The organism is Paenibacillus sp. P32E, from assembly GCF_001909085.1.
Lineage (GTDB): Bacteria > Bacillota > Bacilli > Paenibacillales > Paenibacillaceae > Paenibacillus_AQ > Paenibacillus_AQ helianthi.
The window spans coordinates 57,672-115,342 of record NZ_LVYY01000035.1 but is presented as its reverse complement, the minus strand read 5'-3'; the positions used below and the strand labels follow the sequence as shown (position 1 = coordinate 115,342).

Here is a 57,671-nt window from a genome sequence, read left to right as displayed (position 1 = left end):
ATTACAGTAGATGGCATAAGCAAAGATTTTGAAAGTAATAAATTTCTTTTAAACGGTGTATCTATTACTTTACTTGGAAAAACCGAAGATGGAAAAGCATCAAAAATCACAACCTCAGTGGATTCATCAAAGGTATTGGAAACTATTACTTCCTTTATTAAAGACTACAATGAATTATTGAATACATTGAACACTAAGACAAGTGAGGAAAAATATCGCTCATATCCCCCTCTGACAGACGATCAGAAAAAGGGTATGACTGATGATGATATTAAAAACTGGCAAGCTAGGGCCAAAAGCGGTATATTGAAAGATGATAGTATTCTTACCTCGGCTATAAGCAAAATGAGATCTGCCATCCAATCGGGATTAAATGGTATAGGTGGTGTGGATCTTGCCTCCATCGGTATTGGAACAGGTAAGTACTATGAAGAAGGTAAGATCTATATTAAAGATGTGGACAAGCTTAAGAGTGCAATAGATAACAATCCTCAGGGTGTAATGAATTTATTCCAATATTCATCGACGGATACTTCTAAGCCGAGTGGAATTTTTGTTCAAATCTCTGATGGCCTAAATAATGTACTTAGTGTTATGGCAGATAAAGCAGGAACATTGAAAACCTCTTCTGATTTGAACGCAACTTACAAAGAAGAGAGCACTATGGGCAAGCAGTTAAAAGATATAAATAAGCGTATCAGTACACTGACTACCCGCCTAACCGATATGGAGACAAACTATTACAAACAATTTACAGCCATGGAAACAGCTATGAATAAATACAATTCCCAGTCCGCCAGCTTGTCCAGTTTCGTAGCACATTAACCGATAGAGGTGAATACGCATGATGACTTCTCCCTATGAGAAATACCGGCAATCTTCTGTTCAGACATCTACGCCTGCCCAACTGGTAATGATGCTCTACGATGGAGCCATTCGTTTCGTAAGAACAGCAATGGATGGATTGAACAAAATGGATTATGAGAAAACAAACCTTAATTTCGGCAAAGCCCAAACAATCATTAGTGAACTGATGAGTACACTGGACCAGTCTTATGAAGTCTCCAAGAATCTTTTCTCTCTATATGAATATACGAATCATCTGTTAATAGAAGCCAACATCCGCAAAAGCCCGGAGAAGGCTGAAGAAGCATTGGGCTATCTGACCGACCTGCGTGAAACCTGGCTCCAAGCCTCGAAGCTTGCGGCAGGCCAGACCGAGACGGCAAATGGATGAACTTATCCGCAGTCTGGATCAGCTCACTCGGGAGATGATGGGCCGGCTTCAGGAAGCGACGTATGAGGAGCTTGAGGCTTTCGTAGAGGAACGGCAGGAGATTGTCGATTCGATTGCAGAACAAGTCGCAATTTGTCAGTCTACTTCTGCACAAAAGGAAGAAATTCATCGGATTTTGGAGCATGACTACGCCCTACTAGACCGTATGAATGTCTTGCGGTTGGAGGCACAAGACTTTCTGCAGAAGCGCAACCATGCCAAAGTGCAGCGGAGTGCATATGAAGCGAAATACAGTGCGGACAGCATTCTCATGGACCGCCGAAAATAATACTTTTCCAAATGTTTCATCTCAGGAGCAGCCGGGTATTATATACCGTCTGCTCCTTTTTTTGATCTTGATATCACATTTTTTCGCTTGAATTTGGTTAATTATTGAATGGTAAAATATTGAAAGAAAACATTTACTATTCCAATTGACAATGGAGAAGCAGCGGTGGTATAGTCGAGTTGTGAGCAAGACTCACGTTCATCTGATGACGAAGGGAATGTTTAGTCAATGGAAGGTAAAGTTAAATGGTTTAACGCAGAAAAAGGTTATGGTTTTATTGAAACTGCCGATGGTGGCGACGTATTCGTACACTTCTCCGCGATTCAAACTGACGGTTTCAAGACTTTGGATGAAGGCCAATCCGTAGAGTTCGACATCGTTGAAGGTGCACGCGGACCACAAGCAGCTAACGTCATCAAATTATAATCATCCGGCGCAGCCGACCTACATATATGGTAGATGGTTAGCAATTGAGACAACGCTAGCGTAGACCCTGGGGATTTTCCCCAGGGTCTTTTTTAATGCTTTTTTTACAAAAAAGTCGTTCCAGATGTGGTGAAATTAAGTTGGAATTAGACAAAGTGTGAAATTAATTTAACGGAAAATGTTAACATTCTCCAGTATTTGGGTAATGGAAGACGTTGGGCTTTCTATCTTGCCTCGACGTACATTCTTTATGCTTAGGCGTGTGGCCTTTTGAGCGAGACCGTTGTTCAGGAGCGATGCAGTAAGCCTATGCCCATCAAACACTCAGGAGGATGAAAAGCAGAATGAAAAAGACGTGGCGTGGATTAATGACAGGGATACTGGGTGCAAGTATGCTACTCGGATCTCTAGGCAGTATCTCTGCTGCCCCTGCCCCCAAGGATATTCAAGGACACTGGGCGCAGACGCAATTGCAGGATTGGCTGAATAAAGGGTATCTAGGCGGTTACCCGGATGGTACGGTGAAGCCTAACAAGGCGATAACGCGCGGCGAATATGTAGCACTGATTAATCGTCTGTTCGGGTTCAAGGATACGGGAACGATCAGCTTCACCGACGTGAAAAAGACTAACTGGGTATACTCCGAGGTGGCGAAAGCCGTGCAAGCCGGTTATATCGGCGGTTATGAGAATAAAACATTCCGTCCCGCTAATCCTTTGACCAGACAAGAGGCAGCCGTCATTGCTGCCAAATTGCTTAGCTTGAATACCGCCGCAGCTTCTACAACCTTTAAAGACAATGCTCAAATTGCCGCTTGGGCAAAAGGGGCAGTGGCAGCCGCAGCAGGTAAAAAGATCATCAACGGGTACCCGGATGGAACCTTTGGTCCTAAGAGATCGCTGACCCGGGCAGAGGCTGTGGGGATTATCAGCAATTCGGTTGTATTTAAGCCTTCTACCCCTGGAGTGACCCCTACACCAACTCCATCAGCGACGCCTGCGCCTGGCGCAACTCCTACTCCCACTGCAACCCCTGTACCAGGTGGCGGTAGTGGCGGAGGTAGTGGCGGCGGTGGTGTTATCACTACACCATCAGTAAGTGGTGTAACTTATGGACATGTGGGTTCGGTGACAGCAGATGTGTACCTTACTCCATCCGTAACCGGAGCAATCTATTATGTGGTGGCTCCTTACAGCAGCAGCATGCCGAATCCTAGTGCCTCGCAGGTAAAACTGGGAAAGACAAGTGCTGGAACCCAAGGAGTGAACTATGGAACCAAGGCCACATCGGCAGGGTCAACTGTTTCTTTTTCGGTATACGGGTTGCAGCCTAATACAGAATATGCAACATACATCATCGTTACAGATACTGCCGGGAACATGTCAACGGTATCGAAGCTTCTTTTGAAGACGAACACAAGTACTCCAACATCGATCACGCTGGTTGAACCGGGACATATGGGAACAGTGACAGCAGATGTCTATGTGAAATATGGGCAGACAGGTGGTGTTTCGGCTCCAGTAAGATATGTTGTACTGCCGGCTAATGCCGCCAACCCGACTGCGGCGCAGATTGCTGCCGGACAAAATAGCTCAGGGGCCCAACTTGCCGCACCTTGGACAGGTTGGATCACTCCGGCGCCTTCACCGGCGGTAAGACAGACACTGAGCTTGACTGGGCTAACTGCCAAAACCAGCTACAAGGTATACTTTATTACAGGTTCCGGCAGTGTCTGGTCACCTGTAGAAATTCTGCGTATTCAAACCAAGTAAGAGCTGGATAATTGCAATATTAACCGATAACACTAGGTCCGGCCCAGGCAGCTTGAGTTGCTCTGGCCGGACCTATTTATGTATATGGGGGGGCTGTGACATCTTTTGTTAGCTGGATGTAAACACTGTCATGATTTGTTTTTTACTTAGGCCTGACAATTTGGTATAATGGCTATGTAAACAAAGGAGGAGTGCCCATGCAATTCAGCATTCGAGGTCAACAAATTGAAGTGACCGACGCTTTGAGAGATTATGTTGATAAGAAGCTCAGCAGACTTGAGAAGTACTTCGATGCACCCCCTACCTCAGAAGGATATGTGACGCTTGGCGTTGTTCGCGGCCTTCATACGGTGGAAGTCACGATCCCGCTAGCAGGTGTAACGCTTCGTGCGGAAGACCGCAGCGATGATATGTACGCATCCATCGATGCCGTGGTGGACAAGCTGGAACGCCAGATTCGCAAACACAAAACCAAGCTCAATCGTAAGTTCCGTCAGGAAGGAAGCCTGAAAACGCTCTTTGTGGAAGGAGCACCAAGCAGCATTGCTGTTGAGGAACAGGATTACGATGATTTGGAAGTCGTGCGGAACAAGCGCTTCACTTTGAAGCCTATGGATGTAGAAGAAGCGATCCTGCAAATGAACATGGTTGGACATAATTTCTTCGTGTTCTCCAATATTGATACTTCTGAAGTTAGCGTTGTTTACAAACGCAATGACGGCAAGTATGGCCTGATCGAACAAGACTAGGTTTGGATGCATGAAGCCGTAACCCGACTTGGAGCAGAGATTTACTTCAGTCTGACAAAAGAAAATTAACCGAGCCCCTATTCGCCATAAGCGAATAGGGCTCTTGTGCGTATATACATGTGTTTATGACAAAATAGCGGCACTTTGGCAGTAATGAGTTCACTTGAAAAATAAGGTTGCGGCTGCTTGTATTGCGGCTTCTCTTACAAACTGTTACAATTTATGAAGCAGCGGAATCGAAATCATATATGGCCCTTTCAATATTAGTGAGGATGGGCTCGGTTCCACCATCTGTGTTGCATGAAAGGGGTTAACCATGCTAGGACTTGTAAAAAAAATATTCGGCGACACCAATGAACGTGATGTCAAACGTCTCATGAAGACGGTCGATGTAATTAATGGGTTGGAGCCCGATTTCGTATCACTTTCGGATGAAGAACTGAAAGCCAAGACCGATGAATTCCGTGCCCGGATTGAGAAGGGCGAAACCTTGGAGGAAATTCTTCCTGAGGCATTTGCAACCGTACGCGAAGCTTCCAAACGGACGCTGGGCATGCGGCATTTTGACGTTCAATTAGTTGGAGGTATGGCGCTGCATGAAGGCCGGATCTCCGAGATGAAGACGGGTGAAGGCAAGACGCTGGTAGGTACACTGCCGGTATACCTGAACGCTTTGCTCGGCAAAGGTGTACATGTTGTAACGGTCAATGACTATCTGGCTCAACGCGACAGTGCGCAGATGGGACAAATTTATAACTTCCTGGGTATGACGGTTGGGGTAAACCTGAACGGCATGGACCATGCTGATAAGCAAGAAGCTTATGCCTGCGATATTACGTATGGCACAAACAACGAGTTTGGTTTTGACTACCTGCGCGATAACATGGTGCTGTATAAGGAGCAAATGGTTCAGCGTCCGCTCTATTTCTGTATTATTGATGAAGTTGACTCCATCCTGATTGATGAAGCGCGGACTCCACTTATTATCTCCGGACAGGCCGAGAAATCGACGGAGCTGTATTATGCAGCAGACCGTTTTGTAAAGAGACTGACTGCGGAAGAGGATTATACTGTTGATATCAAGGTGAAATCCGTGGCTTTGACTGAAAAAGGTGTGGCTACGGCAGAGCGCGCTTTTGGGGTGGAAAATCTGTATGACCATGCCAATGTAACTCTGAATCATCATATTGTTCAAGCGCTCAAGGCGAACGTAATTATGCGCCGCGACGTTGATTATGTAGTGAATGAGGACGAGGTTGTTATTGTCGATGAATTCACCGGCCGTTTGATGGCGGGACGCCGTTATAGTGACGGGTTACACCAGGCTATCGAAGCCAAAGAAGAAATTCAGGTGCAGAATGAGAGTATGACCCTGGCTACTATTACCTTCCAGAACTACTTCCGGATGTACCGTAAGCTAGGTGGTATGACGGGGACTGCGAAGACCGAAGAAGAAGAGTTCAAGAAGATCTATGGTCTAGAAGTTCTGCAGGTGCCAACCAATAAACCGAACCAGCGTGCGGATATGCCGGACGTTGTATACAAAAGCGAAAACGGTAAGTTTAACGCAGTGGTAGCAGAAATTGTGGAGCGCCACAAAAAGAATCAACCCGTGCTGGTAGGTACGGTTTCTATTGAGAACTCCGAACGTGTATCGGAAATGCTGAAACGCAAAGGTGTCAGACACCAGGTGCTGAATGCCAAGCATCATGCGGCGGAAGCAGAGATCATCTCCCATGCAGGTCAGCCGGGAACCGTAACTATTGCTACGAATATGGCAGGACGCGGGACGGATATCGTACTCGGTGAAGGAGTGACAGATCTCGGAGGTCTGCATATCATTGGTACAGAACGCCATGAATCACGCCGGATCGACAATCAGCTGCGCGGCCGCGCGGGACGTCAAGGCGACCCGGGTTCCACTCAGTTCTACTTGTCGCTCGGTGACGAACTGATGAAGCGTTTTGGTGCAGACAACGTGCTGAACATGATGGACCGTCTTGGGTTTGAAGAGGATCAGCCGATCGAGAGCCGTATGATCACGCGTGCTGTAGAATCCGCCCAAAAACGTGTCGAAGGCAACAACTTCGATATTCGTAAAGTCGTACTTCAATATGATGACGTCATGAATCAGCAGCGTGAGATTATCTACAAGCAGCGCCGCGAGATTCTGGAGTCTGACAATATCAAAGACGTCGTAATTGAAATGATTAAGCCGGTTATTGACCGTATTGTTCATGCCCACTGCAGTGACGATATTCCCGAGAACTGGGAGCTGCAGGAGGTTGCTGATTATGTGAACAGCAAGCTTTTGGAAGAAGGCGAGCTGACACGGGACGATATGTGGGGCAAAGAAGTTGAAGAGATCATCGAATTCATCTTTGGCCGTGTACTGGAGAAGTACGCAGCCCGTGAAGAACGCCTTGGCTCTGAGCTGGTGCGTGAATTCGAAAAGGTTATCGTCTTGCGTTCGGTTGACAGTAAATGGATGGATCATATTGATGCGATGGATCAGCTTCGTCAAGGGATTCACTTGCGCGCGTATGGTGGTACTGACCCGCTCCGCGAATATCAATTTGAAGGCTTTGAAATGTTCAATGCCATGACCGCTACCATTCAGGAGGAAGTTGCGACCTACATTATGAAGGCGCATATTGAAACCAATCAGGAACGGCAATCCGTAGTGGAAGAGAATAAGATCTCTACTAATGGCGAGCCTGCTGAGAAGCAGCCTGTGCATGTTGAGGCCGCTATCGGCCGCAACGATCCATGCCCTTGCGGCAGCGGCAAGAAATACAAGAACTGCCATGGACAGAACGCGTAAGTACAGCGGGCCTTTTGATTTTCCGGCTTTCAGCTTTATCTTTTTCAGTAAACCAGTGAGCAGACATTAATCTGCAAAAGCTGTTTACAGAACTGTACTTCATGTACTTCATGTCTGTACTCCACAGTTCAAGGGTTATAATGACAATAAAAAGCGGCTGGGCCCGGGGGACTCCCCGTTTGCGGCCCGGCCGCTTTTTTGAGCTTGGGAGCTATGTTGATTCCTGAGCGAAGCGGAAGGCGTAATTCTTGAAACCTGGATTCAGGTGGGAGTAACGGAGGGGAAGTTTGGAACTGGAGGAGCGAATGCGTCCGCCTTTGTTCACAGATTTCAACCGCGGGCGGCGGTCTCCAATCAGGAAATCTGTGAACAACAGCGGCCGGAAGTCCAAACATTCCCCGCAGTTACGTCCATCACCGGAAACGAGTGTTAAAGAAGACGAGCTTCCGGCAGCGAGGGTTATCAACTATATGCCCCAGGCTCAATCCAGCCGCCCGGCGCAATGATTTTATATTGAAAGGTGAAGTGATCACACATGATTGATCCTAATGTTAAGCAGGACCTGCGTGAAATAGGCAAGAAACTTACAGACCTTAGGGGGTCTCTTTGACTTAGATCTGAAGCAGGAGATGATATCCAACTTCGAAGAAAAGATGGCAGCGCCCGGATTCTGGGATGATCCAGAGAAGGCACAAGGCGTCATCGCCGAGATGAACGCGGTGAAATCATCCGTAGATCAATATGAGAAGCTGCAGCAAGAATATGATGATGCCGCGATGATGGCGGAGCTGGCGGATGAAGAGGGCGATGAGGATTTGGCGGCAGAGGTTGCTGGAACGATTCGCAGTGTGGCTGGTAAGGTCGATGAATTCGAGCTTCAGCTGCTGCTCAACCAGCCGTATGACAAGCTCAATGCCATATTGGAGCTGCATCCCGGTGCTGGCGGAACGGAGTCCCAGGATTGGGGGCAGATGCTGTTACGCATGTATACCCGCTGGGCGGAGAAACGCGGCTTCAAGGTAGAGGTCCTGGATTATTTGCCGGGCGACGAAGCGGGGATTAAGAGTGTTACGCTTTTGATCAAAGGCTACAATGTCTATGGCTATCTGAAAGCCGAAAAGGGGGTACACCGGCTGGTGCGCATTTCCCCGTTCGATGCCTCAGGCAGACGCCATACCTCGTTTGTATCCTGTGATGTGGTACCCGAGATTGCAGATGATGTAGAGGTGGATATCCGTACAGAGGATCTGAAGATCGATACGTACCGGGCCAGTGGTGCGGGCGGTCAGCACATCAATACAACGGATTCTGCAGTACGTATTACTCACTTGCCTACCGGCGTAGTGGTAACGTGCCAGAATGAACGCTCACAGATCAAGAACCGGGAACAGGCGATGAAAATGCTGCGTTCCAAGCTGTATGAGCGCAAGCTGCAGGAGCAGCAGCAACATCTCGATGAGATTCGCGGCGAGCAATCGGATATTGCATGGGGAAGCCAGATCCGCTCCTATGTATTCCATCCCTATAGTATGGTAAAGGATCACCGTACTTCCGTGGAAACCGGTAATGTTGGAGCGGTGATGGACGGCGATCTGGACGCTTTTATCGACGGATATTTGCGCAGCCAGATTAAGACAGAAGCAGAATAAGGGGATAATGATAATTCCTACGCGTCTTCGGAGGTGTAGGAATTTTTTTGAGAAGTTTAGGGTGTATAATAGCTTCAAGTATAAACGTTAAGGAGAATAACTCTGCATGCAAAAAATCAATTCACGCAATAAACCCCCGCTGATTCCGCTGAACGGACCATTGCGCCATACGGTGGATATTGTGCTGATTCTGGTGGGCTCACTGATTACGGGGCTTGCTTTTAATCTGTTTTTTCTGCCGAACCAAATCGCTTCCGGAGGGGTATCGGGGTTATCCGTACTCGCGGAAGCCTGGTTTAAAGCCGAACCTGCCTTCACCCAGTGGGCGCTGAACATTCCGCTGTTTATTCTTGGGGTGATATTCCTGGGCAAACAATATGGAATTCGGTCGTTGCTCGGCAGCTTTGTGCTGCCGCTGTTTATTTTTTTGACGAAAGACGGGCCTGTGCCGACCACGAATCCGCTGCTGGCTTCTATTTATGGCGGGATTGGGGTGGGGTTGGGTCTGGGGCTGGTATTCCGTGGACGCGGCTCCACGGGAGGCTTGACCATTTTAGCGCAAATCATTCAGAAGATTACGGGATTCAGCTTCTCGCTGTCTGTGGTGCTGCTGGATGGTACGGTGATTACGCTGGCTGCTTTTGTACTGGGAATGGAACAGGCAATGTATGCGCTGATTGGCTTGTTTGTGACGGGCCGGGTCATCAACGCGCTGGAGGTTGGCTTCAGCTCGACCAAGGTGGCTTACATCATTGCCGATAAGACGGAAGAGATCTCTCAGGCGATCCTGAACGATCTGGACCGTGGTCTGACCAAGCTGAATGCGCAAGGCGGCTATACTGGCGATAACCGCACAGTGCTTATGGTCGTTGTGGGCCAAAATGAGATTACCCGGCTGAAGGCAATTGTGCGTTCCGTTGATCCGGGGGCGTTCGTCATTATTACCGAGGCACATGAAGTGCTGGGCGAAGGGTTTAAAAGAGAAGTGCAGTCTCCTTAGGGGCTGCACTCTTTTTTTGGAAATACAAGTATAATGTGCTTCACGCAAATATCTTTTTTGCTTAATAAACTTGACGTTACATGTTGTATTTATATTAATTCGGTCGTATAATAATACATATTTCGAAGGACGGTATCTATGATATTCATAACAGGCAGGAAGCGGGGATGACAGTGACAGGCAAGCTGAGAGCGGCAATTGTTGGATCAACGGGTTATGGGGGCGTGGAGCTGATCAGGCTGCTGCAGAACCATCCTGATATAGAGATTACTTCAGTGATTTCCTCTTCAAGTGCAGGTGCGCCTATTGAGGAAGGGTTTCCTCATTTAACAGGCATTGTGCAGCGCAATCTGGATGGAGTGGACGCGGCAGAGATTGCCGGCAGGGCGGATGTGGTATTTACAGCAACACCGTCGGGTGTCAGTGCCAAGCTGGTGCCGCAGCTGCTGGAGGCAGGTCTGAAGGTCGTCGATCTGTCTGGTGACTTCCGGCTGAAGGACGGCGCAGAGTATGAGCAATGGTATAAGCATCCGGCTCCGTCTGATTCCTATTTGCAGCAGGCTGTATACGGATTATGCGAAGTGTTCGGCGAACGTACGGCCGGGGCAGACTTCATTTCCAATCCGGGCTGTTATTCTACCGCTTCGCTGCTGGGCTTAATTCCGGCGCTGCAGGCGGGCTGGATCAAGCATGACAGTATTATTATTGATGCGAAATCGGGTGTGTCCGGGGCAGGCCGGGGAACGAGTCTGATGGTCCATTACTCCGAAATCAACGAGAATTTAAAAGCGTATAAGGTGAACAAGCATCAGCATATTCCGGAGATTGAACAGACCCTGACGGAGATATCCGGAGAGAAAGTGACGGTGACATTCACTACACATCTCGTGCCGATGACCCGCGGGATTATGAGTACGATGTACGCCGGGATGAACGGTGGGTACAACGAGCAGGATTTTGTGGACTTATACCGTAAATATTATGCAGGACGGCCGTTTGTGCGGGTTCGTGACGCTGGTGTGCTGCCAGCAACCAAAGAGGTCAGCGGTTCTAATTATTGTGATATCGGTTTTGCCACAGATGCCCGTACAGGTCGGGTGACCATTGTATCCGTCATTGACAATATTGTTAAGGGCGCAGCAGGGCAAGCGATTCAGAACCTGAATTTGATGATGGGATGGGAGGAAACCCGCGGCCTGGGCTACACACCAGTGTATCCTTAAGGTTCAGCGGTCAACTATACAATGAGTGATAAGCAAGGTTTTACCGTCTTGGAAGGCGGAAGTGTTACGACACCTAAGGGATTCAGGGCTGGCGGGCTGCACTGCGGCCTCAAAAAAACAGAGCGCAATGACCTGGCAGCCATCCTCTGCGAGGTTCCGGCGACAGCGGCTGCTGTATATACAACGAATGTTTTTCAGGCTGCACCGCTTAAGGTAACGCGGGAGAGTCTGGTGAATGGTACACTTCAGGCAGTTATCGTGAACAGCGGGAATGCGAATGCCTGTACAGGTGATCAAGGCGAAGCCGATGCCTATGAAATGCGTGCTGCCGCAGCCCGCCGCTTAGGCGTGAATGAACAGGATGTTGCGGTTGCTTCTACGGGTGTGATCGGCGAATTGCTGAAGATGGACTGTGTGCGAAGCGGGATTGCCGGACTGCCTGAGAAGCTGGACGGAGGAGCTGCCGGAGCAGAGGAGTTCTGCCAGGCGATCCTCACCACAGATCTGGTCAAAAAAGAATGCTGTGTGAAAGTAAGAGTCGGGGGTATAGAAGTAACGATTGCCGGAGCTGCCAAAGGTTCGGGGATGATTCATCCCAATATGGCAACCATGCTGGGTTTCATGACCACGGATGCTGTAATTGACGGCGATGATTTGCTCAGTCTGTTGCGTACTGCGACGAATACGACTTTTAATATGATTACGGTAGATGGAGATACAAGCACTAATGATATGCTGATTACGATGGCGAGCGGACTTGCGGGGAATGAAAAGCTGACACGTCTGCATGCGGACTGGGATGCCTTTGCCGCGGCATTTACGCATGTCTGCCAGAGTCTGGCCATGGCCATTGCCCGTGATGGTGAAGGGGCGACGAAGCTGATTGAGGTGCAGATCAGTGGTGCGGTACACGATGAGGCTGCGGCTGCAATTGCCAAAACGGTGGTCGGCTCCAGTCTTGTGAAATCAGCGATTTTTGGCGCAGATGCCAATTGGGGGAGAGTGATTGCCGCAGTAGGACGCGCAGGGGTGCCGGTATCGCCGGAACGGGTGGATATATCACTTGGCGGGATTGAGGTGCTCAAGCAGTCGCGGCCAGTGGCTTTTGATGAAGAGAAAGCCCTGCATTATTTGCAAAAAAGCGATACCGTGCTGATTACCGTAGCTTTGTCTGACGGAGACGGCAAGGCTACTGCCTGGGGATGCGACCTGACGTACGATTATGTGCGCATTAATGCCGCATACCGTACCTGATTCATGGCTGGCACTCCACTTACGGGGAGGATAACGAAAAATGACTATAGAACCTACTGAGAATCATAAAGCTGGCGGACTGTTCGTGATGAAATGTGGCGGCAGTACGCTGGCGGCGCTTCCGGATTCGTTTTTTGATGATTTGCGGGAGCTGCAGGAGAGCGGTGCCCAGCCCGTCATCGTGCACGGAGGTGGGCCGGCGATATCCGGCAATCTGGAGAAGCTTGGCATTGAGAGCCGCTTCGTGAACGGCCTGCGGGTGACGACCGAGGAAGTGCTGGATGTGGTGGAGATGACGCTGGCCGGAAGCATTAACAAGGCAATTGTCCGAAGGATTCAGGGCAGCGGGGGGCAAGCGCTAGGCTTATCCGGTGTGGATGGACGGCTGATCACCGCCCGGCTGGTCGCGAACAGTGATGAAGTGGGGCTGGTTGGTGAAGTGACAGAGGTCAACGCAGAGATTGTGCAGGGTGTTCTGGCGATGGGCTATATCCCTGTAATCGCGCCGATTGGTGTGGATGCTGGAGGCCAGCGATACAACATTAATGCGGATACGGCGGCGGGGGCGGTGGCTTCTTTTATCGGGTCGCCCCAAATGATCGTCGTTACGGATGTTCCGGGCATAATGCGTACACAGGAGGGCCGCAAAACGATACTCCCGTCTGTGACGGTGGGACAGATTGAAGACTTGATCGAAAGCGGCGAAATTTATGGCGGGATGATTCCCAAAGTACGCGCGGCGATCGATTGTATTCAGGGCAGTGTGTCCGAAGTAGTGATTGTTGACGGCAAAGAGCCACGGGTGCTCAGCCGGGTGCTGCAGGGTGAAGAGCTGGGAACACGGATTATTCGTTCATAACTAATAACAAGCGCTGACGGGAATACCGGAAGCAGCATGGTGGGAGAGTGACTAAGAATGAGTGAGCTTACACAAGCGGAAAAAGATTCTTTGACAGGGGCACCGCAGGACCGTTCAGTGGAAAAGGAGGTTCAGGAGGCTGCTCCTGCCAAGCTGAGTGCGGTATTCCCGTCCTACGCCAGATACGACATTAGTCTGGTCAAGGGCAAAGGCAGCTGGGTATGGGATGATCAGGGCAACAAGTATCTCGATTTCATGTGCGGCCTGGCTGTAACGAGTCTGGGGCATGCACCGGAGAAGGTTGGGGCCAAGCTGAAGGCACAGATTGATACCTTGTGGCATGTCTCGAATCTGTTCCACATTCCGGGACAGGACCGGGTGGCGGCATTGCTGACGGCTAACAGCTGTGCGGATCAGGTGTTCTTTTGCAACAGCGGGGCCGAAGCGAACGAAGCAGCGATCAAGTTGGCGCGCCGTTATCACCAGAAGGTGAAGGGAACGGGGCGCTATGAAGTGATTACCTTCGAGCAATCCTTCCATGGACGTACCTTGGCGACGTTGACAGCTACCGGACAGCAGAAGGTAAAAGAAGGCTTCCTGCCGCTCCCGGCAGGCTTCAAGACCGTGCCTCTGCATGATCTTCCGGCGCTGAAGGCGGCTATTTCCGAGAATACAGCAGCCATTATGCTGGAGATGATTTTGGCTGAGGGCGGCGTGCTGGAGGTGCAGCAGGAATTCCTGGATGCGGTGGTAGAACTGTGCAAGGAGCACGGATTGCTGCTGATCGTGGACGAGGTGCAGACCGGTATGGGCCGCACAGGCAAGCTGTTTGCGCATCAGCACTACGGCATTGAGCCGGATATATTCACTCTGGCCAAAGGAGTCGCCAGCGGCTTCCCCGCAGGTGTGATGCTTGGCAAAGGTTATTTGCGTGAAGCTTTCAGCCCAGGCAGCCATGCGTCCACCTTCGGCGGAACGCCACTTGCGGCAGCAGTGATGGAAGCGACGATCGAAACGATGCTTGAAGACAATCTGGCGCAGCGAGCTGCCGAAATGGGCGAATATCTGAAAGGGCTGCTTAGAGAGAAGCTGGCAGATACACCTTTTGTGCAGGAAATCCGCGGCAAAGGCCTGCTCATCGGCATTGAATGTGCGGCACCTGTAGCGGATATCGTGCTGGCCGGACAGCAACGCGGGCTGCTGTTCGTACAGGCCGGACCGAATGTCATTCGGCTGCTGCCTAACCTGTATGTAAGCACTGAGGAGATCCACCAGGCGGTGGACATCCTTTCGGAACTCATTCATACTTATGCTAAATAAGATGAACTTAAGAATGAAGCAGGGAGTTGCCGTAAAGCCTTATACTTAAGGCTTTCTGGCAACTCCGTATATTACATTCTTAAGTTCACGTTCTATAACAATGGAAAATGGGAGGCAGGTTCATGAGCCAGGAAGTACACAGCGATACCGGAAAACTCGCGCAGCAGCTCAAAGGCCGTGATTTGCTGGAGCTGAACGACTACAGCCCGGAGGAAATTACGTATTTGATTGATTTGGCGATCGAGCTCAAGCGCAAGCAGAAGAGCGGTGAGGTCTACCAGCCGCTAAAGGGGAAGACGATTGGGCTTATTTTTGAAAAATCCTCGACCCGCACACGCGTATCGTTCGAAGTGGGCATGTTCCAGCTTGGAGGTCATGCGTTGTTCTTGAGTAAAAATGATATCCAGCTCGGACGCGGAGAAACCGTGGGCGATACGGCACAGGTGATGTCGCGTTATCTGGACGGCATTATGATCCGTACCTTCGGCCATGATAAAGTGGAGGATCTGGCTCGATATGCTTCGGTTCCTGTCATCAACGGACTAAGCGATCTGGCGCATCCCTGCCAGGTGCTGGCCGATTACCAGACCGTCTATGAGCACAAGGGCAAGCTGAAGGGCTTGAAGCTGGCTTATATCGGCGATGGTAACAATATGGCGCATTCCCTGCTGATCGGCGGTGCCAAGCTGGGTGTGCATGTCTCCATTGCCGGACCCGAGGGCTATGAGCCCGATGCGGCTGTAGTGGCGGAGGCACGGGAGATTGCCAAGGGGACCGGCTCAGTGATTGTGGTTACCCGCAGCCCGCAGGAAGCCGTACAGGACGCGGATGTCATCTACACGGACGTATGGGCAAGTATGGGCTTCGAAGCCGAGCAGCTCGCGCGTGAGGCCGCCTTTAAGGACTATCAGGTCAACGAAGAACTGGTCAAAGGCGCGAAAAGCGACTATCTGTTCCTGCACTGCCTGCCGGCCCACCGTGAGGAAGAGGTTAGCACCGGCGTAATCGACGGCCCGAACTCGGTTATCTTCGACCAGGCGGAAAACCGTCTGCATGCGCAGAAAGCGCTGATGGCTGCTTTGATGGGCTAAGTAGTGATTTACCGGGCTAAATAAAGCTCAGAGTTAGCAACGATATGGATAAATGAAAGTTGATTATGCAAGTCAGGCAAGGCTCTTGCTTGATCTTATACTATATAAAACATTATATAGGTTGAACTTAATATTGAGCGTTAGAATCTGGTGCGAAGCAGCGGAGTGAAAGTTTGGAACTGTAGGAGCGTCAGCGTCCGCCTTTATAATCGGATTTCCCCCGCAGCCTGCGGGCTTAAAATCACAGAAATCCGATTATAACAGCGGCCGAAAGTCCAAACATTTCACGCAGCTGCGCCCGGGCACCGATTTCTATAAGCAGTCTTAAGAAGTTCATCCTACACCCCCCACACGAAAGGAAGTTGCACCCCCATGGCTAAAGAAAAAATTGTGCTCGCCTATTCCGGCGGGCTGGATACCTCGGTCATCCTGAAATGGCTGAAAGAAACGTATGACGCTGAGATTATTGCATTTACAGCTGATATCGGACAGAAGGAAGAGCTGGAAGGCCTGGAGGAAAAAGCCCTCGCTACCGGCGCATCGAAGGTCTATATCGATGACCTGCGCGACGAGTTCGCTAATGACTTCATCTACCCGATGTTCCAATCGGGCGCTTTGTATGAAGGCCAGTATCTGCTCGGTACCAGCATCGCCCGTCCGCTGATTGCGAAGCGTATGGTGGACATTGCCATTGCTGAAGGCGCGACGGCTATTGCCCATGGCGCAACCGGCAAAGGGAATGACCAGGTGCGATTCGAGCTGAATGCGGCAGCTTTGTCGCCAAGCATCAAGGTGATTGCGCCTTGGCGGCTTGAAGAATTCCGCAACCAGTTCCCGGGCCGTGCAGAAATGATCGCTTATGCAGAAGCCAATGGAATTCCGGTTCAGGCCTCGGCGGCCAAGCCTTATTCCATGGACCGCAACCTTCTGCACATCAGCTATGAGAGTGGCGTGCTCGAAGATCCCTGGTTCGATCCAAGTGCACCGGAGAACAAAGGCATGTTCCTTCTCAGTAACGCACCGGAGGATGCTCCGGATCAAGCGGAATACCTGGAGCTGGACTTTCTCAAGGGCGACTGTATCGCACTGAATGGCGAGCCGCTAACTCCGCTGCAAGTCATGGAGAAGCTGAACGAGCTGGGCGGCAAGCATGGAATTGGACGCGTCGACATGGTGGAGAACCGTTTTGTCGGCATGAAGAGCCGGGGTGTGTACGAAACTCCGGGTGGAACGATCCTGTTCACAGCCCACCGCAAAATGGAGTCCATCACGATGGACCGTGAAGTGATGAACCTGCGCGACAGCCTGATTACTAAATACAGCACACTCGTGTACAACGGGTTCTGGTTCGCACCTGAACGCCTTGCACTGCAGGCGCTGGTGAAGGAAAGCCAGAAGAACGTTACAGGCACCGTGCGCGTCAAGCTGTACAAAGGCAATATCATCGGAGCCGGTGTGAAGTCTCCGGTCAGCCTGTACAATCCGGATATCGCCACCATGGAAGCTGATCCAACTCAGGCTTACGATCAGGGGGATGCAACAGGCTTTATCCGCCTGAATGCCCTGCGTCTGAAGGTTTCTGCGGGCGTGGCGGAATCGAATCAATAGATAAGCGTTAGGCATATAGATAGGGCAAACATAAGCAGACAGCAGAAGGCCGTTCCTCCCGTCAGGACAGGAGCGGCCCTTCTAACGTCAATAGAGGAGGATACAACAGGTGAGCAAGCTGTGGGGCGGACGTTTTACCAAAGGGACCAACAAGCTGGTGGAGGAATACACAGCCTCTATCGGATTCGATAAGCTACTTGCTGAAGAGGATGTGCAGGGCAGTCTGGCCCATGTCACGATGCTGGGCAAATGCGGCATCCTGCCGCTGGAGGATGTAGAAACGATCAAGGACGGATTGAACAAGGTGCTGCATAAGGTACGTGCGGGTGAGATTGTTTTTTCCGTAGCGGATGAAGACATTCACATGAATATCGAGAAGAATCTGATCGAGGAGATCGGCCCGGTCGGCGGCAAGCTGCACACCGGACGCAGCCGCAACGACCAGGTGGCTACGGATATGCACCTATATCTACGTAACCGTGTAGTGGAACTGGTAGCCTTGTTGCATGAGCTGCAGGAGTCGCTGATTGGGCAAGCCAAGGACAATGTGGAGACCATCGTTCCGGGTTACACGCATCTGCAGCGTGCCCAGCCGATCCTGTTCGCCCATCACCTCCTGGCATATGTGTCCATGTTCCGCCGCGATGCGGAGCGTCTGATGGACAGCTACAAACGGATCAACGTATTGCCGCTGGGAGCAGGGGCGCTTGCGGGAACCACCTTCCCGATTGACCGTCATTTTGTGGCGGAGCAGCTCGGATTTGACAGTGTCTATGAGAACAGCCTGGATGCCGTCAGTGACCGTGACTTCATCGTCGAGTTTCTGGCTAACGCCGCACTTGTGATGACTCACCTTTCCCGGCTCAGTGAGGAGCTGGTGCTGTGGAGCAGCACGGAGTTCAGCTTCGTAGAGCTGGATGATGCCTTCTGTACAGGCAGCAGCATTATGCCGCAGAAGAAAAATCCGGATGTACCAGAGCTGGTACGCGGCAAAACCGGCCGTGTCTACGGGAACCTGATCGGCCTGCTGACTGTGCTCAAGTCACTGCCGCTCGCTTACAATAAGGATATGCAGGAAGACAAAGAGGGCATGTTCGACACCGTAGCTACCCTGACGGGTGCCTTGCAGCTGTTCGCGCCTATGATCTCCACCATGAAGGTGAACAAAGTCCGGATGCGTGAAGCCGTGAATACAGACTTCTCCAACGCGACCGATATCGCCGACTTCCTGGTGGGCAAAGGGCTGCCTTTCCGCCAGGCACACGAGGTAATTGGCAAGACGGTGCTATACTGCATTAACGAAGGCAAATTCCTGCTGGATCTGACACTGGAGGAATTCAAGCAGTTCTCCCCGCTGTTCGATGAGCAGATCTATGCCGTGCTCCAGCCGGAGGCTGTTGTAAATGCACGCAACGTTTATGGCGGTACGGCATCTGTGCAAGTCGTAGCAGCAACCCAGCGGGCAGAAGTAGCGCTGAACGACACCAGTGAGTGGATAGCGCAGCATGTGAATACTATAGGGTAAGAAGAGGCCAATTGGCTGAAAATAGACTGCTGGAACCAAGGGACTGTCTTTCTGCCACATCATTGGATGTGGGAAGACAGTCTCTTTTTGCTCTATAACACTAGAGAATGAAGACAAGCAGACTGATGAATTCATTGCGAGCGCATGGGCTTCACTTTACCATGACACCCAATTAGAATGTTTAGCTTCATTGGAGTAATGTGGAATTAGTGAACTTAAATGAGCTTTAAATCATTTTTCTGAGAGGTTTGTGGGAAATAGTAAACTTATTCTACTTGCATAATCTGAGCAAATTCACCCGTGAGGGTGCAGACCGCCAGGAATAAGTTTACTTTTTCCACTTGGACCTGCAGAGGAGCCAGAGTGGTGAGAATTAAGTTTACTTTTTCCACTTGGCTCAGGTACAGGTCTCCATTCATTTACCTAGAGGCAGCCAAGCCAGCACATCACGGATCTTGGTATCCCAATAACCCCACTCGTGTTCGCCGGGACCTTCCTCATAAGTTAAGGACAATGAAGTTTTGGCGCAAGCCTTGCGGAAGCTCTGGTTGTCCGTGTACAGGAAATCCTCCGTGCCACAGCATTGGTAGAGAAGCGGCTTCGGTCCCTTGGAGCGGTCGGCCTCTTTCAGCAGCCAGAGCAGATCATCGGGGGTATTTTCAATACTCTTTTTGCCAAAAATCTGTTCGTACTCCGGAGTCATCTTAGTTGGATCCTCCCAGTTCAAGAAATGATGCGCCATATCGAGTGCTCCTGACAGGCTTGCCGCTGCCGCAAACGTTTCAGGCTTACGCAGTCCCAGCTTCATCGCCCCATAACCGCCCATCGAGAGCCCGGCCACAAAGGTATCCTCACGTTTCGGTGACAGCGGGAAAAAGGATCGGGCGAGTGCCGGCAGTTCTTCACTGATAAAGGTCCAGTACCGTCCTCCCTCAGCCATATCCGTATAAAAGCTCCGGTGTACCTGCGGCATCACCACGGCGATCCCCATTTGGGCCACATAACGCTCAATGGAGGTACGGCGGAGCCAGATGGAGTCGTCATCCGACATGCCGTGCAGTAAATAGAGTGTGGGGTGAAGCTTGCCTTTAGTTACATTAGTCATGCCGATCTGTGTAGTGGTCTGCTGCGGCAAAATCACCGTCATAGAGGTGCTCAGTCCCAGGACATCCGAATAAAACCTGCATTCGATCAAAGCCATATTGTTGTCTCCTTTCCATTCAGCCCAAATGATAGCACAGCACAAATTAGATATAAATTGTAGAAATCTCTAGAATTCTTACGCACAAGGATTGCTGGTTCAGGAATAGAAAGAATATAATGGAAATAGGTATAAAGTTTCATAGATTTGGATCTGGATACAGGACTGAAGACACGGTATTCTTTTGAAATCACAAGTACATAGCTGGCCCATCGGCAGTCAAATTAAATGCAGGCTAGATCAAATCTGGCACAAGGAGCGGACGGAATGCATCGGAAGGACAAGCATAGCCCTCTATGGAACAGGCAGCAGGGCTTTACCTTGATTGAGGTTTTGGCAGCCATTGTTATTCTCTCAATTGTCTCATTGGTGCTGACCTCCTATTTCACTAACGCCATGTCCTACTCCAAATCGAACCAGAACCGAACGATCATGGTCAACCTGGCGCGTAATGCGCTGTTTTATGTGGAAAAGCAGGATTTTGAGACGATGAGTTTATATTTTCAGGGGAAGCAGGCAGAGGGGGCAAATCCCGCCATACCGGGGCATTCCAGCATTCGGGCCTCAGACTGTGTACCCATTACAGAAGCCGCGGCAAGCTGTGGGGCGTATCAGACCGTCGTTACGGACGCCAATGCACTCGCCAGCGTACTGAATCCGGTAATCAATAATATCAGCTATCAGGTGAACATTGTCTACCAGGCGAATCTACATCAGGACATGCTGGCCGGCAGAATCAGCGGCGGCGATGCGGGTGAAATGGACGAACGCAAAAAGGAAATGGCGCCTTATTTAATTCCGGTTGAAGTCACTGTCACAGGACCCGGCGGCCCTCAAGGCCGTACTTCAAGTACGGTAGTGGAGGGTTATATCACGGATGAGAAAATACGCTGAGCGTTTGAAGTCCGAACGGGGTTTTACCTTGATCGAAATGATTGCCGCTATGACGCTTTTCTCGCTGATTGTCGGCATGATTTCAGTGGTTACGATGTTTGGTATACGAAGCTATCACAAAATAACGATCGAAAATTCACTAAGAGATGAAGCAGACATCATTATGTCTTCTATTATGAATGAGCTATATACGTTTTCTCCCAAAATTGTGGAAAATACTGCGGACGGCATTCTATTGAAGAAAACAAGAGAAGGAGCCGCAGACGAAGTGGTTAAAGTTGCTTTTGCACAAGGCCAGCTTGTAATCGGTGCGCAAGCAGCGGCTCCTGACCCGGACGACCCGAGGACTGCAGTGCATTCGAGTCTCTCAGGTTCAGGCATTTCTTCTTCTACGGCTGACGGGAGGGCTCCCCAGATCTCTTTTCCCTACGAGAGCGGACTGATTCATATCTCACTGAAGCTGGCACAGGAATATGACGGCAGAACTTACACCATGGAACTGAAAAGCAAATTCGGATTTTAGGAGGCCAAGGGCCGATGTCTGAACCATTAACGGGCAAAATGAATCTTAAGAGAAGGCTTGGAAATCCGGTCCGGCATCTTCATGGAGAGCAGGGCTCCGCACTTGTGCTGGTCATGTTTATTGTTCTGCTGCTGACCATTCTAGGGATGGGGGTGCTCAGCGCAGCGGTTGGAGGGGCCCAGCGAACAGAGACGCGAAAGAACGATGTTCAGAGCCTTCACCTGGCGGAAAAGACATTGGACGAGGCGGTTGCCTACATTACGGCTGGTCTGAATGACGAAATTAATAAAGGTGTGGACGTAAGCCAAGCCGATCTGGATAACAAAATCAACAGCTTCCTGCAGAATCTGCCTGTGGGTTCCAATGGTTTTCTTACCAGTACTGATCTGCTCCAAGCCGATGGGGAAAAAGCAGTCGGTAAAATTACAAGCATTCATTCGGAAAAAACGGGAACGGGACACGCAGGCCAATCTGTCAGCTACAGACTGACTCTGAGTGCTGAGGCCGAGGTCAACGGGGTAAAGCGGATGCTGACTCAGACGGTAGTTATCGACACATCTCCTGATTTTCTTAAATATACATTAGGGTCAGAGAAGAATCTGACTATTAACGGGGCACCTTATATCCAGGGCAATATTTACGCCGGTGATACGCTGACTATTAATGATACTGCTCAATACACATACAAAACCATTAATCATACGTTTACATCCCAACCCTTTGAACTGACGGGCGAAGCCCATGTCCAATCCTTACGTAAACTAGTGTATAAGGAGCAGGGGTTACCGGATCGTACAGCAGATACAATTACTCCAGCCACATTGATGACCGGCAAGATTCTGCAGGAGAACGTCAAAATCAAAAACCACCGCAGCTTCGTTGAAATGGATGTCGAATCCTCCTTCATAGATAAAGTCACCGAGGCCATAGGCAGCGGAGCCAATGGAACAGACATCTCCAGGAACTTGAAGAACGGTACACTGGCGGCCTACCTGACAGGCACATACTCCAGTCTGTTTGACCACCCGGTTCTTCCGCCGAAGCCTGATCCTAATGACGTCTCTGACCATGGGCAGGAGCTTCAACAAGAATACGCTGATGCGGTTCGGCGTCTTACGCAGCCTAGTAAGTCAGTGATTTACGATGGAGATTTGACCTTGGACGGTACTGAACTGAGGGGAATCACGTATTCGGAGAACGCTAAAAATTCGGCTTCACCCCGCAACTGGTATATCATTGACGGCGATCTGAGGATCAATAATTACGGCAGCGCTACACCCATTCAGGTACGTGCCAATATTCTCGTGACAGGTAAAGTAGAGATCAGAGGCAAGGTGGAGTTTGATTCTACCCTCTTTGTGTATAAGAAGCCGCAAGTCATCAACGGGCAAGAAGAATATACGACCACCGTGGAGGATGCGTCGATTAAGGGTTTGAACGGCAAGGAACTGGTGCTTATCTCGCAGGGCCCGATTCTGATCAACCGGCTGGCCGCTTTCACCAATGATGAACCGGCGCCGCTCGATGCTTTTTTCTATACAGATTCCGCAGCGGAGCTGTATGGTGTGGGCTCGATCTTCTCACTGAGCGGGGGGTTCTTCGCCAAGGGCGATCTAACCATAAATGCAGTGCGGGGTAGTGCGGCTGGTGGCACAAGCGATATCAACATTGTCCCCGACAACCGCCTGATCCGGTTCAAAGCATCCTATAATGACCAGATCTTCAACGATCAACAGGCAGGTCTCCCCCGTGTCAAAGCAGTCAATATCCGTGTAGAAGGATTGAAGCTGAATTGAGCAGAATCCATAGTTAAGTGGGGCTTCAGCAGATACATGAACACCCCCCTGTTGCCTATCAGCACAAGATGCTGTAGGCAGCAGGGAGGTGTTTGGGTGTGGTTACTTAATACCGGTCTTCATTGGTGACTTTGACCAGAATGGTATCTTGAATGGAAGGATCGTCCTTATAGACAGCGGTGACGAAGGCAGAGCCTTTGACGAGTCCGGTAATAAGTCCGTCCTGTACTGTCACCACGGCCGGGTTGCTGCTCGTCCATTCCAGTTTGCCCTGGATATCTGCCAGTGTCATGCTCTCAGGGAACAGGGTAAGATCATGGACATTGAATAAGTTGTGTGAGTTCTCACTCCCTACACCAATGCTAATCGAATCCGGCAGGTTAAGGCCGGTTAATCTGGCACCAACGGTAAGGGTAGCTGTGGCCGTTACCGGTTGTTCCGGCACCGGTCCCGGTGTAGTAACTTTAACGATGATAGGGTGGTCCGTTGCGGTGACCCTTAATCCTTTTAGTTGAATGCTGCTGGTGTCTGAGCCGTTAATCATTTCTGCGTAGGTTCCACCGTCGCCTTCCAGACTCCAGGTGTAGACTGCAGGATCTGCATTGGCTGGCGTAATCACCCGTACCTGCAGCGGGATTTGCTGCCCAACGTTGACCAGTGACAATCCATCAATCCTGATTTGGCGTACCGGATTCGTGAAGGTCACCGTAAGCTCTTTGGTGGCGGCCCCGGCAGGAGAGACGTTGGTATTGACCTGTGCCACGAGCGTAGCCTGACCGGAATGATCAGCCACCAGAATAGCATGGTTCTTCAAAGGGGAATCCGGAGATACAACCAAATCTGCCCCGGCGGTATCGCTTCCCGGTTTGATCTTCCATTCATACCCCGTAATCTCATCAGCGGTACTGTACACAGCTTCAAAGCGGGCCTCTTCCCCTACATAAGCCGTGTTGGCACCGATAATGTTAAGGTCGGGAGAAATCACCTCCACAGAAGCGCTTGCTGTGATGCCGCTGCCGTCTCTTGCCCTAATTTGAATAGTAGCAGTACCCGCCTGAAGCCCTTTCACTACTCCCTCATCGGTTACTGTAACAACTTCGGGATTGAGGGATAACCAGAAGACATCCTTGTTGTCTGCATCGTCAGGGAGGACCGTGACCATGGGTTTCATCCCCAGTTCAGTGTCTACATTAATCCGCGCATTCTGCAGGGTGAGTCCTGTTACCTTAACAATCGCTTTGAAGCTTGCCGGATTAAAGTAGATCGTTTTCTGCGGATAGACAGGTTCCGGGTCCTTCACTACCTCTGGAAGAGTCCCGGTAAATGCCCCGAGCCTCAGATAGCCTCCGTTATGGGTACTCAGCTCTTTGGCGATAAGGGTTCCGGTAAGCTGACCATTATCGAACTGCACACTGGCTACAGGAGCAAGCACGCTTGCTTGGACTCCAACACCGTTGATGGTTACGGATGTGGCCTCCGGAAAATTGAGAATAATATGACTGCTCTGTATATTCGTTAAATCAAACCCGCCCGAAATCGAGACGGATTCACCATGTACATTGATGATAACGGTCGAGCTTTGGGGAGCTTTGATTTTTATATTATTCAATACATTTGTCCTGACCTCAAAAACATTCCGATTATTATCTGTACCTGTAAAATTAAGATAGCTGTCCACACTGCCGTTTGCCGTTAAAGAGCCAAGGGCTTGGGACTGGCGAAGCAGGAGCTTCTGGCTGTCTGCGAAGTTGATGGGAGCCCCTTGGGTTACGGTACCCGTAACGGAATTGTTCGGCGTAATGGTCGAGGTGCCCCCATAGGTGACGTTCCCGCGGATGGCAGCGCCGTTTCCTCCGTTGAAGATAAAGTTCCCTCCGACGACCAATGCATTACTGCGGGTGCCCCCTTGTCCATTCAGACTGTAGCTGGTGAACTCTGCATTGCCGGCCGCGGCGATACGCCCTTCCGTGCTGGTGCTCCTCAAATTCACATTTCCTAAGATGAACGCATTATATTCATTGCTGAGTGTATTTATGGAATCGAATACCTCGGAAGTATTTCCCCCCGTCTTCACGGAATGTACCTCATAGTACGTCAATTTTGAACTCCACTCAGCCAGATCATAAGAGCGCTTCTCCCTTGGGACAGCGGTCAGATTGAACGTGACAGGTTGATTGGACTGGGGCTCAAAAGTTGTTCCATCTCTGGATAATACATACCTGATATCAGCTAAGCTCCCCGTTAGTGTGTATCCCTCCGCAAGGCTGCCGCTCTTGGTGATTCCTGCCGGCAGAGGCTCCGTAAACTCCAGCATGGCCGGGAATTTCTCGGAATACCCGATATTTGAAATGACCAACTGGCTGCTGGCCTCAGCATTTGGCACAGTATAGGCCGGGATAGGGTTAGGAGTAATTGTATAGGCAAGGGTCACAGCTTTTCCCCGTTCCACCGTATTCGGCGAAACGGTCCGGCTGAGGGATAGTTTGGACTCCACGTATTCTACCGCCACATTCACTGTTTGGGTTGCCAGAGCTCCTTGGCTGTCCCTTGCCGTAATCTCAATTTGCAGAGCACCACCGGCGGGCAGCGGATTGTTGAAGGTTTGCGTTACCGTCTCCCCGGACTGCACAGTCTTGTCGGCCATCACATAATCAGTCAAGTATGCATTACCTGTCTTGAACTTGATGCCGGTGATCAGATTCTTATCTTTGAGATCCCAGTCATTGACGGTATAGCTGACAACGAGCTTGTTCTGGTAGGACGGTTTGGTGCTGTGATCCTGCGGCATGGCTACTGTAATTTCGGGGGCGTGATTGGCTCCGGTGAAGGCACGGTACATTGTATTTACGAACAGCATCTGCTCCCATTGGGGAAAGTTCCTGTTGGTATGGCCCGTACCGGAAAAGGTGATGTTACCTACTGAATACGTGTAGAAATGGTTGTAGCTGTCATCGGTATCCCGGTTCGATCCGGAAATGTTGTACCAGGGAATGACATCGGCCCGTTCCAGATTTAGCGGGAAGAACTGGTCATGAGTCGTAGCCACCGTGTATCGTCCCGTGCTTGAGCTTAAGCCAACCTTGCCGAGATCGAAAGGATACTGTGTCAAAAGCCCTTCGTTAACGGGCACGACTGAAGTGGAAGGATTGACTGCTTGACCGCCCAGGTAGGTCCGGGGTAAAGCTTGTCCCACCATGTCATGGAAGTATGAACTCCAGTAGTTGTAGTTCTTAACACCATTGGTGGTACTCTCCACGTACGGGTCCAATACGGGTGTAGCCGGATTCGCATCAACCTCGCGGAAAATGGTATCATGCGTCAGCATCAGGCTTTGCCGGGTTTCTTCGGCAAAGGCCTTCACCGCATCGGCGGCAGCATGGGATAGCATCGGTGTGGTTACGCGGTCGTACATATCCTGAAAGCCAAACACGATCATATCGTAGTTGCCGTTCAGACCAGAGGTCTGGTCCATGGCGCTGATATGCTGGGCGATGTAGTTGTTGAACCCTTTCATGTCGAGCACAGTGATTTTCAGTTCGTAATCGGTATTAGACAAGTAGGAGGCAGTCATGTTCTTGTTGGTCGTGCTCAGCAGATTGCTGTCCGGTTTGTCAGCAGGCATAACCTGAAGAACATGAATCTCCGGTTTAATCCCTCTGTACCGGATAACATCTGCGTCGAAATCCTTTAATCCGGTAAGGGTATCGCTGATTTCCATTTTCCAGTATAGCGGACCTGAATAGGTTGATGGCAGTTTATAGCGGATTGTGCCCGACGAAGAGGTCATCATTTCGGTAGCGACGACATTGTTTTCGGTCATAGGCAGTGAAGAATCCACATTGATGAACAAGCGGACCCTTATGGGATGTAGCGTGAAGTCAGAAACATTGTTCAGCTTGACGTCGAAGCTAAGGGTGTCCCCGGATATGTAGACATGATCAGGCTTATCGCGGTAGCTTACAATATTTTCCTTATTGGTTAGCGTGAGTCTTGGCCGCTGGGTCAGGCCGGCTATAAAGGGTGAAGAGGCGTCTATTATTTTATTAGTAAAGGCGTTCAGACCCGTCAGATTTGGAAGGAAAACGACATTGGATTTGGAGCCTGATGCTGTACGGTATGTATTGAAAGAGGCATACAAATGGCCTTGTTTGGCAACGGATGATTCCTGCGCGTCGAAAGTCTCGTTTCTGAAAAATACATATAAGCCTTTGTTGATGTAATAATCGGTTATTTCCTTAGCCTTAAGGAGGGTGATGTCATTCTCCACACTTGTGGTGTTATGGGCTTTGCTTCGAGCATCGTTGCTGCTGCTGCCTGTGCTGTTGACTTTTGCTGTGTTGAAATCGCCTTTGCCGATATAGACAGCGTCATACTTGCCGTCCCAGTTCTCACGCAGCGAGACGAACTTCTTCATGGTCATGGTGTCGATCTGGACGTTGGGCTGATTGTGCAGAGCGTCCAGCTCGCTTTGGGGGAATAGGTCAGTAGAACTCAGCTTCAGGCTCGGGCTGGTTGGATCGGTAATCTCCAGAATGCGGATTGAGTAATGATTGTCGGAAGCATTCACAGGCAATACATAACCTTGAATAAAAGCGGCGATCAAAAGAATCGGCAGTGCGATTCCAGGGATAAAGATCCATTTTCTCCGCCTTATGAATTCCATCTCCAATTCCCCCCCGAATAATAGATTGAATATTTGCTATAAACTACGAATCTTGTATGAAATTGACCAGAAATGGAAATCGGAATTGTAAAAAAAACAGTTATATGCTATATATCATTCTAGGACAATTTACATGTATAGGCAATAATTATCTATGAAATAATACCCTGAATTTTAAGAAATTGGAACTACTTTTCGGCAATTTATTACTGATTTCCTTGAATGAATCCTACTGAATTACATATTTTCACCTGTTGATTTAGAAGAGTAGTAGTTTAGAACTACTTTTCCGCGAAACTATGTTACCTTGCTTATCTGACTGGAAACTAAAACTAGATAGTGTGGAGATGAGCAGACGTTGCCAATCATAAAAAAGAGACTTGGAGATCTGCTGGTAGAGAATGGGATCATCTCTCAGGATCAACTGGTGGAGGCTCTCGGTGAACAGAGAAAGAGCAAACGCAAGCTCGGTGATCTGTTGATCTCACAAGGTTACATTACTGAACAACAGCTTATTGAAGTGCTGGAATTTCAGCTCGGTATTCCGCATGTCAGCTTGTTCAAATATCAGATTGATCCGGCCATTACACAGATTATTCCGGAGAGCATGGCCAAGCGCTATCAGGTTCTGCCTTTTATGAAAGAGGGCGGCAAACTGATGGTTGCCATGGCTGATCCTCTGGATTATTTCGCTATTGAAGACCTGCGGATGAGTACCGGATTTCGGATTGAACCTGCTATTTCCACCCGGGATGAGCTTCAGCGGGCTATAGCCCGTCATTACGGCATGCGTGATTCGATGAGCCAGATGATGGTAGAGCTGCCGACCCAGGAAGAAATTGAAGAAACTGAAATCACGGACGAGGATTCACCGATTGTCAGGCTGGTCAACCAGATGATCCAGCAGGCCGTTGCACTGCGTGCTTCCGATATTCATGTCGATCCGGGTGAGAACCATCTTACGATCCGTTACCGGATCGACGGATCACTGCGGACAGAACGGGTGATTCCGAAGCAGATGCAGGGCTTTATTACGGCCAGGCTGAAGATCATGGCCAAGCTGAATATCGCGGAGCGGCGGCTGCCGCAGGACGGAAGGATCAAGATGCAGTTCGACTACAAAATGGTCGATATCCGTGTATCCTCACTGCCGACCATGCACGGGGAGAAAATCGTGCTCCGGCTGCTGGATTTAAGCTTAGGCATCAAAACGGTGGAAAATCTCGGCTTCAGCGAGCGGAATGCTGCAGCCTTCAGGGAAATGATCGCCAGGCCCTACGGCATTCTGCTGATTACCGGCCCCACCGGCAGCGGGAAAACGACGACCCTGTATTCTGCACTGAGCCAGCTTAATGTGGAAAGCACCAATATTATTACCGTTGAAGACCCGGTGGAGTATCAGCTGGAAGGAGTCAATCAGGTTCATGTCAATCCTGCGGTCGGATTGACCTTTGCGGCCGGGCTCCGCTCCATTCTGCGGCAGGATCCGAATATCGTCATGGTTGGGGAGATCCGCGATACGGAGACCGCTGAGATTGCCGTTCGAGCCTCGCTGACAGGCCACCTTGTGTTGTCGACGCTGCACACCAATGATGCTATCAGCACCATTTCCAGGCTTCGGGATATGGGGATCGAGCCGTATCTCATCGCATCCTCGCTGATCGGGGTAGTCGCCCAGCGGCTAGTCCGTAAGATCTGCAATGACTGCAAGGAAACGTATAAGCCGTCCGAACAGGAGGCAATAGTGCTCCGTAAGCATGGCCTGCCGGCAGAAAGCCTGCACCGCGGCCGGGGCTGCGGCAGCTGCAATACGACGGGCTACCGCGGACGTATCGCCATTCATGAAGTGCTGACGATTGATGACTCTATGCGGGAACTGATCACAAACATGGCCCCGGTCGAAGAATTGAAGGGGGCTGCCCGGAAGAATGGGCTTGTGCAGTTAATGGATGACGGCTTCCTCAAGGTTACACAAGGCATGACCACACTTCAGGAGGTTATGCGCGAAACGGTGTCCCACTAATTTGAACTTGAATGATTCATCGAGAGTGTTAAGGGAGGAGGAAGACCATGCCGACATCGACGGGAGACATAGTTCAACTGCTGCACACTGCATATTCTTCCCAAGCTTCTGATCTGCACATTTCTGTAGGCTCTCCGCCGGTGATACGGATTGACGGCACACTTCAACCCATTGAAGGAGAGCTTGTCACATCCGGGGAGTCAGCAGCTATGGCCGGAATACTGATGGGGGAGCGCCATAGTAAGGTTTTTGATGAGTCGGGAGAGATCGACTTCTCCTTTCCGCTGGATAATGGGGTCAGATACCGGGTGAATGTCTACCGGCAGCGCAGCGGCATCAGCATTGCCGCCCGGTCGATTCCGGCAGAGATTCCTTCTCTGGAACAATTGGGCATGCCACCACTTTTGGCTTCCCTGGCGGCTAAACCCCAAGGCCTCATTCTGGTTACCGGCCCGACGGGCAGCGGGAAATCCTCCACGCTCGCCGCTATGATCCACTCCATTAATCAATCGGAGAGCAAGCATATCGTTACCCTTGAAGATCCCATCGAGTTTCTTCACAGGCATGGCAAATGCCTGGTGGATCAGAGGGAAGTGGGCAGTGACACCGGAAGCTTCGCGAGCGGACTGCGTGCCGCACTCCGGCAGGACCCTGATGTGATTCTTGTCGGGGAGATGCGTGATCTGGAGACGATGGCTGCGGCCATCACAGCCGCCGAAACAGGGCATCTGGTACTTGCCACGCTGCACACAACAGATGCACCGCAGACGATTGACCGGATCATCGATGCTTTTCCGGGACAGCAGCAGGGGCAAATCCGCTCCCAGCTTGCATCCGTCATGCTTGCTGTCATCAGCCAGCGATTATTGCCAAGAGCCGGCGGCCGGGGACGCCTGTGCGCAACGGAGATACTGGTGAATACTCCGGCTGTTGCCAATTTGATCCGCACCGACAAGACTCATCAGATCAAGAATGTCATGCAGACGAGCCGCACGCTGGGTATGCACACGCTGGAGATGAGCATACGTGACTATTTGGCACAGGGGCTTGTTCGCCCGGAAGCGGCCAAAGTATACATAAATGAGGTGAACGCCTGATGGCTCTGTTTGAATATCAGGTAAAAACTGCCGCAGGCAGGCCGATCAAAGGCAAGCTGACTGCTTCAGATAAGCCGGCTGCGATGGAGGAGCTGCGTAAGCGCGGCCTGACCGTATTTTCTCTGGTGGAACGTAAGACCTCTATTCTGCAAATGGAGCTATATATCGGGAAGCCGGTCAAGACGATCCATTTCATTATTTACTGCCGCCAGTTCGCTACACTGATGCGTGCCGGGGTGTCCATCCTGGAGGGTACCCGGATTCTGGCAGAACAGACGGAGAGCAAACCGCTGCGCAAAGCGCTGCAGGATGTCAGCTCCAGCCTGATGCGGGGGATTTCATTCTCCCAGGCGGTGCAGGACCATAAGAAGATTTTCCCTCCGCTGTTCGTCAGCATGATTCGTGCAGGTGAGGAGTCCGGCAATATGGAAGGTACGCTTGAGCGGCTTGCGATGTTCTTTGAGAAGCAGCACACGACAACTGAGAAGATCAAATCCGCGCTAACCTATCCTATAACTGTCGGAGTGATGGCTATTGGGGCAGTTATATATCTTCTGTGGGCGATTGTGCCACAGTTCGTCACCATGTTCGAGTCGATGAACGCGGAGCTGCCGGCGATTACCAAGCTGGTGCTGGCTCTCAGTAAAAGTATTCAGGGACAGTGGTATTTCTGGCTGTTTGGCGTGCTGCTGCTGGTGACTGCCTTCCAGGTGGCCAAACGGACGGAGCGGGGGGCGTATGCGATTGATTATGCCAAGCTGAAGGTACCGGTGTTCGGCAAGCTGAATCAGAAAGGCTCGATCGCCCAGTTCACCCGCACGTTCTCGTCACTCTATGCCAGCTCTGTCCCGATTCTGCAATCGCTGGCGATTGTGGAGGAGGTGGCGGGCAACAAAGTAATTGGACAGTACATCCGCAGCGCTGGTGATTCCTTGCGTCAGGGTAATCCGCTCTCCGAGCCGCTGAAGAAGGCCTGGGTGTTTCCGCCGCTGGTTACACAGATGATTGCCATCGGAGAAGAGACCGGGGCACTCGACACGATGCTGTCCAAGGTGGCCGACTTCTACGAAATGGACGTAGAGAACACGGTCGACCGGCTGAAGTCACTGCTGGAGCCGCTGCTGATTGCTTTTCTGGCAGGTGTGGTAGGGGTTATTGTGGCAGCCATTATGCTGCCGATGTTCAGTCTATATAGCAATATGTGACCTTGCGCTTCGTTGTACATATGGAAAGGGGTAACGCCGGGGAGGGCGGCGCGTAGTCCAAGAGTTTTTGCTGGTGCTCGAAGATGGGGGAATTGTTGCGACATACCACTACTAAATATCAAGGGGGAAATCAAATGTTGGCACAGGCATTGAAAAGAAGACTCAGCAAGGAAGAAAATCAAAAGGGGTTTACACTGATTGAGCTTTTGGCGGTTATCGTTATTTTAGGGATTATTGCGGTGATTGCGATTCCTATGATTACTAATGTTATATCTAAATCCAGAAAAGATGCTGATGTTGCTACAGCTAGACAGGTATATGATGCGGCACGTCTTTATGTAACTTCAGAATTGGAAGGTAAGTTCACTTCTACTCCAGGTCTAACTGTCACAATTGGACCAAAGGCAACTGCTGGTACCTTGCAAGCTAAGGGATATCTAGAAGACCCGCTTTATTTACCTAGTACTAAAGATAAAATTGATGGTGGGACTGTAACTTTTAATACAGATGGCACATTAAATCAAGTTACATTAACTACAACAGCTTCGACAGATCCGACTCCATTTAGTGCTGATGAAGTAATGAGTGGAAAACCAGGATCAAGCAGATAGTCCTAACCGCTATTTTTAGAAGTCCAAAGGAATCGGACCCATTCCGGTTCCTTTTTCACAATCCCCGAAAGGGAACTAAGCCACTATGACTATAATAATCGCAAGCTATATTATGTTACTCGGCCTGGTACTCGGCTCGTTCTTTAATGTTGTGGGACTGCGGGTACCGGTAGGTGAATCCTTGGTGTATCCGCCATCGCGGTGTCCTAAGTGCAATACCAGGCTTGGTGCACGGGATTTGATTCCGGTATTCAGCTATTTATTATCCGGCGGGAAATGCCGTCACTGCGGAGCGAAGGTATCTCCTGTATATCCACTTGGAGAAGCGGCTACCGGGCTACTGTTCCTGTGGATGTATCTGGAGCTGGGGCTTACGCTGAAAGGAATCGCAGGGCTGCTTCTGGTAAGCCTGTCAGTCATCATCACGGTAGCCGATCTGAAATACATGCTGATTCCCAACAAAGTGCTGCTCTTTTTTCTGCCTCTCTTTCTTGTGCTGGTGCCTTGGATGGGGGACGGGGTACTTTGGGATCATTTGCTTGGCGCGTTGAGCGGCGGCGGAATTCTTTTGCTGATGGCTCTGTTTGGCGGCATGGGGATGGGCGATGTTAAGCTGTTTGCGCTGCTGGGCTGGGTTGTCGGCTGGCAAGGTGTCATTCTGGCTTTTCTAATAGCCTGCGCACTCGGTGCTGCGGTAGGAGGATGTTTACAGCTAGTTGGCGTTATCGGCAAAAAACAGCATGTGCCGTTTGGGCCTTTTCTGGTGACAGGCACCCTGCTTGCTTTTGTGTATGGTTCGGACATCATTGGCGCGTATCTCTCGTTTATCGGTTAGGAGGATCAATATCACATGCTTGTACCAGGTCATCGGGCGATCGGGATATCCATTGAGGAATCTGCGGTCCGCTATATCAGCTTAAAGCACAACAAGACATGGGAGGTCCGCAAAAAAGGGACTCTGGCTCTGCCTCCAGGCATGATCGTTGAGAACCAGATCGCAGACAGCGAGGCGCTGCTGGATGTCCTCAAGCCTTGGGTGAAGCAGCAGGGGCTGCGCGGGGCGAAGGTGTCTTTGGCTATCCCTCCGGCGCAAATCATCATCCGCCAGATGGTCATTCCCAGCACCAATGAGAAGCAGCTGGATCAGCTTGTGAAGCTGGAGGTCGAGACTGGCCTTCACCTGCCTTTTGACAATCCTGTCTATGATTATGTTACAACCGGGGTCGACTTCGACGGGGATCAGACGCATTTGCTTGTATTTGCTGCGCCGCGGCTGCCGATTCAGCAGTATATTGATCTGCTGGAGAGCGCTGGCCTGCGGGTACGCACTGTCGAAATATCGGCCACTGCCCTGGCCCGCAGTATTCATCTCGTTCACGGAGAGGCATTCACAGAAACGATGCTGATCCATCTGGAGCGGTCAATGCTGGACATATATATGTTCCGGGATGGCAACCCCGTGTTTATCCGAACGATTAATGTGGCTGATCTGCAACAGAGCAGAATAGAGACAGCTTTTATCCCGGATATGGCTATGTATGAAGCTGAAGCAGCGGCGGCAGCAGAAGAAATGGAAGTAAGTCTGTCGCCGGAGCAGATGGTTGAGATTACGGCTGAAATCTCGCGGATGCTGAATTTCTATCAATACAGTCTGCATGACGGCAGTACGCGTATTGGTAATATCGTGATTACAGGCACTTCAACGGTACGGAGACAGCTCCATGAAGAGCTGCGCCAGTCTTTAAGTGAACAGGAGATCGTTCCGGTCCATCTGGATCAGCTGGAAGTGGAAGCGGCACAGGATGCTGAGCTGAACAGTTACCGGGTTGCTACAGGGGCCGCGCTCGGCAGCTCTATCCGGCATATTGATCTTTTTCCCAGAGAAGACCGTGAAGCGAGGCTTTTCCCCTATGTGGCCATGGTGCTGGCGGGGATCTGGCTGCTGGGGGCCATTGGAACAGGGATCTATTTTGCCTCCAACAAGGGCCGGATCAGCGAACAGGCAGAGCAGCTTCAGGGACTGCAGGACCGGAGTGCGATGATGCAATTGGAGCTTAGCAAGCTCAATAACAGCGGTTCTGTAAAGCTCGACCGTAAAGCAGCCATCGATGAAATTTTGAAGTACAAGCTGAATATCGTCTCTGTACTGAACGAGCTGGCCCAGGGGCTTCCACAGGGAAGTTCGCTCCGGACAATCAATTATATCTATCTGACATCCATTGATTTAACAGTGAACGTGCCAGCAATGGAGGATGCTTCTCTCTATTTGGCGAACCTCCGCAAAATGTCTTTTAGTGTGGAGGCTTCTATACTGAAGTTAAGCGAAGGAGATATGAAGGAGAATTCACAAGCTTCTGCATCACTGACCAAATCATACACAGCTGTGTATAAAGTGAACCTGGCGAAGGGGAATCCGGAGAAGGGCATTGGACAGAACAATCAAGGGGAGGCAGAGGATGATGGAACAGATCAATAAATACCGTTCGCCCATTGTGCTTGGCGTTCTTGTCCTCTTTCTGCTGCTGCTCGCATTTTTTATCCTTGGAGTACGTCCGACAAATCATACCATTGAGGAACAAAACTTGCAGATGTCCCAGCTGGAGCAGCAAAACGGGCTTTTGCAAAATAAAATCAATGAACTGAAGAGCTCCTCTGCGGATCATCAGGAGCAGGAATCACTGCTCGCACAGCTTCCACGCGGCGATAACAGTGAACAGCTTATCCTGGACCTGAGATCCATCGGTACGCTTACGAATGCCAGGCTTAAGGATATCGGCTTTGCAGTGGGTGTGGGCAATCCGATACAGGAAATGACAGGCGCATCCGAAGCCGCTTTTCCTACGGTGAAAAAGTTGAAAATGACAGCGCTGGTGGAAGGAGATTACGCAAGTGTGCGCAACTGGATGACTGCGCTGCAGCTCCTGCCCCGCATTATAAATGTGGATTCGTTCAGCTTCCAGCAGTCATCCGGCAGTATCATATCCGCTAATATCGCCTTCACTGCCTATTACGAGGAAGCGCCGGAAGCTCCTAATAGCGGGCAGCAAGTTGCGGCAGGCGATCCAACTGAATAATTCCCAAGCATCCAAGATTCGTCTCCAGCTAAATGGGGGGCGGATTTTTTGCTTTCATCAGCGATCCTTCCGTTTTCATCCGGCTATAAATGGGGTATTTTAGCTTACAAGCTATCCCTGGCTGAGTGTCCCGCAGACGAACGGTCAAGGGCCCAACGAAAGCGTAGTAGTGAAGCTGAAGAAAGTGAACGGATATTGGAGGATTGACATGTCTCCGGACACCTTGTTCTGAGATGAACAGAGGCCTATAAAGTCTTATCTTTCCAAAAAGACGGCCGGACCCTAAATGTCCGGGCCGTCTTTTTGCCGCAGGCAGGAGACCCAGCAGCATGTACTTCATGCACCATTCGCCCCATTCCATTCACCCCCGCACCCCATCCTCTACCAGTGGCTGCTTGTGTGAATCGGGTTGGATGGACTTGCCCATGCCGCCCCGGTTGATGGCGATGATGCGTTTCTGCGCGTAGTAAGTGTCACGGGAGAGAAGCTTCTTCTCTACGGCTTTGCCGTCCACGAGACGGGTGATGTGCGTTTCAACGATATAGCCGGTTTTCCCGTTCTGGAGAATCCGGGTGCCGCCGCGCGGAAGTGAAGGGTCGCTCACGTATTTGTCGGCAGGTGTAAGTACCTCTATGGTCCGGGACTGGACAAGGAAGGTAACATTCTTCGGGAACGTGCCGAACAGCTTCACGGTTAAGGCGCGCCCTTGGACAGCAGCATGGATAATCAGGTATTTGCCGGTGTTGTTGCGGAAGCGGAAGTTGATATTGCCTTCGGAAAAGGTGGCATCCTGCCCTTTAGGCAGATAGCCCACCGGCAGGGAATGATTGCGCCGCTCCACGATTTCTAGGCCTGAACGCAGTGCAGCATTATACAGCGTGCTGGATACCTGGCAGATGCCCCCGCCTGTACCGGGCTGAAGCCTGCCGTTAACAATGACGGGCGCTTCGCGGAAGCCGGTATCTGCCTGGGCCTTCTGGATGGCTTTGCCATAATCAAAAACAGCGCCAGGAGGAAGCATGGTACCGTTGACTGCTTGAGCGGCAGCCTCTACATTGAAGGTGCGACCGGGTCCGCTGGCGCCGAGAAAGGTGCTGAACTGCGAAATCTTCCGCTCAATGCCCTGCTCCTTCAGTGCCCTCAGCGTGATCTCCGGCTGCTGTGTGCTAAGTGGAACTTCAAGCAGGATCTGTTTACCCGTAAGGCGGTCTACACTACGGAATGACACGGGCACCGCCGCCTGCAGGGTAAGCTCCAGCGCATGCCAATCCACCTCATAGGAGGTTTTCTCAGGCGTATACACCACACGGTCATCTGCGGTGATGCGCCGCTCAGCGTTCACAGGAACCCCGAAGGTTTCTTTTTCCCAGGCCGGGCTCAGACTTTTCTGCAGCACCGCAAGGTCCAGATGAACCCCGAGTTCCCAGCTGCGGGAAAAGCCCCAGCGGGCGCGTACCCGATCCAGCAGTCCTCCCCCGGAGAGCGTGTCCAGCCCATGGAGAAAATCCTCTGCCTCATACGTTATACCAGCCTGCTGTAGCGTAACCGGGAGTTCGGTATTTGGCTCAGCTTTCAGCACCAGGGGCAGCACTTCCAGCGCTTTCAGCCTGGCGGCAAGTCCGGTTCGCACCTCGGCAATCTTCATGCCACCGACATCCCAGCCGGCCAAAAGGGTCTTTGGGGGCAGGGTGCGCTGATTGCCATATAAATGAAGTCCTCCGGCAATAAGTGAGCCAGCCAGGAGCAGGCCAATTACCGCAATGAGGGCGGCGTGGATCGTTTTCATGAATGTTCTCCTTCTGTTGGGCGGATTTGCGCTAACGAAGGCGCAGGCCAGGGGTGACAGGCTTAACGAACGGTCTTTATAGCCGATATATATGAATAGGGAGGACCGGCGAAGAGACCTGTTTTATATTACGAAGAAATACAGTTTTTCAGATGGTAATGGACTCTTTTTATGTATATGTGCGATATCCGAAAAACTTTCGGGTACTCAAGCAGTAACGGATTTGTTACAATAGATACGCCTGCGGTATTCATGCAGTTTATGGAAGCTTCTGCGGTTTGCAGCGGAATATGTCAGAATCGGGAAGTGATGAAGTGATCGAAATGCAGGATGTGTGGAAGACCTATCCGAACGGAACCCATGCGCTTCAAGGCGTATCCGTCAAGATCGACCGCAATGAGTTCGTATACGTCGTCGGGCCGTCCGGTGCCGGCAAATCAACGTTTATGAAATTAATTTATAGAGAAGAAACGCCGACCAAGGGTCAGATCTCGGTAGGCGGATTCAATATAGGCAAGCTGAAGCCGCGCAAAATCCCTTATGTCCGCCGGAACATCGGGGTAGTCTTCCAGGATTTCCGTTTGCTGCCGAAGCTGACGGCCTATGAGAATGTTGCGTTTGCGATGGAGGTTATCGAAGCTCCGAAGAAGGTGATCCGAAAACGCGTCCCTGAAGTGCTCGAATTAGTCGGCCTTCGCAGCAAAGCGAACCGTGAGCCCTCGCAGCTGTCAGGAGGGGAACAGCAGCGGATTGCCATTGCCCGGGCGATTGTCAATAACCCTGCCGTCATTATTGCGGACGAGCCTACCGGCAACCTCGACCCCGAGACATCGTGGGGAATCATGCAGCTGCTGGACGAAATTAATTTTCGCGGGACAACCATTGTTATGGCGACACATAACAGGGATATCGTCAACAAAATGCGCAAGCGTGTACTGGCTATCGAGAACGGAAATATTGTCAGAGACCAAGTGAGAGGGGAATATGGTTATGAGTTTTAAAACCTTCTTGCGGCATGTGCGGGAAGGCTTCAAAAACGTATTCCGCAACGGCTGGATGTCGGTGGCTTCCATCACGTCCATTGTCGTCTCCCTATTCGTGCTTGGTGTCTTTATACTGCTGGTGCTTAATGTCAACGCTGTCGCTAACAAGGCGGACAGCCAGGTGCAGATCAACGTGCATCTTACCCTGAATACCGACCAAAAAATGCGTGAAACGCTGGAAAATGAAATCGGCAGCATGCCGGAGGTCAGCAAGGTGACGTTCGTCTCCAAGGAGCAGGGGCTGAAGGACTTCCGTAAGGATATGGGACCGGATGCCGCCGAGCTGTTGGAAGGCTTTGATGAAGACAACAATCCGCTGCCGGACAAGCTGCTGGTAGAGGTCATCCAGCCAACAACGGTTCCGTTTGTGGCGGAGAAGATAGAAGCACTCAACAAAACTCATAAAGAACAGCCGATTTATAAGGTGAACTATGGCAAGGGCTCAGTAGAAACACTTTTCAAAGTGACGAAGGCGGTACGCAACATCGGTTTTATTTTTGTAGCCGGACTGGCGCTGATGTCGATGTTCCTGATCTCCAACACGATCCGGGTTACGATTCTTGCCCGCCGCAAGGAGATCGGGATTATGAAGCTGGTGGGTGCGACGAATTATTTTATCCGCTGGCCGTTCTTTATTGAAGGAGCACTGATTGGACTGATCGGTTCGCTGGTCACCTCAGGAGCACTTTATGTAGGCTATAGCAGTCTCGTGGCTTCCGTGGAGGGAGATCCAATGCTGGGGCTGCAGCTGATCCGGTTCGAAGATATTTGGGTTCTGCTCTGCGGGCTGCTCGTTGGCCTGGGCGTGCTGATCGGTGTATGGGGAAGTACCGTATCGATCCGCAAGTTCCTGAAAGTATAGTGTCTGGTCCAGCATCAAGGTGAAGCTGACTATCATACAAGACAAAGGACGGGGAGTGCGAGTTGAAGAAGATTGCTGCCGGATTGACCGCAGTGTTGCTGGCTGTCACGCTATTCCAACCCTCTGACGGATATGCCAAAAAAACCACGGTCGCAGAAATCGACAAGCAGCTGAAGCAGCTGCAGCAAGAGGTCCAGGATGCCAAGGCCGTGCAGGATAAGGCGGCTTCACGCAACCAGGAAGCCAAGCATTATTTGAATAAGACGAATCTTAATCTCCAGTATGTTTTGGATCAAATTGTTCAGGTCAAAGGTGAGATGACCGATATTTCGGGCAAAATCACCAGCACGGAGAAATCGCTTACCGTCACAGCCAACGAGCTGGATGAGGCAGAAGCGCGTGTGGCGTCCCGTGAGAAGCTGCTGGAATCGCGGGTCCGTCTAATGTATACCGACGGTGCGGTCTCCTACTTGGATGTGCTGCTCTCTTCGACAAGCTTTTCCGATTTCTTGGACCGGGCGGATTCGCTCAAAATGATAGTGGATCAGGATCAGGACCTCCTGGTGCAGCACAAGCTGGACAAGCAGACGGTCATTGCCAAGAAACAGGAGCTCGAAGGGCAATACGCCCAAGCCAAGCAGCTGTACACGGATCTGGAGTCCCAGCGCAGTGTGCTGAAGGAGAAGGAGGCGGAGAAGCAGGAGCTTATCGCCTACTATGACAAGGAAATTCAGGAATCGGACGGTCTTACGGAAGAGCAGGATGCGAAGCTGGTGCAACTGGCCAGCGATCGTTCGCTGCTTGAGAATAAGAAGGACCAGATCAAAGCTGAAGAAGCTGCACGCAAAGCGGCCGCTGCCAAAGCTGAAGCTGCGCGCAGAGCCGCTGCCGCAGCCGCGGCAGCCAAAGCCCGCGCGGCCAGCAGCGATTCAGGTTCAAGTTCGGACAGCAGCGGGGAGTCCTCCGATTATGCCGGTGGAGGCGGGCCATTCCTGCTTCCTGTGGGAGCGGTGCGGATTTCTTCACCCTATGGGCTCCGTACACATCCGGTCACGGGTGAAGTAGGCAAAATGCATACCGGTACGGATTTTGCAGTTCCGCAAGGGACGGACATCCATGCTGCCGACTCCGGTACGGTCATTGTGGCTGAATGGTGGAGCGGTTATGGATATACCGTAGTAATCGACCATGGCGGCGGGGTATGGACGCTTTATGGTCATATCCGCGAGGGTGGCATTAAGGTTAGTGTAGGTGACCGGGTGTCACGGGGCCAGACCATCGCTGAATCAGGCGCAACCGGCCGCGTCACCGGTCCGCATCTGCACTTTGAAGTGCGGATTGACGGCAAACCGGTGGATCCGATGCCTTACCTGTAGGGCTGCGGAACGAGATAAGATGAACTTGGATTACGACTATACCCTAATATGAAAATCTAAAGTTCAGCTTAATAATAAATATTAATTAACTTTGCGGCATATACTGGAAGAGATACCGTTCTTTGCAGAACGGCTGTGTCTTGGGCTTCATAAGATGGACAAGAAGGGACGGTGGGAACATCATGTTGAAGAAAAGCACAGCGGCGTTTATGATCGTCGCCGCCCTGCTGTGCGGCAGCCTGCTGACTTTGGGCGTCACCGGCTATGCGGATATATTCGGACAAGCCGCGGGTGAAAGTGCGGCAGCAGCGGTCGTACCGTCTGGCGGCCTGCAGGAGAAAGAGTCGCAGAAGCTAGGAACCGCGATGAGCCTCATAGAGGGCTATTATTACCAGGACGTAGACCGGACGAAGCTGATCGACGGTGCCGTCAATGGAATGATGGAGGCACTGGGCGACCCGTATTCGAATTATATGGGCAAGGAAACCGCTGAGAAGTTCGAGGAGAGCATTGAAGGCTCGTTCTCTGGTATCGGAGCGGAGGTCTCCTCGGATAACGGCAAGGTCGTCATCGTATCCCCGATTAAGGGTTCTCCCGCCGAGAAAGCCGGACTCCAGGCCAAAGACGTGATTCTGTCGGTCAATGGGGAAACGCTCGAAGGCAAGGAACTGAATGCTGCGGTAGCCAAAATCCGCGGGCCTAAGGGAAGCAAGGCTACCTTAAAGATTCAGCGTACCGGTTCTGCGGAGCCGCTAGAATTCGTACTTACCCGTGACGATGTGAAGCTGGAAACAGTATACGCCAAGCTTGGTAAGGATGGCGTAGGCATCATTGGGGTGACCCAATTCTCCATGAATACTGCCAAGCGTTTCGAGGAAGAGCTTGGCAAGCTGGAAAAACAGGGCATGAAGGGCCTCGTCATTGATGTACGTAATGATCCGGGCGGTGTACTGCCGGTAGTAATTGAGATGGCAGAGCAATTCGTTGCCAAGGGCAAAGCCATTGTTCAGGTGGAGCAGAAAGGCAAGCCCACTGAAGTTAGCAAGTCTGCAGGCTCAAGCAAAAATTACCCGGTTGTCGTGCTGATGAACAAGGGCAGCGCAAGTGCCTCGGAGATTCTGGCCGGAGCTCTGCAGCAATCTGCAGGAGCCAAGCTGATCGGAGAAAACTCCTTTGGCAAAGGCACAGTCCAGACCAGCTTCGACAAGCAGCTTGGTGACGGCAGCCTGCTGAAGATTACCATTGCCAAATGGCTGACGCCAAACGGCACATGGATTCACGGCAAGGGCATCAAGCCGGATATTGCGGTGGCCCAGCCGGATTATTTCTCAGTAGCGCCAATTAACAAAAGCGTAACCCTGCAATACAACATGAACAGCGCGGATGTGAAGAGCGCGCAGACGATGCTGGACGGTCTGGGCTACAAGCCGGGACGGAAGGACGGATATTTCGATACCGCAACGAAGGATGCGGTGAAGAAATTCCAGAGTGCGTCCAAGCTGAAGGTGACCGGCAGCATTGATGCGAAGACCGCCGAATCACTGGAGCTCGCGCTAATCAAAGTAATTCAGGACCCGGTGAATGACAATCAGCTGAACAAGGGAATTGCCGAGGTTCAGAAGGAAATTCAGGCATCGTCGTCGAAAAAGTAAGAAGGCTGATTCCAGCCTTCTTTTTTTAAAACCTTAATAGGCCTGGGCGCTAAACGCTGCAGATCATCACCACCCGGACGTAAAGGAGTGTGACGAACGGTTTGAATGAAATGCCGGAACTGCTTACAAGCTGGGGCACAGCAGTGATACATTTGCTGACACAGCCCTATTACTATATTGCGATCCTTTTTATTGCTGTTTATTACCGCAGACAGATAGCGTTTGAACGGAAGCTGATCCATGTGAAGCTGCACAGCTGGGGGCAGGAGACCTGGCGTACGGTATGGAGTGGTCTCGTTATGGGTCTCGTCGTTTCTCTTGCAGCTGTGGCCCTGGGGATTTCGCTCACGGGTACAGCAGTGGCCTGTATTTGGGTCACCAGTCTGGTGCTTATGCTCTTTCGTGTCCGTTATTTGTGTTTTGCCTATTCCATAGGCTTGCTTGGAATCATCCAATTTGTCCTGTCGTTCTTTCCGGGTCTCCTGCAGAGCGGACCTGCAGGTACCATCGCCACCGCGCTGCGTGAGATGGATATCCCCGCACTGCTGGTGCTGGCCGCACTGCTGCATCTGGCCGAAGCGCTGCTGGCGCGGTGGCAAGGCGCAAGGCTGGCCACGCCGCTCTTTCTCAAAGGCAAGCGCGGCAAGGTGGTTGGCGGCTATCAGCTGCAGGCCTTCTGGCCGCTGCCGTTGTTCCTGCTGTTACCTTCGGGCGCAGGAATCGGAGATCTGCCCTGGCACCCGCTGCTGGGCGGCGGGCTGGGCCTGGTGTCCCTGCCGGTCATCATCGGCTTCAGCGAGATGACCCAGGGCATGCTGCCCGGGCGTAAGAGCGCCCGCACAGCAGGACGTCTGCTGTTGTACAGCATCGTCCTGCTGGCGTTAAGCGGGCTTGCCGCCTGGTGGAGCCCGCTGACCGTGCTCGCGGCGCTCGCCGCGGTGCTGCTGCACGAAGCTCTGGGCTGGTACAGCGCTCTGGAGGAGCGCAGTCTAAGCCCCCTCTTCGTGCACCCCGCAGCCGGCCGCAAGGTGCTGGCCGTGCTGCCGGACAGCCCCGCGCAGGAGCTGGGCATCCTGCCGGGCGAGATCCTGCTGAAGGTCAACGGGGTTCTGTTGACCGATGCCGCGCAGCTGCATGAGGCGCTGCGCATGAATCCCGCATTCTGCAAGCTGGAGGTGCAGAACCGCGAAGGCGAGAGCAAATACCTCCAGCGCGCGATCTACGATGGCGACCATCATCAGCTCGGCATCATACTAGTACCGGAGCCGGACGGCTCGGTCACCGCAGAGGCCAAACCGTCCAGTATCTTCAGTATCATCTCCATGAAGACTGGAGAAGGCCGCCGGAGCCAGCCGCCAGCGAGGCTGGGACGTGCCAAAGGCGAAACTGTAGAGCCCAACCAGGAATCCGCCGGCGTCTAGCCTTTTTACACGTGCATACTCCATCGAACCAAGCCAAAGGCCTGTGTTCCCTGATATTCAGGGCGCACAGGCCTTTTTTCGAAATTATAGTTCCCGCTGATTCTTCCAATAGAAGATGGCGATTTGGGTCCGGTCACGGAGGCCCAGCTTGCTGAGAATATCGGTGATGTAATTTTTGACCGTACCTTCACTTAAAAAAAGCTCTGCGGCGATCTCCTTGTTGGTATGGCCTTCTGCAATCGAGGACACCACAGCCAGCTCGGCCTTGGTCAGTCCGTACGATACCAGTGTCCGGGCCGGAACCTCTTTCGGACGCGCAGCCGGCTGCAGAAAACCCGCCAGCTTGCGGGCGATGTCGGGATGAATGAGCAGATTGCCCTCATGCACGGTTTTGATACCCTGGATGATCCGGTCCGGCGGAATATTCTTCAATAAGTACCCGCTTGCTCCGTTCCGCAGCGCTTCGATGATGTATTCATCGTCGTCGAAGGTCGTCAGCATCAGCACGGAGGTACTTGGGAAGGATGCCTTGATTAATTTTGTACCTTCGACACCGTCGCAGTGGGGCATCCGGATATCCATCAGTACCACATCGGTATGAGGAAGCTGCTTCAGCAAAGAGAGGGCTTCATCGCCATCTCCGGCAGCGCCTGCCACCTCAATGTCCGGGTCCAGCGCAACGAGCACTTTGAGACTTTCGCGGATAAATGAATCGTCGTCAACAATGACTACTTTGATCATAAGAGGTCTGTCTCCTTTAGGCAGAATGGTCTGTGAAAAGTTTACTGGGGAAGCTTTTCGGGTGGTCTGTGCATTGGAACTCTGGTAATTACAGCAAATTCCGGTTCAAGCTGAAACTCCAGCGTTCCGCGCACCAGACGGGTCCGCTCCGTCATTCCCTGCAGGCCCATGCCGCCCGTGCCTCTGAGTTTCGCAAGAGGGTTGTCTTGCGGGCGCTCTCCGTTGTTGCCCACCACCATTACCACTTCGTGTCCGCTATACGATACTTTGATCCATACTGCAGTAGCTTGGCCATGGCGAAGAGCGTTGGTTAGAGCTTCCTGGGCATTTTTGTAGAGTGTAACCTGAACGCTGGGATACAGCGGATAAGGCATGCCCTGCACCTGGTAGGAGGTTTCAATGCCCGTGTGACGGCCAAGCTCCTCCAGCAGCCGGTCCAGGGCGTAAGCCCCTTCAAGCTGAGAGCCATAGTTAATCCGCCGGACAGCGGCGCGCATATCGTCCATACTTGCCGAGAGCTGGTCCTGGATCTGATTCATCATTTCCATCCCCTTCTCCGAGGAATGCGGCAGGGTGTGGATGGCCGCCTCGGTCATCATTTTGACCCGGATCAGGCGGTGGCCGATGTCGTCATGCAGTTGACGTGCGATCCGTACCCGTTCCTCCGCTTGCGCGGCCACTTCGATCTGGGAGTTGAACTGCAGCAGCCGGCTGCGGGCTTCTTCCAGCTGGAAATGTTTTTTGCGCAGCTCATCATAGAGGAATAGGGTCTCGTCGCGCCCCCTTCCCGATCTCAGCAATAACCTGTTCAAGGTGGCAGATAGCAGGAAGGTGAGGTTCGTAAAGACCCACACCCGTGGATCGGATCCGCTAAGTGCTGCATTGATTGCCGCCAGATGGAGAGCGAAGAAGACAAGCACTACCGGCCTGCGCTCCAGTCGGGAGTAATAGAGCAGTGCCGAAATAGCCGGAAAAATCATCAGCGCCCCGTAATGCTGGCACAGCCAGGCCGTATAGAGCCATTCAACACCGGCGGCTAGCGCGGTAAGGAGACCCGGGAGCCGCTTGCCCAGAGTCACGATCAGCAGGAGCAGCAGAAAATGAAGGGTGAACAGCTCATAGTCGGCATAGTCATACAGATAGATGGCAATCAGTGCAGGGATGATAATAAGCGCATAGCGCAGAACATTCAATTCTCTGGTCAAAGGGAGGTCATCCTTTATAGGCTTGGTATGTTTATCTTAACATAAGAATCCGCTGGTTCAGGAGATGACTTTAGTCACCTCCAAAGAATGACCTTTCGTACCTTCGGCCGCGTTTTTCTTGCGCTACAATGAAGACATAGAAGCAATAAGGAACAGGAGAGATGAAGAATGGCATTTGCGGTACTAACCGATGTGGTGAAACGGTACGATCAGAAGTTAACGGTGGATCACGTGAATTTCAGCATTCAGGAGGGGGAAATCTTCGGCCTCCTCGGCCCGAACGGAGCTGGGAAAAGCACCACAATCAGCATGATCTGCGGGTTGCTCAAGGCAGATGGCGGCGATATCGTGATTGACGGATTATCCGTAATGAACCAGCCGCTAGAGGTCAAAAAGCGAATCGGTCTCGTCCCCCAGGACCTCGCTTTATATGAAAATATGACAGCAGCGGAAAATGTCAGCTTTTTCGGCAAGCTGTACGGTCTTCGCGGCAAGCTGCTGAAGGAACGGGTCGAGGAGGCGCTGGCCTTCACCGGACTCAGCGACCGGGCTAAGGATAAACCGTCCACCTTCTCCGGCGGTATGAAAAGACGGCTGAATATCGCCTGCTCAATCATGCACCGCCCCAAGCTGATCATTATGGATGAACCGACCGTAGGCATTGATCCCCAGTCGCGCAATCATATCCTCGAATCCGTCAAGGCGCTGAATAAGCTCGGCTCAACAGTGATCTATACGAGCCATTATATGGAGGAGGTAGCCGCCATTTGTGACCGGGTAGCGATTATGGACAAAGGTCATATCATTGCCTGTGGAACCGAAAGCGAGCTGCGGGAACGGGTAGCCCATGAAGAAAAGATTGTCATAAAAGCATCTCAAATCACGCCTGCTCTGATCCAGGAGCTGGGCCAGCATCCTGGGATAAGCCGCGTTGAACTCAGCGAAGATACGGTAGAACTGTATTTGCCCTCCTCGCAAAGCCAATTGCAGGATATTTTATTTATCTTTGCGAAGCATGAAGGAATTATTGCTTCCCTGAATATTGAAGAGCCGGATCTGGAGAGCCTGTTTCTTAACCTGACCGGACGGACCCTGCGGGATTAGAGGAAGGAGGAAGACTTACATGAACACGTGGACCATTATGATCTATGAGCTGCGCAGATTGTTCCGCTCACGCTCTATGCTGTTGAATATGTTTTTGCTGCCATTGGTACTGATCTTTCTCCTGGGCGCTTCACTGTCGGGGGTGGTCGGTGTCAAAGGCGCAGCCAAGATAGACCCTGTGCGGGTGGCGGTAGTTAATCCTTCAGGTGAAGGGGCAGGGCCATCGGCTATGATTGCAGCCTTTCTGAAGTTGCCGGAGGTGCAGAAGGTCATTATCCCGCAAGAAGCAGAGAGCCGCCAGGCGGCAGAGAGCGGACTCCGCGCCGGAAAGTACGGCTATGCAGTAATCGTTCCCGGTGGCTTCGACAGTGAAGTGCAGAGCGGTAAAAAAGCGCAGCTGGAGTTTATTCTTGGCAAGAACCGTACGGACAATATGGTGGCGGGAACGGCGTTTGATAACTTCCTGAGCACAATGAATTACAAGCAGGCAGCGGTGGCAACACTGGGGCCAGAGGCGCTGACGGTGTCGGCTTCCTTACCGGCTGATCATGAAGCGGTCAAACTGGGCGATCTGAATAATGGGGGCAGAACCTATACGGCTTCCCAATTCTACGCGGCATCCATGCTGCTTATGTTTCTGCTCTACAGCGGGATCACGGTGACCAGTTCACTTTTCAGTGAAAAGGATAACCATACGCTCCACCGTATCAACTCTATGCCGGTCAAGGGTTCAGAGCTGTTTATCGGTAAAATTCTCGGAGTAGGCATCGTGTCCATTGTGCAATGCCTGGCGATTATTCTGCTCAGCAATTGGCTGTTCGGCGTGTACTGGGGCAATCGCCCGGGTCTCCTGCTGCTGTTCTGTCTGCTGATGATTATCGCTTCCATGACACTGTCCATTGTGATTTGTTTATTCAGTAAAACTGCGGCAAGCGCAAGCAGTATCATTAGTGTAATCACGGTATGTATGACATTCCTGAGCGGGGGGATGGCCCCGTTGCCGGACGCCTGGGTGAATACCATTGGTGCTGTTACTATTAATCATTGGGTGCTGCAGGCGGTGATCCGAATGATGCTGCATTCAGAATTGTCACAGATATTGCCGAACCTGCTCATTATATCGATAATCTGTCTCGTGATGTTCAGTGCAGTGATTTTTTCATACCGGAAGGTGGGTTACCATGAATAAAATATTCACGATCGCCTGGAATATGGTCAAGCGGACCATCGGCTCCCGCAAAGGGTTCCTCACGTACATCCTGCTGCCAAGTATCGTGGTCGCCGCTATTATATCGGTTACCGGAGGCATGGAAAACCATTCGGCAACCGTGCTATATACCAATAGGGATACAGGAGCAGCAGGGCAGCATTTGCTTGCCGAATTGGAGAATACCGGGGACTACAAGCTTGTTCCGCGAAAGGATGAGGCGGCGCTCAAAGAGGGCGTTATCGGGCAGGAGGGTGGTGTGGGGATATGGATTCCGGCAGAGTACACCGCACAGCTAGCACATGGAGAGCAGCCGCAGCTGAATATCTATGAGCTTAGAACGACAGAAACCTCGATCATGTTCAAAATGAAAGTGAATACGATCGCAAATGAAATGCTCCAAACCGCACAAACCGTACATGCGGTCAGCGGAGGAACGGGGGATGCTGAAGCCGGGTTTGGTGCAATTCTGAAGCAGGCCGGGCAGCATGATGTGGGAAGTACACGTACGGATTATGACCTGTATCCCCGGGAAACCCTCGGAGTCATTACAGGGATGACCTTAATGTTCCTCATGAGTTTGGTGACAAGCACAGTATCTCTGATTATGGATGACCGCAGGGGCCGGACCATGATGCGGATGTTCAGTGCTCCGGTCCGTTCTTATGAGATTGCACTGGGGAACTTCCTGGGCAGCTTTATGGTCGGAGTCATCCAGATTGCGGTTGTGCTGATCCTTGGAAAATGGGTGCTGCGCTATGATTATGAGGTTCCCGCATATCTGTATTTCCTGGTGCTTGCCGCATTTATGCTCGTATCCATGGGTATTGCCAGCACAGTAGCCGGGCTGGTCCGCAATCCGCGCAACGCAGGCATGCTGAACGCGCTTATTCTTACACCGACCTGCATGCTGGGCGGCTGCTTCTGGCCACTCTCAGTGATGCCGGACTATATGCAAAAAGCAGCCAACTTCATGCCGCAGAAATGGGCGATCCAGGCAGTGGATATCGCCGCAACCGGCGGCGGCTGGAATGAGCTGTGGCTGCCGTTTGCTATCCTGGGCCTTATGGCCGCGGTTCTGCTGGCAATTGGCTCCGCCATTCTTCGTCCGAACGAGACGGGAATCAGTGCATAGGCCAGTATTTGATGCCTAAGGGTTATAGATCAGCCTGCTGTATCCGGTCATTCGCCGGAGCGGCGGGCTGTTTTCTTTGAATCATGGATTGAGGACTACTTTCGGCTCCATAAACCAAAAGAGAAACTTTCCCATCGTGAATATTAATAGTTTACGATATTCTTCTTTCCCTATGGTCCCACCTGAAATCAGCATATCATAGGTTTCGCCTCTGTCTTCAACGGAAAGTCCTGCTTCTGTATACCCGTTATTTAGATAGAATAACTTCCTTTTCATGCGTTGTTCTTGATTTTGCCCATCGACAAACTCATGATTATCCGTAAATATCAGCAAAGCAGCCTTATCTTTTTCGCATAATTTTAAAATATTTCTAAATGGTATTTGTTCTATTTTGGGGAAAGAACTATGATAAAGTTCTTTTACTGCTGAAATATATTTGTTATTTTTATCAGCGTTGATAGTCATCAATGGCATGGCCGGTTCTCCATCTATTCTTCGTCTTTTACAACCTGTTACTGTTCTTACCGCTAATCCCCTTCTTCGTAGTTATTGTAATGCAAATGAAGCCAGTCATGTTATAGTACTTGCAAAGCTCACCAGAAAAGTGTTGCATAAAAAATATGTAAGCGGTACCATATTATTGGCAGTTTCAAAGTAGACTTTAACCAACCTAAGAGAAGCTTACGATACAAGCTGTATTACGAAGAACAGTCAGGAAGTAAATCTAACTTTATGCTTATGAATGGGAACTGATACGTTCACAAAATGTGTAGGAGGATGAGATCATGGGCAGCAACAAATTGGCTTGGACCTGGCGGGTGAAGGAGGAGTGCCTGGAGGAGTATGTGCAGATGCACCTGAATCCCTGGCCGGAAATTCTGGAGGAGCATTCCAAAGCTGGAATTACGAATTATTCAATTTTTCAGAATGGCAATCAGTTTTTCTATTGCTTTGAATGCAAGGATAAAGAAGCGGCTTTTGCCTACATTGCCCAGAGTGATGCCTGCAACAGATGGAACGCCATTACGTCGGAGATGGTTGAAGGCTCCTTTGATTTCAATGAGGAGAACCCGATGGTTCCGCTGCGTGAAGTGTTTTATCTGGAGTAAGGCTATCTTTTCTGTTTATGAACTATACGCGGGTAATGAGTTCTCCTTCGAAGGAAGGAGGGCTTTTTTTTGCTGTATGCATTTACCGCTGCACCCGGCTGCTCTGTCTCCGGAAGGGGAAGAACCCCGACTAGAGACCGAGAGAGAAACCCTTCGCCGGGAGGTTTTGGAGACCACCCGAAGGCTCTACACTTAGCTATGACAGCAATACATAAAGATCAGGCACACGGAAACCAATTCATACAGAAGTGGAAGGGGAAAAGAGAAATGACATGGTTAACAAAGTGGTCTTTTGGCAATAAGGGGGCAGTAGGCCTCCTGGTTGTCATGGCGCTGGTGGTGGGTATACTCAGCTATACTTCGCTGCCCATGGAGTTTATGCCGGAGGCTGATAATCCTCAGATTACCGTTACGGCGCTCGGCCCGGGCCAGGATGCGCATTCTATGGAGGCGAATGTGACGAAGCCGATTGAGGCGGCAACCTCAGTCGTGAAGGGCAAAACCGAGCAGATGTCTACTTCCGGTGATGGCTATGCGAAGGTGGATATTTATTTTGACGGCAAAACCAATATGAAGGATGCGACGCAGGAGGTTGAAAAGGCTGTCCGCGCACTGCATTTCCCGGAAGGCGTCATGGACCCGTTCATTGTACAGCTGAACACCTCTATGATTCCGATCTCCGAGCTCACGATGTCCTTCGACGAAGGGATGACCAAGGATAATCTGAAGCTTGCTGAAGATAAGATCATTCCTGAACTGCAAAAAATCGATGGGGTAGCGAACGTAGCCCTATACGGCAAAACGGCTCCGCAGGTCCATGTGAAGCTTGATCCAAAGGCGATGGCTGCAAAGGGCGTTGCCACATCCCAGGTGTTGGGACTGCTTCAGGGACGCAGCGTATCAGCTTCGATTGGGGAGCAGACCCTTGGCGGACAGACGGGGAATGTAAATGTGGTTTCCTCCATAGACAGCATTGACACACTGAAAAAGCTGCCGGTCGCCTCAGGTGTAACCCTGCAGGATATAGCTGCTGTTCAAGCGGTGACCGACCAGGAAAGTGTCAGCCGCTCGAACGGGAAGGATGTATTGTTCGCCATCATCACCAAGGAAGCGAATGCCAATGCAGTCGATGTGGGCGATAAGGTGCGCGAGGTTGCGAAAGACCTGACCCAATCGAACAAAAATGCTGAGGTTGCCGTCATTTTCAGCACCGCGGATATGGTTGTCACCTCCGTCAACAGTATGATGCGTGAAGTGCTGCTCGGTGCATTATTTGCGACGATCGTCATTCTGATCTTCCTGCGCAATGTGCGCGCTACCTTGATCACGGCGGTATCCATTCCGCTGTCGCTGGCGGTCACTCTATACTTGCTGGACGTTTCCGGCATTACCTTGAACATTGTTACGCTGGGTGGCGTCGCCGTCGCAGTCGGGCGGCTGGTCGACGATAGTATTGTCGTTATTGAGAATATTCACCGCAGGATGCAGAAAGAGCCTTTCTCCATTGACATGATCATCAGTGCTACCCGCGAGGTGGCAAGGGCCATCACTACATCGACTATAGCTACAGTTGCTGTATTCCTGCCCATGGGTCTGCTGAACGGAAGCCTGCAAGCCTTCCTGCTGCCGTTCGCGCTGACGGTGACCTACTCCCTGTTAACTTCACTGGTAGTGGCGCTGACAGTTGTCCCTCTGTTAAGCTCCTGGCTGCTGCGCAGCTCTTCCCTGAAGGAGCACAAGCCATCCAGAGGCTTCGGCCGTTTTCTGGAATGGAATCTGCACTACAAGTGGATTACCCTGACTCTTGGTCTGGTGCTGCTGGTGGGTTCCGTTGCCGCTTATGTTACTATGCCGAAGGGGGCGCTGGATGCATCCGATGCCAGCAATGTAACCATACAATTGGTCTATCCGAATGATGTTCCAGTGAAGGAAGTGCTGGAGAAGGGCAAACAGCTGGAAGCGGAACTGATGAAGCAGCCGCAGGCGGAGACCGTGATCATGATGACCGGCAACAGCGCAGACTCGGCGCAATGGGGCGAAGTGTCTTCTCTGACCCAGGTGAAATACACCGTAATGATGAAGAAGGATGCGGATGCACAGGCGTTCCTGGATCATATCCGTGGCCTTCAGGAATCCTATGCGGGAGCAACCCTGACTGCAAATGAGTCCAGCATGATGGGTGGAGGCTCGACCAGTGAGTATGTTGATATTGTTGGGGACGATCTGGCATCCATTAAGACAGTCGCCCAGTCCGTAGCCGCTAAAGTAAAAACGGTAGACGGCGTAAAAAAGGTCACCAGCAACATGGAAGATACCAAGCCGGTGTTCGCGTTCAAGGTGAATCCGGCTGCAGCGAATGCACAGGAAATTTCCATGCAGCTGTCGGCGATGCTGAATCCGGTGCCGATGGGGCAAATGGAGCTGGAGGGTTCCCCTGCCGGAGTGGTATTGGAGCCTGTGCTGCAACCGAAGTCGCAGCAGGATTTGCAAAATATTACGATCATGACCGCCGGAGGGCCGCAGCCGCTCTCGAAATTGGCTACCCTTGAGGTCACCGATCAGCCAGCCATGCTCTACCATAAGGACGGCAAACCCTATGTGCGTATTACAGCTGAGGTCGATCCGAAGAAAGTGTCGGCTATTGGAGCGGATATCAAAAAACAAACGGACAGTATTACACTTCCCGAAGGAGTAACGCTGTTCGCAGGCGGGGCTTCGGCGGATCAGGCCGGAGACTTCAGCGACCTTGGCATGACGGCACTGATCTCCATCGGTCTGGTGTATCTGATCATGGTCTTGACGTTCAAGACCCTGCGAGCACCGCTGGCTATTATGTTCTCCCTGCCGCTCGCGGCCATCGGAGCCGTTGTCGCCTTGATTATTTCCGGTGTGACCCCTGACTTCACCGCATTGTTCGGAGCTTTGATGCTGATCGGTATCGTCGTCACGAATGCGATTGTGCTGATCGACCGGATTAAGCAGAATGAAGAGCATATGACTGTGCGCGAGGCCATCATTGAAGCAGCCGGAACACGGATGCGTCCGATACTAATGACAGCTATCGCTACGGTATGTGCCATGCTTCCACTGCTGTTCGGTCATACAGAGCAGGGCAGCATCGTCTCGCAGAGTCTGGCCATCGTCGTTATCGGCGGCTTGATTGCAGCAACTCTGCTGACGCTGGTAGTGGTACCGGCCATCTATGAGCTGCTGTACTTCCGCAAATCAGCAAAGGAACGGAAGAAGCAAAAGGCTGCAGCTGCGGCATAAATAAGTCTGGCAGTTAGCAAATGCGCCTGACCCAAGAAGGAAGCTATACAAAGAGCAGTGCGGGATTTCCGCACTGCTCTTTGGCATATTTTCGCATGGACGATATGAAATTATGCGGGGGAATCCGGAAGGTCTGCCGAAGAGGCGATGTGTCTCCTTGGAGGCCCCTAGTTGCCGGTACTCTCATATTTCGAGAGTCCGTACCGGAAGATGCCATAAGCTGCTGCCGCACTGCCCGCTGCCACGACGGGAGCCAGCATCCACCAGCCGCTCCACCCGCTTTTGCCGAAAATGTAAGTCGCCGGATAGAAGCTGATGAAGGCATATGGCAGTACGGTGGAAATAAACACCCGCACTGCCTGCGGAAACAAAGTGACCGGATACTTGGCCAAATCGGCCAAATTATGCACCATCAGCGGAAAGGCATTCCCGGCATTGCGAATCCAGAAGGCCGCCGAGTTTCCGGCCAGATTGATCGATACACGAATGATAACCGCCGTCAAAAGCAGCAGAATAAGGATAACCACTTTGGCGAAGCTCCACTGGATATGGCTGTGAACCAGCGATTGCCAGATAATCACTCCGCCGATGAGCAGATTGCCAAGGCCATTAATACCGATCCCCGTACAGAAGACCTGAAGCACAACTGGCACCGGCCGCAGCAGATAACGGTCCAGTTCGCCTTGATTGACCAATCTTCCCAAACGCCAGGTGCCCTCGAAGAATAAAGAGCCCATGCCTTCCGTCAGAAAAATCATCGCATACATGAAGGTAACCTCCCAGAACTGCCAGCCGTTAATATCGGGAATCCGGTCATAGATCACCCACAGGAACACAAACCCAAGCACCTGGGTCAGAGCGGCAGAACACATTAAGATGTAGAAGTCCTTATTGTATTCCAGGATCGCTTTTAGCTGCTGGATATAGAGTCTTTTATATAGATAGAACATTCGTGACAACGTCATTGTTTCCCCTCCTTCCGCCTAACCTCCATGAATAGTCACCTGGCGGACCGCCCAGTTCCACATGAATTTCCCGGCGATCCAGAGCGCTGCTCCCCAGAAGCATTGAATCCCGATCAGCTTCAGACTCTCCAAGGTACCGGCCTGCTCCAGAAAAATCATAGTCGGCGTGTGGATAATACTCTGAAACGGAAGCAGCAGTGCTGTCCGTTCCAGCCAGCCGGGGAAAAAGGCCAAAGGCACCAAGGCTCCGGACAGCAGATTGGTTAGGGCAATCCGGGTCCAGACAATGCCCATCGAGCCGGTGGACCAGAAGCACAACAAGGCTGCCAGATACACCACGCCGAATTTCACCGCAATGGCCCCCAGCAGACTGAGGGCAAACAGTACATAGACGAGCGCAGAATGGGGAAGGGCCAGGCCGGAAATGAAGAAGGAGAAAATCACCAGAATAATCGTACTTATACCGCCTTCCAGCAGGCTTGTGCCCAGCGTTTCGGAGAAACGGGCCGTTTGAAAATCAATGGGCTTCAGCAAGTCTACGGCAACGCTGCCATCGAGGATTTTTCCGGAAATCGCAGTTTCCGAGTACCAGGACAGCACAGAGTTGGCCAGGAAAGTGACTAGCAGATAGGTTTTCATCTGATCCCAGGTGTATCCGCCCACTGTCTCGCGGCCCCCATAAATGCCTGCCCACAAAAAATAAACCGCCAGCAGATTGATCGCATTGGACAAAAAAGTGACGACGTAGGAGAAGCGGTAGGATAGAACATTTTGCAAGGATCGGTTGGCAATACTGCGGTATTTCTTGAGCTTGACTACGGGCATGGCTGCCGTCACACCTCCTCATTCCCCTTTTTGATTAAGGTCCAGGTTTCCGTCGTACACCGCTTTGATCACCTGCTCAATGTTGGCATCCTCCATGCGGAAGTCAATCACTTCGCCATGCTTCATCACCCGGCTGACCACTTCACTGGCCGTATATTCATGGCGGTCGAAGGAGACGGAGAATTCCTGTTCATTTTGCCGGTCCAGCTTCATTCCAGGCGTCTGTGAGAGCAGATTGTACAGCTCCGGCATCGGCACGCCCACTTGGAAGAAAATCACGCGGTTTCTGGCAAAGCGGGATTTGACCTCGCTAAGACTGCCGTCATAGATGATGGAGCCGTGGTCGATGATAATCAGCCGTTTGCACAGATCCTCAATATCGCCGAGATCGTGGGTAGTGAGCATAACGGTGGTTTGCTGCTCCTGATTGATTTTTTTGATGAACTCGCGGATTTTTTGCTTCACGGAAACGTCCAGTCCAATCGTGGGTTCATCCAGATAGAGAATCGGCGGGTTATGTAGTAAGGCGGCTGCCAGGTCCGCACGCATGCGTTGACCCAGGGAGAGCTTGCGCGCAGACAGATGGATGAACTCATTCATGCCCAGCAGCTCCGTGAACTGATCCAGATTAGCCTTATAGACAGGCTCCGGGATCTGATAGATATCCTTCAGCAGCGAAAAGGATTCCACAATCGGAATATCCCACCACAGCTGCGTGCGTTGTCCGAACACGGCTCCGATCTGCGCGGCGTTCTCCATTCTTTTCTTATAAGGATTGATACCGTTTACAGAAATGCTGCCTGCAGAGGGCATGAGGATGCCGGTCAGCATTTTGATCGTGGTGGATTTGCCTGCACCGTTCGGCCCCACATAGGCCACCGTCTCGCCGGCTTCCACACTCAGATTCAGCGGCTGCACCGCGATCTTCTCGATATGCTTCGGGATGAACAGATGCTTGACGGCTCCCGCCAGGCCTGGCTCTTTCACCGCCTGCATGAACGATTTGGATAGCCCGCGGGCTTCAATAATACTCAAGTATAGACCTCCTTCATTCCTAACTTCCAAAGACGTATAAACAAATATAGCACCGGGCTGATGTCGAATACTATCGGTTTAGGTCGGACGGTAAAAAAATTTATAAGATTATGACGAATGATGAAAAAAAGGCTAGCCGCAGGCTGGATTACAGACCCGGGTTAGCCGCTTTAATATTTTTTGTATACCTCTGCATTGCTTAACTAGGCTGCTCCTTTTAGCAGGTTTCATTTTGTTCTGATCTCATATTTTTCAACGTTCATTCGTAAGATTAGCCCCTGTCAATTGTCTCTTAAATATCCTATGATATATTTACTGCTATTCAAGGCTAAGTTATCTTGTAAGCTTATAATAGAGATAGGAAATATTGCTATAACAAATATAGATTCATTATTATTAGTGAATACATTCACAATCATTCCGGATTCACTAACGACATTAACCGAGGAGGCGTTTGTGTTGACTACCTTCAATTCCAAGATGAAAATGTGGTGTTCGCCGGATGATCTTCCAGCAGCTCAAGCTGCGTCTTTTCACCATAATCATTCATCTGATACATATAGCCCGTTGCAGTCTCCAGTGGTCTCTTGCGTGAAAGAGAACAAAGCGATATATAGTGAAGCGATGGTTTCTTCCATGCGGGAAGAGATGGTGGCGATCAGCCAGTTCATTCCCATTCCTTATGTTGTGTTTCTGGCGGATGAAGAGGGCTGGATTCTCGATCTGATCTGCTCTTCACGAAGCCTTCAGGAGAACATGGACCGTGCAGGTATGAGTGCGGGTATCAACCTCTCCAAACGGTATTCAGGCCTGAATGCGGTCTCGCTGGCTATGGAGATGAACCTTATAGGGGTGGTGCGGGGAGAGGAGCATACAGATGCTGCTTTCCAGAGCTGGAATTGTGTATGCGCGCCTTTGATTCTGGACGGGGGTACGCATGGTTATGTGGATATTTCTTTTGATTCCGGTCAGCAGATAGATTT

47 protein-coding genes (2 of these 47 cut by a window edge) are annotated in these 57,671 nt (G+C 51.3%); 38 read left to right on the top strand and 9 right to left on the bottom strand.

Going from position 1 to position 57,671, the window contains the following annotated elements:
- The 17 genes from fliD to argH all read left to right on the top strand — a co-directional run.
- On the top strand, positions 1-825 hold the 3' portion of the coding sequence (gene fliD, locus A3848_RS23390; protein WP_074087287.1) for a flagellar filament capping protein FliD. Its footprint begins 696 nt before the window's first position; the window shows 825 of its 1,521 coding nt (coding positions 697-1,521); its start codon lies off the left edge, out of view; the stop codon is at positions 823-825.
- Positions 826-844: 19 nt separating this feature from the next.
- The gene (fliS, locus tag A3848_RS23385; protein ID WP_074087286.1) at positions 845-1,237 is read left to right on the top strand and encodes a flagellar export chaperone FliS; all 393 of its coding nucleotides are present in this window, start codon (positions 845-847) and stop codon (positions 1,235-1,237) included.
- The gene (locus A3848_RS23380; RefSeq protein WP_074087285.1) at positions 1,230-1,565 is read left to right on the top strand and encodes a flagellar protein FliT; all 336 of its coding nucleotides are present in this window, start codon (positions 1,230-1,232) and stop codon (positions 1,563-1,565) included. The genes fliS and A3848_RS23380 overlap by 8 nt, the downstream gene beginning before the upstream one ends.
- 228 nt (positions 1,566-1,793) lie before the next feature.
- The gene (locus A3848_RS23375; protein WP_019915069.1) at positions 1,794-1,991 is read left to right on the top strand and encodes a cold shock domain-containing protein; all 198 of its coding nucleotides are present in this window, start codon (positions 1,794-1,796) and stop codon (positions 1,989-1,991) included.
- A 344-nt stretch (positions 1,992-2,335) separates the two neighbouring features.
- The gene (locus A3848_RS23370; protein WP_074087284.1) at positions 2,336-3,763 is read left to right on the top strand and encodes an S-layer homology domain-containing protein; all 1,428 of its coding nucleotides are present in this window, start codon (positions 2,336-2,338) and stop codon (positions 3,761-3,763) included.
- A 197-nt stretch (positions 3,764-3,960) separates the two neighbouring features.
- Positions 3,961-4,512: a ribosome hibernation-promoting factor, HPF/YfiA family gene (hpf, locus tag A3848_RS23365; RefSeq protein WP_074087283.1), complete on the top strand. Its 552-nt coding sequence runs from the start codon at positions 3,961-3,963 to the stop codon at positions 4,510-4,512.
- A gap of 316 nt (positions 4,513-4,828) precedes the next feature.
- Entirely contained in the window at positions 4,829-7,336 is a 2,508-nt protein-coding gene (secA, locus tag A3848_RS23360; protein WP_074087282.1) for a preprotein translocase subunit SecA, read from the top strand.
- Positions 7,337-7,623: 287 nt separating this feature from the next.
- Positions 7,624-7,842 carry a hypothetical protein gene (locus A3848_RS23355; RefSeq protein WP_074087281.1) on the top strand — a complete coding sequence of 73 codons (219 nt, stop codon included), beginning with the start codon at positions 7,624-7,626 and terminating at the stop codon, positions 7,840-7,842.
- 29 nt (positions 7,843-7,871) lie between these two features.
- A protein-coding gene (gene prfB, locus A3848_RS23350; RefSeq protein WP_143191777.1) for a peptide chain release factor 2 occupies positions 7,872-8,985 on the top strand; the annotation gives its coding sequence in 2 pieces (ribosomal slippage) (positions 7,872-7,943 and positions 7,945-8,985; 1,113 coding nt in all).
- Between the two features lie 106 nt (positions 8,986-9,091).
- Positions 9,092-9,985: a YitT family protein gene (locus tag A3848_RS23345; protein WP_074087279.1), complete on the top strand. Its 894-nt coding sequence runs from the start codon at positions 9,092-9,094 to the stop codon at positions 9,983-9,985.
- A gap of 167 nt (positions 9,986-10,152) precedes the next feature.
- Positions 10,153-11,208, top strand: a complete 1,056-nt coding sequence (gene argC, locus A3848_RS23340) for an N-acetyl-gamma-glutamyl-phosphate reductase (protein ID WP_074087278.1) — start codon at positions 10,153-10,155, stop codon at positions 11,206-11,208.
- A 21-nt stretch (positions 11,209-11,229) separates the two neighbouring features.
- On the top strand, positions 11,230-12,462 hold the full coding sequence (gene argJ, locus A3848_RS23335; RefSeq protein WP_074087277.1) for a bifunctional glutamate N-acetyltransferase/amino-acid acetyltransferase ArgJ: 1,233 nt from the start codon (positions 11,230-11,232) through the stop codon (positions 12,460-12,462).
- A 40-nt stretch (positions 12,463-12,502) separates the two neighbouring features.
- Positions 12,503-13,321, top strand: a complete 819-nt coding sequence (gene argB / locus A3848_RS23330) for an acetylglutamate kinase (protein ID WP_074087276.1) — start codon at positions 12,503-12,505, stop codon at positions 13,319-13,321.
- A 57-nt stretch (positions 13,322-13,378) separates the two neighbouring features.
- Positions 13,379-14,641, top strand: coding sequence for an aspartate aminotransferase family protein (locus A3848_RS23325; protein ID WP_074087275.1), 1,263 nt, complete (start codon positions 13,379-13,381; stop codon positions 14,639-14,641).
- A gap of 122 nt (positions 14,642-14,763) precedes the next feature.
- On the top strand, positions 14,764-15,732 hold the full coding sequence (gene argF, locus A3848_RS23320; protein ID WP_074087274.1) for an ornithine carbamoyltransferase: 969 nt from the start codon (positions 14,764-14,766) through the stop codon (positions 15,730-15,732).
- A 372-nt stretch (positions 15,733-16,104) separates the two neighbouring features.
- Positions 16,105-17,340, top strand: a complete 1,236-nt coding sequence (locus A3848_RS23315; RefSeq protein WP_074087273.1) for an argininosuccinate synthase — start codon at positions 16,105-16,107, stop codon at positions 17,338-17,340.
- A gap of 109 nt (positions 17,341-17,449) precedes the next feature.
- Positions 17,450-18,865: an argininosuccinate lyase gene (gene argH / locus A3848_RS23310; RefSeq protein ID WP_074087272.1), complete on the top strand. Its 1,416-nt coding sequence runs from the start codon at positions 17,450-17,452 to the stop codon at positions 18,863-18,865.
- A gap of 415 nt (positions 18,866-19,280) precedes the next feature.
- Here the strand turns inward: argH and A3848_RS23305 are convergent, their stop codons facing one another.
- Positions 19,281-20,066, bottom strand: coding sequence for an alpha/beta hydrolase (locus tag A3848_RS23305; protein ID WP_074087271.1), 786 nt, complete (start codon positions 20,064-20,066; stop codon positions 19,281-19,283).
- Positions 20,067-20,333: 267 nt separating this feature from the next.
- On the opposite strand from A3848_RS23305, the gene A3848_RS23300 reads away from it, so the two are divergent.
- Genes A3848_RS23300 through A3848_RS23290 form a run of 3 tightly spaced genes read left to right on the top strand, consistent with a single transcriptional unit; the run spans position 20,334 to position 23,279 of the window.
- On the top strand, positions 20,334-20,960 hold the full coding sequence (locus tag A3848_RS23300) for a type IV pilus modification PilV family protein (RefSeq protein WP_074087270.1): 627 nt from the start codon (positions 20,334-20,336) through the stop codon (positions 20,958-20,960).
- Complete coding sequence (locus tag A3848_RS23295; protein ID WP_074087269.1) at positions 20,944-21,483, top strand: PilW family protein; 540 nt, start codon at positions 20,944-20,946, stop codon at positions 21,481-21,483. Before A3848_RS23300 ends, A3848_RS23295 begins: the two co-directional genes overlap by 17 nt.
- Before the next feature lie 14 nt (positions 21,484-21,497).
- On the top strand, positions 21,498-23,279 hold the full coding sequence (locus A3848_RS23290; protein WP_074087268.1) for a hypothetical protein: 1,782 nt from the start codon (positions 21,498-21,500) through the stop codon (positions 23,277-23,279).
- Positions 23,280-23,385: 106 nt separating this feature from the next.
- On the opposite strand, the gene A3848_RS23285 is transcribed toward A3848_RS23290, so the two are convergent.
- Positions 23,386-27,942 carry a collagen-binding domain-containing protein gene (locus A3848_RS23285; protein ID WP_074087267.1) on the bottom strand — a complete coding sequence of 1,519 codons (4,557 nt, stop codon included), beginning with the start codon at positions 27,940-27,942 and terminating at the stop codon, positions 23,386-23,388.
- A gap of 358 nt (positions 27,943-28,300) precedes the next feature.
- On the opposite strand from A3848_RS23285, the gene A3848_RS23280 reads away from it, so the two are divergent.
- The 7 genes from A3848_RS23280 to pilO all read left to right on the top strand — a co-directional run bounded on the left by A3848_RS23280 (position 28,301) and on the right by pilO (position 35,952).
- Positions 28,301-29,965, top strand: a complete 1,665-nt coding sequence (locus A3848_RS23280; RefSeq protein ID WP_074087266.1) for a GspE/PulE family protein — start codon at positions 28,301-28,303, stop codon at positions 29,963-29,965.
- 47 nt (positions 29,966-30,012) lie between these two features.
- On the top strand, positions 30,013-31,062 hold the full coding sequence (locus A3848_RS23275) for a type IV pilus twitching motility protein PilT (RefSeq protein ID WP_074087265.1): 1,050 nt from the start codon (positions 30,013-30,015) through the stop codon (positions 31,060-31,062).
- Positions 31,062-32,267 (top strand): type II secretion system F family protein, encoded by a 1,206-nt coding sequence (locus A3848_RS23270; protein WP_074087264.1) that lies wholly within the window; start codon positions 31,062-31,064, stop codon positions 32,265-32,267. Before A3848_RS23275 ends, A3848_RS23270 begins: the two co-directional genes overlap by 1 nt.
- A gap of 134 nt (positions 32,268-32,401) precedes the next feature.
- The gene (locus tag A3848_RS23265) at positions 32,402-32,878 is read left to right on the top strand and encodes a type II secretion system protein (RefSeq protein WP_143192448.1); all 477 of its coding nucleotides are present in this window, start codon (positions 32,402-32,404) and stop codon (positions 32,876-32,878) included.
- An 85-nt stretch (positions 32,879-32,963) separates the two neighbouring features.
- Complete coding sequence (locus A3848_RS23260) at positions 32,964-33,713, top strand: prepilin peptidase (RefSeq protein ID WP_074087263.1); 750 nt, start codon at positions 32,964-32,966, stop codon at positions 33,711-33,713.
- A gap of 15 nt (positions 33,714-33,728) precedes the next feature.
- The gene (gene pilM / locus A3848_RS23255) at positions 33,729-35,354 is read left to right on the top strand and encodes a pilus assembly protein PilM (protein ID WP_074087262.1); all 1,626 of its coding nucleotides are present in this window, start codon (positions 33,729-33,731) and stop codon (positions 35,352-35,354) included.
- Complete coding sequence (gene pilO, locus A3848_RS23250; RefSeq protein WP_074087261.1) at positions 35,338-35,952, top strand: type 4a pilus biogenesis protein PilO; 615 nt, start codon at positions 35,338-35,340, stop codon at positions 35,950-35,952. The genes pilM and pilO overlap by 17 nt, the downstream gene beginning before the upstream one ends.
- 361 nt (positions 35,953-36,313) lie before the next feature.
- On the opposite strand, the gene A3848_RS23240 is transcribed toward pilO, so the two are convergent.
- Positions 36,314-37,738, bottom strand: coding sequence for a VanW family protein (locus A3848_RS23240; protein WP_074087259.1), 1,425 nt, complete (start codon positions 37,736-37,738; stop codon positions 36,314-36,316).
- Between the two features lie 314 nt (positions 37,739-38,052).
- Between A3848_RS23240 and ftsE the strand changes: the two genes are divergently transcribed.
- From ftsE to A3848_RS23215, 5 genes are all read left to right on the top strand, one after another.
- Entirely contained in the window at positions 38,053-38,739 is a 687-nt protein-coding gene (gene ftsE / locus A3848_RS23235; protein ID WP_074087436.1) for a cell division ATP-binding protein FtsE, read from the top strand.
- On the top strand, positions 38,729-39,643 hold the full coding sequence (ftsX, locus tag A3848_RS23230) for a permease-like cell division protein FtsX (RefSeq protein WP_074087258.1): 915 nt from the start codon (positions 38,729-38,731) through the stop codon (positions 39,641-39,643). Before ftsE ends, ftsX begins: the two co-directional genes overlap by 11 nt.
- Before the next feature lie 62 nt (positions 39,644-39,705).
- Positions 39,706-41,019 (top strand): murein hydrolase activator EnvC family protein, encoded by a 1,314-nt coding sequence (locus A3848_RS23225; protein WP_074087257.1) that lies wholly within the window; start codon positions 39,706-39,708, stop codon positions 41,017-41,019.
- 182 nt (positions 41,020-41,201) lie between these two features.
- On the top strand, positions 41,202-42,671 hold the full coding sequence (locus tag A3848_RS23220) for a S41 family peptidase (protein ID WP_074087256.1): 1,470 nt from the start codon (positions 41,202-41,204) through the stop codon (positions 42,669-42,671).
- A 101-nt stretch (positions 42,672-42,772) separates the two neighbouring features.
- On the top strand, positions 42,773-44,092 hold the full coding sequence (locus tag A3848_RS23215; protein ID WP_371916099.1) for a PDZ domain-containing protein: 1,320 nt from the start codon (positions 42,773-42,775) through the stop codon (positions 44,090-44,092).
- An 84-nt stretch (positions 44,093-44,176) separates the two neighbouring features.
- Here the strand turns inward: A3848_RS23215 and A3848_RS23210 are convergent, their stop codons facing one another.
- On the bottom strand, positions 44,177-44,833 hold the full coding sequence (locus tag A3848_RS23210) for a response regulator transcription factor (protein WP_074087255.1): 657 nt from the start codon (positions 44,831-44,833) through the stop codon (positions 44,177-44,179).
- 41 nt (positions 44,834-44,874) lie between these two features.
- Positions 44,875-46,038, bottom strand: a complete 1,164-nt coding sequence (locus A3848_RS23205; RefSeq protein WP_083612310.1) for a sensor histidine kinase — start codon at positions 46,036-46,038, stop codon at positions 44,875-44,877.
- Positions 46,039-46,206: 168 nt separating this feature from the next.
- Between A3848_RS23205 and A3848_RS23200 the strand changes: the two genes are divergently transcribed.
- From A3848_RS23200 to A3848_RS23190, 3 genes are read left to right on the top strand one after another with little or no spacing between them, the layout of a single operon-like run.
- Positions 46,207-47,142: an ABC transporter ATP-binding protein gene (locus A3848_RS23200; RefSeq protein ID WP_074087253.1), complete on the top strand. Its 936-nt coding sequence runs from the start codon at positions 46,207-46,209 to the stop codon at positions 47,140-47,142.
- A gap of 19 nt (positions 47,143-47,161) precedes the next feature.
- The gene (locus A3848_RS23195; protein WP_074087252.1) at positions 47,162-48,331 is read left to right on the top strand and encodes an ABC transporter permease; all 1,170 of its coding nucleotides are present in this window, start codon (positions 47,162-47,164) and stop codon (positions 48,329-48,331) included.
- Positions 48,324-49,484 (top strand): ABC transporter permease, encoded by a 1,161-nt coding sequence (locus A3848_RS23190; RefSeq protein WP_074087251.1) that lies wholly within the window; start codon positions 48,324-48,326, stop codon positions 49,482-49,484. The genes A3848_RS23195 and A3848_RS23190 overlap by 8 nt, the downstream gene beginning before the upstream one ends.
- Before the next feature lie 81 nt (positions 49,485-49,565).
- On the opposite strand, the gene A3848_RS23185 is transcribed toward A3848_RS23190, so the two are convergent.
- A complete protein-coding gene (locus tag A3848_RS23185; RefSeq protein ID WP_178382065.1) occupies positions 49,566-49,949 on the bottom strand; it encodes a hypothetical protein in 384 nt (127 codons plus the stop codon).
- A 320-nt stretch (positions 49,950-50,269) separates the two neighbouring features.
- On the opposite strand from A3848_RS23185, the gene A3848_RS23180 reads away from it, so the two are divergent.
- Both A3848_RS23180 and A3848_RS23175 read left to right on the top strand, forming a co-directional pair.
- Positions 50,270-50,593, top strand: coding sequence for an L-rhamnose mutarotase (locus A3848_RS23180; protein ID WP_074087249.1), 324 nt, complete (start codon positions 50,270-50,272; stop codon positions 50,591-50,593).
- A gap of 267 nt (positions 50,594-50,860) precedes the next feature.
- A complete protein-coding gene (locus A3848_RS23175) occupies positions 50,861-53,863 on the top strand; it encodes an efflux RND transporter permease subunit (RefSeq protein WP_074087248.1) in 3,003 nt (1,000 codons plus the stop codon).
- Between the two features lie 167 nt (positions 53,864-54,030).
- Here A3848_RS23175 and A3848_RS23170 read toward each other — a convergent pair whose 3' ends face one another.
- From A3848_RS23170 to A3848_RS23160, 3 genes are read right to left on the bottom strand one after another with little or no spacing between them, the layout of a single operon-like run.
- On the bottom strand, positions 54,031-54,828 hold the full coding sequence (locus tag A3848_RS23170) for an ABC transporter permease (protein ID WP_074087247.1): 798 nt from the start codon (positions 54,826-54,828) through the stop codon (positions 54,031-54,033).
- Between the two features lie 18 nt (positions 54,829-54,846).
- Positions 54,847-55,653 (bottom strand): ABC transporter permease, encoded by an 807-nt coding sequence (locus tag A3848_RS23165; RefSeq protein ID WP_074087246.1) that lies wholly within the window; start codon positions 55,651-55,653, stop codon positions 54,847-54,849.
- An 18-nt stretch (positions 55,654-55,671) separates the two neighbouring features.
- Complete coding sequence (locus A3848_RS23160; RefSeq protein WP_074087245.1) at positions 55,672-56,688, bottom strand: ABC transporter ATP-binding protein; 1,017 nt, start codon at positions 56,686-56,688, stop codon at positions 55,672-55,674.
- 399 nt (positions 56,689-57,087) lie between these two features.
- Here A3848_RS23160 and A3848_RS23155 point away from each other — a divergent pair, with 399 nt between their 5' ends.
- A protein-coding gene (locus A3848_RS23155; RefSeq protein ID WP_178382064.1) for a helix-turn-helix transcriptional regulator crosses the window boundary here: on the top strand, positions 57,088-57,671 show its 5' portion. It continues 280 nt past the right edge of the window; 584 of the gene's 864 nt are visible here — the first part of the coding sequence; it begins with the start codon at positions 57,088-57,090; the stop codon falls past the right edge of the window.

Bases quoted from the DNA above. Each gene is read 5' to 3' on its own strand.
- A3848_RS23240 (WP_074087259.1), bottom strand. From the start codon at position 37,738: ATGAAAACGATCCACGCCGCCCTCATTGCGGTAATTGGCCTGCTCCTG.
- A3848_RS23290 (WP_074087268.1), top strand. From the start codon at position 21,498: ATGTCTGAACCATTAACGGGCAAAATGAATCTTAAGAGAAGGCTTGGA.
- A3848_RS23345 (WP_074087279.1), top strand. From the start codon at position 9,092: ATGCAAAAAATCAATTCACGCAATAAACCCCCGCTGATTCCGCTGAAC.
- secA (WP_074087282.1), top strand. From the start codon at position 4,829: ATGCTAGGACTTGTAAAAAAAATATTCGGCGACACCAATGAACGTGAT.
- fliS (WP_074087286.1), top strand. From the start codon at position 845: ATGATGACTTCTCCCTATGAGAAATACCGGCAATCTTCTGTTCAGACA.
- pilO (WP_074087261.1), top strand. From the start codon at position 35,338: ATGGAACAGATCAATAAATACCGTTCGCCCATTGTGCTTGGCGTTCTT.
- A3848_RS23305 (WP_074087271.1), bottom strand. From the start codon at position 20,066: ATGGCTTTGATCGAATGCAGGTTTTATTCGGATGTCCTGGGACTGAGC.
- A3848_RS23200 (WP_074087253.1), top strand. From the start codon at position 46,207: ATGGCATTTGCGGTACTAACCGATGTGGTGAAACGGTACGATCAGAAG.
- A3848_RS23195 (WP_074087252.1), top strand. From the start codon at position 47,162: ATGAACACGTGGACCATTATGATCTATGAGCTGCGCAGATTGTTCCGC.
- A3848_RS23375 (WP_019915069.1), top strand. From the start codon at position 1,794: ATGGAAGGTAAAGTTAAATGGTTTAACGCAGAAAAAGGTTATGGTTTT.
- A3848_RS23260 (WP_074087263.1), top strand. From the start codon at position 32,964: ATGACTATAATAATCGCAAGCTATATTATGTTACTCGGCCTGGTACTC.
- A3848_RS23295 (WP_074087269.1), top strand. From the start codon at position 20,944: ATGAGAAAATACGCTGAGCGTTTGAAGTCCGAACGGGGTTTTACCTTG.
- A3848_RS23265 (WP_143192448.1), top strand. From the start codon at position 32,402: ATGTTGGCACAGGCATTGAAAAGAAGACTCAGCAAGGAAGAAAATCAA.
- A3848_RS23175 (WP_074087248.1), top strand. From the start codon at position 50,861: ATGACATGGTTAACAAAGTGGTCTTTTGGCAATAAGGGGGCAGTAGGC.
- A3848_RS23190 (WP_074087251.1), top strand. From the start codon at position 48,324: ATGAATAAAATATTCACGATCGCCTGGAATATGGTCAAGCGGACCATC.
- A3848_RS23165 (WP_074087246.1), bottom strand. From the start codon at position 55,653: ATGCCCGTAGTCAAGCTCAAGAAATACCGCAGTATTGCCAACCGATCC.
- ftsX (WP_074087258.1), top strand. From the start codon at position 38,729: ATGAGTTTTAAAACCTTCTTGCGGCATGTGCGGGAAGGCTTCAAAAAC.
- A3848_RS23270 (WP_074087264.1), top strand. From the start codon at position 31,062: ATGGCTCTGTTTGAATATCAGGTAAAAACTGCCGCAGGCAGGCCGATC.
- A3848_RS23185 (WP_178382065.1), bottom strand. From the start codon at position 49,949: ATGACTATCAACGCTGATAAAAATAACAAATATATTTCAGCAGTAAAA.
- A3848_RS23380 (WP_074087285.1), top strand. From the start codon at position 1,230: ATGGATGAACTTATCCGCAGTCTGGATCAGCTCACTCGGGAGATGATG.
- A3848_RS23285 (WP_074087267.1), bottom strand. From the start codon at position 27,942: ATGGAATTCATAAGGCGGAGAAAATGGATCTTTATCCCTGGAATCGCA.
- A3848_RS23220 (WP_074087256.1), top strand. From the start codon at position 41,202: ATGTTGAAGAAAAGCACAGCGGCGTTTATGATCGTCGCCGCCCTGCTG.
- argC (WP_074087278.1), top strand. From the start codon at position 10,153: ATGACAGTGACAGGCAAGCTGAGAGCGGCAATTGTTGGATCAACGGGT.
- A3848_RS23325 (WP_074087275.1), top strand. From the start codon at position 13,379: ATGAGTGAGCTTACACAAGCGGAAAAAGATTCTTTGACAGGGGCACCG.
- argF (WP_074087274.1), top strand. From the start codon at position 14,764: ATGAGCCAGGAAGTACACAGCGATACCGGAAAACTCGCGCAGCAGCTC.
- A3848_RS23180 (WP_074087249.1), top strand. From the start codon at position 50,270: ATGGGCAGCAACAAATTGGCTTGGACCTGGCGGGTGAAGGAGGAGTGC.
- A3848_RS23210 (WP_074087255.1), bottom strand. From the start codon at position 44,833: ATGATCAAAGTAGTCATTGTTGACGACGATTCATTTATCCGCGAAAGT.
- A3848_RS23275 (WP_074087265.1), top strand. From the start codon at position 30,013: ATGCCGACATCGACGGGAGACATAGTTCAACTGCTGCACACTGCATAT.
- A3848_RS23300 (WP_074087270.1), top strand. From the start codon at position 20,334: ATGCATCGGAAGGACAAGCATAGCCCTCTATGGAACAGGCAGCAGGGC.
- argB (WP_074087276.1), top strand. From the start codon at position 12,503: ATGACTATAGAACCTACTGAGAATCATAAAGCTGGCGGACTGTTCGTG.
- A3848_RS23315 (WP_074087273.1), top strand. From the start codon at position 16,105: ATGGCTAAAGAAAAAATTGTGCTCGCCTATTCCGGCGGGCTGGATACC.
- hpf (WP_074087283.1), top strand. From the start codon at position 3,961: ATGCAATTCAGCATTCGAGGTCAACAAATTGAAGTGACCGACGCTTTG.
- pilM (WP_074087262.1), top strand. From the start codon at position 33,729: ATGCTTGTACCAGGTCATCGGGCGATCGGGATATCCATTGAGGAATCT.
- A3848_RS23170 (WP_074087247.1), bottom strand. From the start codon at position 54,828: ATGACGTTGTCACGAATGTTCTATCTATATAAAAGACTCTATATCCAG.
- argJ (WP_074087277.1), top strand. From the start codon at position 11,230: ATGAGTGATAAGCAAGGTTTTACCGTCTTGGAAGGCGGAAGTGTTACG.
- A3848_RS23370 (WP_074087284.1), top strand. From the start codon at position 2,336: ATGAAAAAGACGTGGCGTGGATTAATGACAGGGATACTGGGTGCAAGT.